Below are 57,324 nucleotides of genomic sequence, written 5' to 3'. Positions count from 1 at the left end.
ATCGCCTGGAAGAGCATTTTACTGTGACTCAGGTGCCTAACCTGCGCCCGGAAACGGTCGCACAGCACGCTGAGGCTTTTGCCAATGCGGAAGGTCTGCTGGGCTCCAGTGAAGCCGTCAATACCGCTCTACTGGAGAAAATGCCGAAACTGCGTGCGACCTCCACGATTTCCGTCGGCTATGACAACTTCGACGTCGATGCCCTTAACGCGCGTAAGGTGCTGTTGATGCACACGCCAACCGTACTGACAGAAACCGTCGCCGATACGGTGATGGCGCTGGTGTTAAGTACCGCTCGCCGCATGGTAGAAGTGGCTGAACGCGTGAAGGTCGGTGAATGGACCAAAAGTATCGGGCCGGACTGGTTCGGTACGGATGTGCACCACAAAACGCTGGGGATTGTCGGCATGGGCCGCATTGGGCTGGCGCTGGCACAACGTGCGCATTTCGGCTTTAGCATGCCGATTCTCTATAATGCGCGCCGTCATCATCAGGAAGCAGAAGAACGCTTCAACGCGCGCTACTGCGACCTCGATACGCTGTTACAAGAATCCGATTTTGTCTGCCTGATCCTGCCGTTAACCGACGAAACGCATCATCTGTTCAGCACCGAACAGTTTGCCAAAATGAAGTCTTCCGCCATTTTCATTAACGCCGGACGTGGGCCGGTGGTCGATGAAAAAGCACTGATTGCCGCCCTGCAAAACGGTGAAATTCATGCCGCTGGCCTGGATGTGTTTGAGCAGGAGCCATTACCGGCTGACTCACCGCTGCTGTCGCTGCCAAACGTGGTTGCTGTGCCGCACATTGGTTCAGCCACGCACGAAACGCGCTATAACATGGCGGCCTGTGCGGTGGATAACTTAATCGATGCGCTGCAAGGACGCGTTGAGAAGAACTGCGTAAACCCGCAGGTCGTGCGATAAACAAAAGGCCGGGTAGCGCTTACGCTCACCCGGCCCTTCATATCTTACAGCGGCTTAATTACTGAGCGGCATTCACCGCAGCAGTCCAGGCCTGGTTAAATGCTTGATGTTGAGCAGCCAACGGGCCAATCAGCGTGTTGTACTGACTTGCCTGCTGTGACGTTGGGAACTGGATACCGTTGGCGACAAAGCTCACCTGCGTATCCTGCTGCGCCACAAAATCACCAACCTGCACTAACTGCTGCGTGAAGATTTGCGCTGCAGGGATCAGCGGCTGTAACGCCTCTGCAGGTACAGTGACTACTTTATTGTAAACCTGGTCAAAGACCGGCTTCAGATCTTCGCCCTGCTTCAGCGCGCCATGCGCAGCATCTGCCTGTAGTTTCGCATTCTGCAACTGTTGCCCTAATACACCTAGCGCACCATTTGCCTGACGCAGCGGCTCACGCTGAGTCACATAATCCTGAGGAACACGAATCGCATTTACGCTATCAACCACCGGACGCAGACCGGAGTCCATCGCCTGATTAACCTGCTGCGAATAGCCATACAGAATCGCGTAATCGGACACAAACGGGCCAAACTGTTTTTTCTGATCGGCGGTCAGCGTTGGTAAACGCTCTCCGCTACGCATTGCAGTATTCTGCAGAAAATCGATAAACGCTTTACGTTGATCGCCTTCTTTATCAAAACACCCACTCAGGCCAACTACCATTAAGAGCGCCAAAACAGGCGCAAACCAGCGAGAGCAGGACTTACCTGTCGCCATTTTAATACTCCTTTCACCCAAAAATGCGCACAACGACACCCGCGTGCCTGACGTTAACAAGGATAGTCCAGGTCAGCCCCGCAAGATACCCTTTCCGCATAATCTTGTGGGGGAAAATAACCGTTCCCACCACCGTTCGTTTTGCTAAACAATGCTGCATTTACTACTCGGCGTCATATTTTAGTCATCTTTACAATCGGAATCGATCGTTCGGAGATCCCGACCTTTATCAGTTTGTTAGCCAGCAACAGATTGTCACCTGCGATCTGCTGAAACGAATCCATCTCTCAAACCCCGAATCCGACTTCATTTTTTGCGACTACTCTTAATGAGCTTCGAGAAAATTCACGATCCCGCTGTGTGATTTATAGGAGTTCTCAATGGAATACAAAGATCCTATGTTTGAACTGCTAAGCAGTCTGGAGCAGATTGTTTTTAAAGATGTATCGCAGACGGTCACTCTGACGCAAAAAACCAACCCTTTCACCGAATTTGAACAGTTACGACGAGGGACGGGTTTAAAAACAGATGATTTTGCCCGAGTAATGGGCGTGACAGTCGCGATGGTTCATGAATGGGAGTCTAAACGCGTAAAGCCTTCCACTACCGAATTGAAGTTAATGCGCCTGATCCAGGCAGATCCAAGATTAAGTAAGCAACTGATGGATTGAACTATTTTTCAATTTTGCTTAAGAACGGTCCTGTAACGGGGCCGTTCCCTTACGAAGGTTATCCACAAAAAAGAAAATAGTAGTTGCATCCACATGCGTAAAATGAGTTAATGCCCTCAACGGTTTGACGTACAGACCATTACAGCAGTTAGTAAGGCAAGTCCCTTCAAGAGTTATCGTTGATACCCTTCGTAGTGAGCATTTCCTTTACTGTTAAAAAATCTGTAAAGCACGCCATATCGCCGAAAGGCACACTTATTTTTTAAAAGGTAATACACTATGTCCGGTAAAATGACTGGTATCGTAAAATGGTTCAACGCTGACAAAGGTTTCGGCTTCATCACTCCTGACGATGGCTCTAAAGACGTGTTCGTACACTTCTCTGCTATCCAGAACGATGGCTACAAATCTCTGGACGAAGGTCAGAAAGTTTCCTTCACCATCGAAAGCGGCGCTAAAGGCCCGGCAGCTGGCAACGTAACCAGCCTGTAAGCTTAAAAAGCTCAAGATTCTGAATCCCTGCCAAACGGCGGGGATTTTTTTTATCTGTACTTCTTAAAACGCCTCGCCCACACGCGTCTTTGCATTACTTTACCCGCCGCCCCTTTGACCTTTCCCTAAGGGCAAGCTTTATAGTGAGCCAGTCTGTATTCCACAACGTTCACAAGGAATTGAAGCTATGTCGAAATCCTCATTACTGCTGGTTTTAGGTTTACTCACCACCGGTAGCGCGTTCGCCGCAACCCCTGAAGCCACTTTTTTGGCGGAACACGGGCTCAGCGGAAAATCCGTCGAGCAAATCGTCGAGGCCATTGACCAGTCTCCACAGAGCCGCCCACTGCCCTACTCGGCATCCGTCACCAGCACTGAACTGAAGCTCTCTTCAGGCGATCAGATCTATACCCTGCCGCTCGGTGACAAGTTCTATCTGTCATTTTCCCCTTATGAATGGCAAACACATCCTTGCTTCAACCACAGCCTTTCCGGTTGCCAGGGCGAAATGCCGGAGAAGACATTCAATGTCAAAGTGACGGATAACAAGGGTGATGTAGTGCTACAAAAAGAGATGAAGAGCGGTCGAAATGGCTTCGTCGGGGTTTGGCTACCGCGCAATATGGCAGGCACCATCGCAGTAAGCTACAACGGCAAAAAAGCAGAGTATCCCATTAAGACCATGGAAGACAGCCAGACCTGTCTGACTAAATTACAGCTGCGCTAACAACATAAAAAAATGCCGGATGGCGGCTTCGCCTTATCCGGCCTACGAGATAAACACCAGTAGGCCGGATAAGCATTGCGCCATCCGGCATTTTCTAAGTCAGCTCAGGACCGTTACTGTAGCAGCGAAATATCCGCCACGCGCAGGAACAGTTCGCGCAGTTTTTCGAGCATGGAGAGACGGTTGATACGCAGATCTTTATCTTCTACGTTGACCATCACTTTCTCGAAGAACGCATCAACTGGCTCACGCAGTTCCGCTAACTCAACCAGCGCTTCCTGGTAATGGCCAGCGGCGAAAACTGGCTCCAGCTTATCGCGCAGCACCACAACCTGCATCGCCAGCGCAATTTCTTCCGGCTCTTTCAGCGTTGCCGCATTCACACGGTCATTCAGCGTTTCTTCAGACTTCGCCAGGATGTTCGATACACGTTTGTTCGCGGCAGCCAGCGCGGACGCGGCCTCCAGTGTACGGAAGTGCGAAACCGCCTTCATACGTGCGTCGAAATCAGCCGGACGAGTCGGACGACGCGCCAGCACGGCCTGAATGGTATCGACGGTATAACCTTCGTCCTGATACCAGGCGCGGAAGCGACCAAGCATAAAGTCGATAACGTCATCCACCACGTTGGCGTTGGTCAGCTTGTCGCCATACAGACGAACAGCCTCTTCCGTCAGCGTTTGCAGATCCAGATTCAGGTTCTTCTCAACGATGATACGCAGCACGCCCAGAGCAGCACGACGCAGCGCAAACGGGTCTTTGTCGCCTTTCGGATGCTGACCAATACCGAAGATACCCGCCAGGGTGTCCATCTTGTCAGCAATCGCCACGGCACAAGCCACCGGGTTAGACGGCAGGTCATCACCGGCAAAACGCGGCTGATACTGCTCGTTCAGCGCCACCGCGACATCTTCCGCTTCGCCATCGTGACGCGCGTAGTGCATTCCCATCACGCCCTGGGTGTCGGTGAACTCGAAGACCATGTTGGTCATCAGATCGCACTTGGACAGCAGGCCAGCACGCGTTGCGTGGTTAACGTCAGCGCCAATTTGACCAGCAATCCAGCCCGCCAGCGCCTGGATACGGTCAGTCTTGTCGCGCAGCGTACCCAGTTGCTGTTGGAACAGCACGGTTTGCAGACGCGGCAGATGGTCTTCAAGGCGTTTTTTACGGTCGGTATTGAAGAAGAACTCAGCATCCGCAAGACGCGGACGAACAACCTTCTCGTTACCGGAGATAATCTGGGTCGGATCTTTCGATTCGATGTTGGCAACGAAGATAAAGTTCGGCAGCAATTTGCCGTCGTTCGCATAAACCGGGAAGTACTTCTGGTCACCTTTCATGGTGTGTACCAGCGCTTCAGACGGAACAGCGAGGAATTTCTCTTCGAATTTCGCGGTAAGCACTACCGGCCATTCTACCAGCGAGGTGACTTCTTCCAGCAGGCTTTCGCTCAGGTCAGCGTTACCGCCAATCTTACGCGCCGCTTCTTCAGCATCGGCTTTGATTTTCGCTTTACGCTCAGCGTAATCCGCAATGACTTTGCCTCGCTCACGCAGGATTTCCGGATACTGATCGGCAGAATCGATAGTGAATTCCGGCTCGCCCATAAAGCGGTGTCCACGGATCACACGATCGGACTGAATGCCCAGAATCGTTGCCGGAATAACTTTGTCGCCCAGCAGCAGAGTCACGGTGTGAACCGGACGCACGAAGTGAACGTCAGACGCGCCCCAGCGCATCAGTTTCGGGATCGGCAGCTTCGCCAGCGAAGTGGCAATCATGTTTGGCAGCAGCGTTTCAGCGCTTTCGCCTTTCACATGCGCGCGATACAGCAGCCATTCGCCTTTGTCGGTAGTCAGACGCTCAGCCTGATCAACCGTGATGCCGCAGCCACGTGCCCAACCTTCTGCCGCTTTGCTCGGTTTGCCTTCAGCGTCAAACGCCTGGGCAATGGCCGGACCACGTTTTTCAACTTCACGATCGGGTTGAGATTCCGCCAGATTCGCGACTTTCAGCGCCAGGCGACGCGGTGCAGCAAACCACTCAACGTTGCCGTGCGCGATGCCAGCGTTGTCCAGCTCCGCGGTAAAGTTTGCAGCAAAGGACTCAGCCAGGCTGCGCAGTGCTTTTGGTGGCAGCTCTTCAGTGCCGATTTCCACCAGAAAAGTTTTCTCAGACATGGCCGCCTCTTATTTGTCTTTGTTGCACATCGGGAAGCCAAGGGCTTCACGGGAAGCGTAGTAAGCTTCTGCCACTGCTTTGGTCAGGGTGCGAATGCGCAGGATATAGCGCTGACGCTCGGTGACGGAGATGGCTTTACGCGCATCCAGCAGGTTGAAGCTATGGGCGGCTTTCAGAATACGTTCATACGCAGGCAGCGGCAGCGGATTTTCCAGCGCCAGCAGCTGCTGCGCTTCTTTCTCGTACTGCTCGAAGCAGGTGAACAGGAAGTCCACGTCGGCGTATTCAAAGTTGTAGGTGGATTGCTCCACTTCGTTCTGATGGAACACGTCACCGTAAGTGGTTTTACCCAGCGGGCCGTCGCTCCAGACCAGGTCGTAAACGCTGTCTACGCCCTGAATGTACATGGCCAGACGTTCCAGACCGTAGGTAATTTCCCCGGTTACTGGTTTACATTCCAGACCACCAACCTGCTGGAAGTAGGTGAACTGAGTCACTTCCATGCCGTTCAGCCACACTTCCCAACCCAGACCCCAGGCACCCAGCGTCGGGTTTTCCCAGTTATCTTCCACGAAACGAATATCGTGAATGGTCGGGTCCATACCCAGCTCTTTCAGAGAACCCAGGTACAGCTCCTGAATGTTGTCCGGTGACGGCTTAATCACTACCTGGAACTGATAGTAGTGCTGTAAGCGGTTCGGGTTTTCGCCATAGCGGCCATCGGTCGGACGACGGGAAGGCTGCACATAAGCAGTCGCCATCGGTTCCGGCCCCAGCGCACGCAGGCAGGTCATTGGGTGAGATGTTCCCGCGCCGACTTCCATGTCCAATGGTTGAACAATGGTGCAGCCCTGGCGAGCCCAGTAATCCTGTAAGGTCAGGATCAAGCCCTGGAAGGTCCTGGTATCAAACTTTTGCATATTATTTCGTGCTGGATACGTGTGGATTTAAAGGAAGCGATCAGTATACCCGCTGGCTGCAAGATATACAGTACGAAACGGGAAAAAGGGGGAACTTAGCGCATGGAAAGGTGCAAAAACTGCCCGTCTGCATCAAAAGAACAGACAAAACTCTCTTTACGGAAGGTAGAACCACGCATCTCATAGCTGCCCTGGAATTGCTCCAGGCCGGAGATATCAATTTTCTGCGCGCCAGTGTTGTAGCGTTGCGCCGCCTCATTTTTGCACAATGACTCCATATCCAGCGAACGTGTGGCACTGACCTTAACCTTTTGCGCTTTCTGCGCGGGTGCAGACGGTTGTGTGTCAGCGCACGCTACCAGCAAAAGGGTAGCGATTGTGGGAAAGAAATACTTCATCATCATTTTATTACCGCCTGGTTTGCTGGTCAGTCTTATTATTAGTGTCTGGAAACAGATCCTATTTTGAGAATCTCATCAGACCATCTCAAGCTTTAGCGTAAGAACTCGGATTATTCCAGTGAGCTACGTTCGCAAAATATCGGTCAGACTTTTTTTAATGGACACAGAGGAACTGATGCAGCCCAAAATTTTCTGGATTGATAACCTGCGCGGGATAGCCTGTTTAATGGTCGTGATGATCCACACCACGACCTGGTACATCACCAATGCGCAAAGCGTCAGCCCGTTGAATTGGGATCTGGCTAACGTGCTCAATTCAGCCTCTCGCGTCAGCGTCCCGCTGTTCTTTATGATTTCGGGTTATCTGTTTTTTGGCGAGCGTAGCGCCAAACCGCGCCATTTCCTGCGCATCACGCTCTGCATTCTGTTTTACAGCAGCGTGGCGCTGGCCTATATCCTGCTGTTTACCTCGATCAACGCTGAGCTGTCGCTGAAGAACCTGCTGCAAAAGCCGGTGTTCTATCATCTGTGGTTTTTCTTCGCGATCGCCGTCATCTACCTGGTTTCTCCGCTGATACAGGTGAAAAATATCAGCGGCAAGATGCTGCTGGCGTTGATGGTGGTGATAGGCGTGATTGCCAATCCCAATACCGTCTCGCAAAAAATTGGCGGTTTTGAATGGCTACCCATTAACCTGTACATCAGCGGCGACACCTTCTATTACATCCTGTACGGCATGCTGGGCCGGGCGATTGGCATGATGGATACGCAAAAGCGCGCGCTCAGCTGGCTCTGTGCGGCGTTATTCATTACCGCAGTATTTATTATTTCTCGTGGCACATTGCATGAACTGCGCTGGCGAGGCAATTTTGCCGACACCTGGTACCTCTACTGCGGCCCTGCGGTATTTATTTGCGCCGTCTCACTCCTGACGCTGGTCAAAAATACGCTCAGCACACGTACTCTGCCGCTACTGGGCCTTATTTCTCGCCATTCATTGGGCATTTATGGTTTTCATGCGCTGATCATTCACGCGCTGCGCACCAATGGCATCGAACTCAAGAACTGGCCGCCGCTCGATATGCTGTGGATTTTCAGCGCCACGCTGGCGGGAAGCCTGCTGCTATCCATGCTGCTGCAACGCATCGATACGCGCAGGCTGGTGAGTTAATCCCCCGTATTTTGCAGGCGCAGCAATAAAGCTTGCCCCAGTAAACATACGATGAATGCCATCGGGTAAAGCCCCTTTTCAAGGGGCGATAATGGGGCGTTCCAGACGCCCACCAGCAGCAACCCTACCGTGATGAGTGTGACCATTTGACATACAGAGGTTAAGCGCTCGTCGCTCTGATCGAGATTTTCAGCACGCTGATAAACATATGTCACAAACATTCCCGTCATCAGCACGCCGAAAAAATAGCCTTTGCCACTCAATAACGGGCATGCCCGCCATAAGCCAATACTGTAAGTCAGTATGCCTGAGAGAAATAACATCCATGGCAACAGCCTTGTCGTCTTCATTGGGATCTCCTTATCCATCATGGATACAATATGAATAACCCGCTAAAGACAACACAGAAAAATGGCACTACGCCGGACTTTCAGAATAAATCCATGCGTACTAACTATTTATTGGATTGAAATATACATTTGATAAATCCCCTCTGTTTACCAGAGGGGAACGAGGATCAGGACATCAGCGGTTGCAACTGCTGGTAGATTCGGCGGAAGGTTTCCCGACGTTGTTGGTAAAGCGCGTGGCGCCCGGCGTCAGGATAATGCGCTTGTTCCAGCGTAAGCTGAGGCAGAAGGTCTGATAAAGGCCGCTGCGGATTCATGGCAATTTGCGCCAGTCGCGCTGCACCAAGTGCAGGGCCGACATCACCGCCGGTACGATAATCCAGCTGCAATCCGCTGATGTCAGATAGCATCTGACGCCAGTATTCACTGCGCGCCCCGCCGCCAATCAACGTAATGCTGGCGGGCTGCACGCCGCAGGCATGTACCACGTCCATACCGTCAGCCAGTGCAAACCCCACACCTTCCAGCACCGCCTGCGCCAGTTCTGCCGGACCATGCTGATGCGTCAGACCGAAAAATACGCCCTTGGCCTGCGGATTGTTATGCGGCGTACGTTCACCGGAAAGATAAGGTAAAAACCAGACCGGCTCCGCGAGTTCATCAGCCTGTTGCGCAGCGTCGATCAATGCAGGAACGCTCGCCAGTCCGGTTAATTTTGCCGCCCAGTCCAGACACGATGCCGCACTTAACATCACAGACATCAGATGCCATCGCTCAGGCAAAGCATGGCAAAAACTGTGAACCGCACTTTCCGGTTTGCTAAGGAAACCATCACTCACCGCAAAATAGACACCGGATGTCCCCAGCGAAAGCATCGCCTGACCGGCATTCATCATGCCTACGCCAACCGCCCCCGCCGCGTTATCACCACCTCCGGCAACAACCGCAACCTCCTGCATTCCCCAGGCTTTAGCGACGTCTGGCAACAAGGTTCCGGTAATCTCGCTGCCTTCATAGAGCGCAGGCATATGTGCGCGAGTCAATTTACAGGCAGCAAGCATGACATCGCTCCAGTCACGCTTCGCGACATCCAGCCACATTGTCCCTGCCGCATCAGACATATCGCTGGCAAAATCACCGGTCATGCGCAAACGCAGGTAATCTTTCGGCAGCAGGACTTTATCAATCAGGTTGAAAATCTCCGGCTCGTGGCGTTGCACCCACAGCAGTTTTGGCGCGGTAAAGCCAGGCATCATCAGGTTGCCGGTGATCGCACGAGACTGCGGAACCTGATTCTCCAGCATCACGCACTCTTCACCACAGCGACCATCGTTCCACAGAATAGCCGGACGCAATACCTTCTGTTGCTCATCCAGTAGCGTCGCGCCGTGCATCTGCCCGGCAATTCCCAACGCTTTCACCTCGCGAAGCGAATGCTGCTGACCCAGCGCTTTCACAGCCCGAACCGTTGCCGACCACCACTGCTCAGGGTCTTGTTCAGACCATAACGGATGCGGGCGCGAGACGGTGAGTTTCTCCGTGTGCGAAGCGACCACATCCCCCTGCTCGTTGAGCAGGATGGCCTTTACGCCTGATGTGCCAAGATCTATCCCGATATACATAAGGCATCGTTCCTTAAAGAAAGGCCCGGTAGCGCGAGCTGACCGGGCTTACGGACGTTCTCAGAAACCCGTTATTTGTCGAACAAATAATGGTTCACCAGATTTTCCAGCAATTCCTGATGACCGCTCTGGTGCACCGGCGCCAGGTTATGTTGTTCAGCGTACTGCGCAATTTCCGTCAGCGTCATCTGCCCTTTCAGAATTTGCTGGCCCAGCTCACCATTCCAACCGGCATAACGTTTTGCCACGCGCTGATCCAGACCACCGTCTTCAATCATACGGGCCGCAATTTTCAACGACAGTGCCATGGTATCCATCGCGCCAATATGACCATAGAACAGATCATATTTATCGGTACTCTGACGACGCACCTTGGCATCGAAGTTCAGGCCACCGGTGGTGAAACCGCCCGCCTTCAGGATTTCGTACATCACCAGCGCGTTCTCTTCTACGCTGTTCGGGAACTGATCCGTGTCCCAGCCCAGCTGCGCGTCACCACGGTTGGCATCGACAGAGCCAAACAGACCCAGCGCGATAGCGGTGGCGATTTCGTGATGGAACGAGTGGCCAGCCAGCGTGGCATGGTTAGCTTCGATATTCAGTTTGATCTCTTTTTCCAGACCGAACTGCTTGAGGAAGCCGTAGACGGTCGCCGCATCGTAGTCGTACTGGTGCTTGGTCGGTTCCTGCGGTTTCGGCTCGATAAGCAAAGTGCCCTGGAAACCGGTTTTGTGTTTGTGTTCCACCACCAGTTGCATGAAGCGACCAATTTGCTCACGTTCCTGACGCAGATCGGTATTCAGCAGCGTCTCATAGCCTTCACGACCACCCCACAGAACGTAGTTTTCACCGCCTAACTTGTGCGTGGCATCCATGGCCGTAACCACCTGCGTGGCGGCCCAGCTGAATACTTCCGGATCAGGGTTCGTGGCCGCACCCGCGCCGTAGCGTGGGTTGGTAAAGCAGTTTGCTGTTCCCCACAGCAGCTTCACGCCGCTCTGTTCCTGTTTTGCCGCCAGCACATCAACCATCTGCGCAAAGTTGTTTTTGTACTCTTTCAGTGAAGCCCCTTCAGGCGAGACATCCACATCATGGAAGCAGTAGTAAGGCACGTTCAGCTTGTGGAAGAACTCAAATGCCACGTCCGCCTTGCGTTTCGCCAGCGCCAGTGCTTCACCAGGCTGCTGCCACGGACGATCGAAAGCCCCCATACCGAACATATCCGCACCGTTCCAGCAGAAGGTATGCCAGTAGCAGGCAGCAAAACGCAGATGATCTTCCATACGTTTGCCCAACACGATTTCGTCAGGATTGTAATGGCGAAATGCGAGCGGGTTAGTGGATTGAGTACCTTCAAAACGAACACGATCGAGTTGGTCAAAATAAGCCGGCATAATAAGCTCCATAATCAGGTAATACGGTAAGTAAACTGCGATATGGCTATACTGGAATTTCCTGATTTATTGCTCAATTACGTTATTTCACACCGCTATTAAGAGAATACCCAAACGTGCGCTGGCTCCCAAAAAAACGCGCTGAAAAACGAAATAAAAAAGCGATCGCGATCGAAGGTTAGCCATTAAACAAAAAACCGTAATGCGCAGATGAAAAATGACAATTGTCATCCCGCTGACAGTATGTAAATTTTGCCTGGCCTCAGGCAATCAGGAAATTTGTCACGCTTCATCAAGCAGTCGTACCGGCGGTTTTGCTAGTATCGACAGGCCCACGTTAACCTTTCCAGGACAGGTTCTTATGTTTGATAAACGTCACCGCATCACTCTGTTATTCAATGCCAATAAAGCCTATGACCGTCAGGTGGTAGAAGGAGTGGGTGAATATTTACAGGCATCGCAATCCGAGTGGGATATATTCATTGAGGAAGATTTCCGCGCCCGTATCGATAATATTAAAGACTGGTTAGGCGATGGCGTTATTGCCGATTATGACGATGATGACATTGCGCAATTACTTGCCGATGTCGATGTTCCGATCATCGGCGTTGGGGGTTCCTACCATCGGGAGCAAGATTATCCCCCGGTACATTACATTGCTACCGACAACCACGCGCTGGTAGAAAGCGCTTTTCTGCATCTGAAAGAGAAAGGGGTTAACCGTTTTGCATTTTACGGCCTGCCTTCCTCAAGCGGTAAACGCTGGGCCGCAGAACGTGAATATGCCTTTTGCCAGTTGGTGGCTAAAGAAAAGTACCGCGGCGTCGTCTACCAGGGGCTGGAAACTGCGCCGGAAAACTGGCAGCACGCGCAAAATCGTCTGGCAGACTGGCTACAAACGTTGCCGCCGCAAACCGGCATTATCGCGGTCACCGACGCGCGGGCACGACACGTCCTGCAAGTCTGCGAGCACCTACATATCCCGGTACCGGAAAAGCTATGCGTGATAGGAATAGATAACGAAGAACTGACCCGTTACTTATCACGGGTAGCGCTGTCATCCGTAGCTCAGGGAGCCCGGCAGATGGGCTACCAGGCCGCAAAACTCCTGCACCGCTTGCTGGCGAATGAGGCGCTGCCGCTGCAACGCATTCTGGTTCCTCCGGTGCGCGTGGTTGAGCGGCGCTCAACCGATTACCGCTCCTTGACCGATCCTGCCGTCATTCAGGCGATGCACTTTATCCGCAATCATGCCTGCAAAGGGATTAAGGTTGAGCAAGTTCTTGATTCAGTAGGGATTTCACGTTCAAATCTGGAGAAGCGTTTTAAAGAAGAGGTCGGAGAGACTATCCACGCCGTGATTCATGCCGAAAAGCTGGAAAAAGCGCGCAGTCTGTTGATTTCTACCACGCTTTCAATCAACGAAATTTCACAGATGTGTGGCTATCCGTCTCTGCAGTATTTCTATTCGGTCTTCAAGAAAGAGTACGACACGACGCCAAAAGAGTATCGCGATGTGAACAGCGAAGTGTTGCTGTGAGGATTATTGCCGGATACGGCGAAGCCGCCATCCGGCACACAGAATTACATATGCGCGGCGATTAAACGCTGGTTATCCTGATACATTGCGAACAGATAGTTGTTGTAGCTCTGTCCTTTAGTGGAATAACCCTTCAGCTTATGGATCATCGCGGTAGCGGTGACTTCCTGATCGGCTTTACGCAACTGCGCACGTGATTTACGGAAAGAAGAGTAAGCCGGGTGCGTGTTCAGGTTGATGACGTAAGCATTCACCGACTCTTTCACCGATTCAAACTGTGAGTAGCCTTTCACCTTACCTGGGGCATTGTTACAACGACCTTTGCCACATTTCATGCCAAACAGGTTGTTATTGCTACGCGCCAGCTTCGACGTACCCCAGCCGCTTTCGGCCGCAGCCATGGTTGCCACCATACTGGTCGGGATAATGTCTACGCGCTCAAGCAGCGTATTCCACGGAATTTTACGCGTGTTGCCAGACCAGCTCACCTTGTAGCGCTTCGCGATGTCTTTCATACGCGTACGCTCAGTCGGTGACCAGCGGTTCTGGTACTGTTTTGAAATCAGCCAGTTACGGTCCGCAGTAATGGCAGCATTTTGACTGGTAATATAAGGCATAACCGTCCGGAGAAACGCTTTTTTCCTTGGTGTTCCGGAAGGGTATTTTCGCAAATCAGGAAGTGAACTACTCTTTGCACTATTGCGAGAATACTCTTGTTTACTGCTAACCTGTTTATTACTTGCCTTGGTTATCTGGGGCTTGTGACTCGTTGTCGCCGTGTGTGTCTTTGCCAGCACCTCACCCGAAAATGCAACGGTGAGTAACATAAGAATCATTGCCCCATATCGTCGAATGGGAGTCAATATCATTAGGTCTCCTGGTCGGATTTATACATTCCAACACCTTATATTTTTCACAAAAATGAGAGATGAATCTCAAATCATATCAAAAATAGCCGTCAAGAGCACCCAAAGGAATAGTCCAATTCTGAAACTATGTCACGCATTAACGGTTCAGGGTGCCATTAATTCGAAGAAAATGTGGAGGTTATCGCAAAATAAGTTCATTTTTTGAACGCGATCGCTCACCCTCACTTCTCCTCCTGGCGGAATCGACTCAAAGGATGAGTTTCCAGCCTGATTTCACTGGCAAACTGGCGAAAACAGCAGCACCAAGGACAGCATTATGAAACTTGCCGCCGTTGCGCTGGCGCTCATGCCCGGCATTGCCATCGCCTCATCATGGACTTCTCAGGGACTCCCCAACTTCGAAGCGGAAGGTACGGGTAAATTCGTCAGCCATGCAGCGTTGACGAAGGGTACTCGTCCTTTAATCCTAAATTTTGACCAACAGTGCTGGCAGCCTGCTGATGCGATAAAACTCAACCAGATGCTATCGCTAAAACCGTGTGAAGGCGCGCCGCCGCAGTGGCGTTTATTCAAAGACGGCGATTACACGCTGGAAGTCGATACTCGCTCCGGAACGCCAACGTTGATGCTCTCGGTAAAAAGCGCCGCAGACCCTGTCACGACCCAGATTCGCCAGTGCCCGAAATGGGATGGTTCGCCGTTAACACTGGATGTGAGCCAGACCTTTCCGGAAGGTGCCGTGGTGCGCGATTACTACAGCAAACAAACGGCAACGGTAAAGAATGGGTCGATTACCCTACAGCCTGCCGCAGCCAGTAACGGGCTGTTGCTGCTGGAACGGGCGGAAACCGATGCCCCGGCTGCTTTCGACTGGCATAACGCTACGGTGTATTTCGTTCTGACGGATCGCTTTGTAAATGGTGACCCAGGCAACGACCACAGCTACGGACGTCGCAACGACGGCATGCAGGAAATTGGCACTTTCCACGGTGGCGATTTGCGCGGACTCACCAGTAAACTCGACTACCTGCAACAGTTGGGCGTCAACGCCTTGTGGATCAGCGCACCGTTTGAGCAAATTCACGGTTGGGTCGGCGGTGGCACCAAAGGCGATTTCCCCCACTACGCTTATCACGGCTATTACACTCAGGACTGGACTACGCTCGATGCGAATATGGGTAATGAAGCTGACCTGCGTGCCCTGGTTGACGGTGCGCACCAGCGCGGCATTCGTATCCTGTTCGATGTCGTCATGAATCATACCGGCTACGCCACGCTGGCGGATATGCAGGAGTATCAGTTTGGGGCGCTGTACTTGTCGGGCGATGAACTGAAAAACACGCTCGGTGAACGCTGGACGGACTGGAAGCCAGCCGCCGGGCAAAGCTGGCACAGCTTTAATGATTACATCAACTTCAGCGATAAAACAGGTTGGGAAAAATGGTGGGGGAAAAACTGGATCCGTACCGATATTGGCGATTACGACAATCCTGGCTTTGACGACCTGACCATGTCACTGGCCTTCCTGCCCGATCTGAAAACCGAATCCACCACGCCTTCCGGGCTGCCAAACTTTTATCAGCACAAACCAGATACGCACGCTAAAGCTATCGCCGGTTACACGCCCCGCGATTATCTGACGCACTGGCTCAGCCAGTGGGTGCGTGATTACGGGATTGACGGCTTTCGGGTTGATACCGCCAAACACGTCGAGCTTCCCGCCTGGCAGCAATTAAAAACACAGGCCAGCGCAGCGCTGGCTGAATGGAAGAAAGCCAACCCGGATAAAGCGCTGGATGATAAATCTTTCTGGATGACCGGCGAGGCCTGGGGTCACGGCGTGATGCAAAGCGACTATTACCGACACGGCTTTGATGCGATGATCAATTTCGACTATCAGGAGCAGGCGGCAAAGGCCGTCGATTGTCTGGCAAATATGGATGTCACCTGGCAACAAATGGCTGAAAAACTGCAGGATTTCAACGTCCTGAGCTATCTCTCCTCGCACGATACGCGTCTGTTTCGCGAAGGTGGAGACAAAGCCGCCGAGCTATTGCTGCTGGCGCCTGGCGCGGTACAACTCTTTTACGGCGACGAGTCGGCCCGACCCTTTGGACCAACAGGCTCAGACCCATTGCAGGGCACGCGCTCAGAAATGAACTGGCAGGATGTGAGCGGGAAATCTGCCACCAGCGTCGCACACTGGCAGCGCATCAGTCAGTTCCGAGCCAGACATCCCGCCATCGGCACCGGTAAACAGACTACGCTTACCCTGAAGCAGGGATACGGATTTATCCGCGAGCATGACGACGATAAGGTGATGGTGGTGTGGGCCGGCCAGCCCTGATCCCAACAGGCTTCCCGCTGTGCATACGGCGGGAAGCCCAACACAAAATAAAAAACCAGCCAGGCAAACATCTGCAGCACAAAACATCAATCCGGTCCGCTTCCCCTGATTTGCACCCTGCCATGGGTAGCGCTATGGTTAGCCACTTTACTACTCAGTTCGACAGACCCCCTGCTATGACATTCTCACTTTTTGGCGACAAATTTACCCGCCATTCAGGCATCACCCGCCTGATGGAGGACCTCAACGACGGTTTATGCACCCCAGGTGCCATCATGCTCGGCGGTGGTAATCCGGCGCAAATTCCAGAGATGCAAAATTACTTCCAGTCTCTGCTGACAGATATGCTGGCAAACGGCAAAGCCACTGATGCGCTTTGCAATTATGACGGTCCGCAAGGGAAAACCGAGCTCCTGTCTGAGCTGGCGAAACTGCTACGTGAGAAGCAGGGTTGGGATATCGAGCCACAAAATATTGCACTGACAAATGGCAGTCAGAGCGCGTTTTTCTACTTATTCAATCTGTTCGCCGGACGCCGCGCTGACGGAACAACGCAAAAAGTGTTATTCCCATTAGCCCCGGAATACATTGGCTATGCCGATTCCGGGCTAGAAGAAGATCTTTTCGTCTCCGCGCGTCCGAACATCGAACTGTTACCGGAAGGCCAGTTTAAGTATCACGTTGATTTTGAACACCTGCACATCGGTGAAGAGACGGGGATGATCTGCGTGTCACGCCCGACTAACCCGACAGGCAACGTGATCACAGACGACGAGCTGATGAAGCTGGACCGGCTGGCCAACCTGCATGGGATCCCGCTGGTGATTGATAACGCCTATGGCGTACCATTCCCTGGCATCATCTTTAGCGAAGCGCGTCCGCTGTGGAACCCCAACATTGTGCTGTGCATGAGCCTTTCCAAGCTGGGCCTGCCAGGTTCCCGCTGCGGCATCATTATCGCCAATGAAAAAATCATCACTGCGATTACCAATATGAACGGCATCATCAGCCTTGCTCCAGGCGGAATGGGACCGGCGATGATGTGCGAGATGATTAAACGTAACGATCTACTGCGCCTGTCCGAAACGGTTATTAAACCGTTTTACTATCAGCGCGTTCAGGAGACGATTGCGATTATTCGCCGCTACTTATCAGAAGATCGCTGCCTTATCCATAAACCAGAGGGCGCGATTTTCCTGTGGCTTTGGTTCAAAGATTTGCCCATTACTACTGAACTGCTGTATCAGCGCCTGAAAGCGCGCGGCGTACTGATGGTTCCCGGTGACTACTTCTTCCCGGGGCTGGATAAACCCTGGCCGCATACCCATCAGTGCATGCGGATGAACTACGTGCCAGAACCAGAGAAAATCGAAGCTGGCGTGAAGATTCTGGCTGAAGAGATCGAACGCGCCTGGCTGGAAGGCTAACGCAAACCCGACCCAAGTGCGGGTCGGGCTCACTTCACAGCGGTTGTGAACGCAGACGCTGTCGCTGAATACTGACGGCATCAATACACTGCAACGCGCTGGTCGGGCAGGCTTCTACACACGCTGGCCCCGTCTCACGATGCCAGCACAAATCGCATTTTATCGCCTGCACCCGCGACGAACGGGCAACGACATTCATTGCCCCAAACGGGCAGGCCAGCATACAGCTTTTACAACCAATACAACGTGTCTGTTCAACGAAGATATGCCCATGTTCACGACGAATGGCGTGCGTTGGGCAAACATTCGCACAGGGAGCGTCTTCGCATTGATGGCAGGCGACCGCCGTTGTAAAGGCGTCATCTTTGATTACCCGAATCCGCGGTATAAACGCAGAAGAAGAGACCGACGCACAGTCCTGGTTTTGCTGGTGCGCGACGACGCAGGCAACTTCGCAGGTACGACACCCAATACATTTTGCCGCATCCGCCATAATAAACCCGTTCATTGCCTTCTCCGTCGCCGTTAAAAACCACAGAGTGCCAGAGAGGCTATCCCTGTCGCTTTGATCGGACAGGGGAAACGGTTAAATAGTGTCAGGTGCCTGAATAACTATGGATCTCTGCCTAATCGCGAACGGTAAAACCCAGCTCATTTGAAATCGCCTGCGCGGTTTCCCGTAGTGGCTTGAGTAGATTTTTTTCCCCTATCTGCTTAAGTCGCGAGGTAGAGAGTGAAATTGACACCGCGTACGGCACCCGACCATGAATATCAAACACCGGCACGGCAATACAGGAAACGCCCAGTTCGTTCTCTTCCCGATCCATCGCCATACTGCTTTCGCGTATCTGCGCCAATTCGTCGTACATCGCCGGTAAACCGGTAATGGTATTGCGGGTCAGTGGCTGAATAAGATCCTGATGGCTCTCCCAGTAGGCTTCCACATAATCCGCATGCCCAAACGCCATGTAAATTTTACCCATCGCCGAGCAATACAGCGGCATATGTTGGCCGATATAAGCGCGGGTACGCAGCATGCCCGTCGTCGGTTCCAGCTTATAAATCAGAATCGCGTGGTCATCTTCACGGCTTGAGAAGTTGATGGTTTCACCGGTGGCGATATTCAGCGCTTCGAGGTGCGGCGCAGCAACATGGATGATGTTCAGTGACGACAACGCCTTCTGACCCACGGCAATAAATTTGGTGGTCAGGCGATAACTCCCTGCCGCTGGCGCGGGGGTGACATACCCACAGGATTGCAGCCCTTGCAGGAGTCGATGCACAGTACTTTTGTTCAGCCCTGCCAGTCCAGACAAATGCGCCAACGGGCACCCATTCGGATAGTTACTCAGAATCTCAATCAACATCAAACCACGGAACAGGCTCTGACTTCCGGCTGGCCTCTCTTTGTCTTGCGTCATTTCACTCTCTTTTGTGCCCATCGCTTCCGCTCCCCTTTTCGTCGCGCTCTGATGGTAGCGCAAAGTGTGTTTCAGTTCACGATCTGAACCGAAAAAACACAACTATTTGATTTTGATGATTTTAAAAAATAGACCACCCCGTTGATCTGTCAAAATTTGATCGCTATATTTGAAATCAGATTTCGCATAGTGAAATTTAGAGACAAAAAAGCGATCAAATTTAAACAAGGAAACAGGAATGAAAGTCACTTTTGAGCAGTTGAAAGATGCGTTCAATCGGGTACTGCTGGCACGCGGTATCGCCGTTGAAACCGCCGATGCCTGTGCCGAAATGTTTGCGCGCACCACCGAGTCCGGCGTGTATTCACACGGCGTGAATCGTTTTCCTCGTTTTATTCAGCAATTAGATAACGGCGACATCATTCCTGAGGCCAAACCGCAACGCATTACTAGCCTGGGAGCGATTGAACAATGGGATGCCCAGCGTTCGATCGGAAATCTGACGGCGAAAAAGATGATGGACAGAGCCATTGAGCTGGCCTCCGATCACGGTATTGGCCTGGTCGCACTGCGTAACGCCAACCACTGGATGCGCGGCGGCAGCTATGGCTGGCAGGCGGCGGAGAAAGGTTACATCGGTATCTGCTGGACTAACTCGATTGCCGTCATGCCGCCGTGGGGTTCGAAAGAGTGCCGCATTGGTACTAACCCGTTGATCGTCGCGATCCCCTCATCGCCAATCACCATGGTTGATATGTCGATGTCGATGTTCTCCTACGGCATGCTGGAAGTGAATCGCTTGGCCGGTCGCGAACTGCCGGTAGATGGTGGCTTTGATGATGAAGGCAATCTCACTAAAGAGCCGGGCGTTATCGAAAAAAACCGCCGCATTTTACCAATGGGTTACTGGAAAGGTTCAGGTCTGTCGATTGTGCTGGATATGATCGCCACCCTGCTTTCAGACGGTTCTTCCGTGGCCGAGGTCACCCAGGACAACAGCGATGAATATGGCGTTTCACAGATTTTTATCGCCATTGAAGTGGATAAGCTTATCGACGGCGCCACCCGCGACGCCAAACTGCAGCGCATTATGGATTTCATCACCTCCGCCGAACGCGCCGATGAAAACACACCTGTCCGCCTGCCGGGCCACGAGTTTACAAAGCTGCTGGAAGAAAACCGCCGCAACGGTATCACCGTTGATGACAGCGTCTGGGCCAAAATTCAGGCCCTGTAAGGAGCAACACCATGATCTTCGGACATATTGCTCAGCCTAACCCATGTCGTTTACCCGCGGCGATTGAAAGGGCACTCGACTTTCTGCGCAGCACAGATTTCCGCAATCTGGAACCGGGTGTGGTAGAAATCGACGGTAAAAATATCTTCGCGCAGGTTATCGATTTAACCACGCGTGACGTTGCCGAAAATCGCCCGGAGGTGCATCGCCGCTACCTGGATATTCAATTTCTGGCCTGGGGCGAAGAGAAAATCGGGATCGCGATTGATACCGGGAATAACCAAATCAGCGAATCATTATTAGAACAGCGCGATATTATTTTTTATCACGCCAGCGAACATGAATCTTTCATTGAAATGATTCCGGGAAGTTATGCCATATTTTTCCCGCAGGATGTTCATCGCCCTGCATGTCATAAAACTGTCGCCACGCCGATCCGCAAAATAGTCGTGAAGGTTGCTATTTCAGTTTTATAAAAAGGAGCACAACATGAGCGTTAATAATGCCGGTTATATTATCGGTGCGTACCCCTGTGCACCCTCATTTCACCAAAAGAGTGAAGAGGAAGAGAAGGAATTCTGGCGACAGCTCGCCGATACTCCGGATATTCGCGGTCTGGAGCAGCCCTGCCTTGAACATCTTCACCCGTTAGGCGACGAATGGTTATTACGTCATACGCCGGGCGACTGGCAAATCGTAGTCACCGCCATTATGGAAACCATGCGCCGTCGCGGCGCAAACAGCGCTTTTGGGCTGGCCTCCAGCGACGAAGAACAGCGTAAAGCCTGCGTGGCGTATTACCGTCATCTGCAGCAGAAAATCAACCATATCAATACGGCACACGCCGGAAAAGTGATTGCGTTGGAACTGCATGCCGCCCCCAATGCCAGCAACCCAAATGTTGCACAGGCCACCGACGCGTTTGCCCGTTCGCTGAAAGAAATTACCTCCTGGGACTGGTCCTGCGATCTGGTGCTGGAACATTGCGACGCCATGACCGGCATTGCGCCGCGCAAAGGCTTTCTGCCGTTAGACAATGTGCTGGAGGTCATTGCCGGGTATGACATCAGCGTGTGCATTAACTGGGCGCGATCGACCATTGAAGGGCAGAATCCCGCCCTGGCGCTGGACCACACGCAGCAGGCCAAACGGGCTGGAAAACTGGGCGCGCTGATGTTCTCCGGTACCACGCTTGCGGGGGAATACGGCGAGTGGCAGGACTTACACGCGCCGTTTGCCCCATTCTGCCCACAAAGCCTGATGACCACCGACCATGCCCGCGAATTATTCGCCTGCGCAGAAGCCGAACCATTGCAATTTGCCGGTATTAAATTGCTGGAAATAAACACCAATGCAGATGTGAACCATCGCGTAGCAATATTGCGCGACGGTATCGCCGCATTAAATAAAGCAAAACTATAAAAATAAAATACTACTCTACGAGAATATTAATATGAACATGACCTCTCACCCTACACTCAAAGATATACCCCGTCAGCGCTGGCTGCGGATTATTCCACCTATTCTCATCGCCTGTATTATTTCTTATATGGACCGCGTCAATATCGCTTTCGCGATGCCGGGCGGAATGGATGAGGAATTAGGTATTTCCGCCACCATGGCAGGACTGGCTGGCGGTATTTTCTTTATCGGTTATCTGTTTTTACAGGTTCCCGGCGGAAAAATTGCCGTTCACGGTAGCGGCAAGAAATTTATCGGCTGGTCGCTGGTTGCCTGGGCGGTTATTTCCGTCCTCACGGGGTTAATCACTAATCAGTACCAACTGCTGGTTCTGCGCTTTTTACTCGGCGTTGCCGAAGGCGGCATGCTGCCGGTGGTGCTGACGATGATCAGTAACTGGTTCCCCGACGCCGAGCGTGGTCGCGCCAATGCGATTGTGATTATGTTTGTGCCGATTGCCGGGATCATTACCGCTCCGCTCTCGGGCTGGATTATCACCGTTCTCGACTGGCGCTGGCTGTTCATCATTGAAGGTTTGCTTTCCGTCGTTGTACTGGTGTTGTGGGCCTATACCGTTTACGACCGTCCACAGGAGGCGCGCTGGATCTCTGAGACCGAGAAAAATTACCTGGTCGAAACGCTGGCCGCCGAGCAAAAAGCCATTGCCGGAACGGAAGTCAAAAATGCCTCTCTGGGCGCGGTGCTTTCCGATAAAACCATGTGGCAGCTCATCGCGCTGAACTTCTTCTATCAGACCGGGATTTACGGTTACACCCTGTGGCTGCCGACCATCCTCAAAGAGTTGACGCACAGCAGCATGGGACAGGTCGGTATGCTCGCTATTCTGCCGTACGTCGGGGCCATTGCCGGGATGTTCCTGTTCTCTTCTCTCTCTGACCGCACCGGTAAACGCAAGCTGTTCGTCTGCCTGCCGTTGATTGGCTTTGCCCTGTGCATGTTCCTTTCCGTGGCGCTGAAAAATAACGTCTGGCTGGCTTATGCCGCGCTGGTCGGCTGCGGCTTCTTCCTGCAATCGGCAGCGGGCGTGTTCTGGACCATTCCGGCGCGTTTGTTCAGTGCGGAAATGGCCGGTGGCGCGCGTGGAGTCATCAACGCGCTGGGCAACCTCGGCGGCTTCTGCGGTCCTTATGCGGTCGGCGTACTCATCACCCTGTATAGCAAAGATGCGGGGGTTTACTGCCTGGCTATCTCACTGGCTCTGGCCGCGCTGATGGCGCTGCTGCTGCCAGCCAAATGCGACGCCGGTGCCGCTCCGCTAAAGACACTGAATCCACATAAACGTACAGCGTAAAACAATGCCCGGTGGCGCTTCGTTTACCGGGCCTACAGGTAGCAACCGTCCCAGGCCGGATAAGCGCAGCGCCATCCGGCAAAAATGAGATAACAAGATGAGTGAGAAAGAGACCTTCTGGCTGGGTATTGATTGTGGCGGTACGTATCTGAAAGCCGGGTTGTATGACGCCAAAGGTCATGAACATGGCATTAACCGGCAATCGTTGCAGACCGCATCGCCATTGCCCGGTTACGCCGAACGCGATATGCACCAGTTGTGGCAACAGTGTGTAGCCACGATCGCCGGGCTGTTAGCGCGCACCGGCGTCTGCGGCGATCAAATCAAAGGCGTCGGTATTTCCGCTCAGGGCAAAGGCCTGTTCCTTCTCGATAAGCAGGATAAACCGCTGGGCAATGCCATCCTCTCTTCCGACCGCCGGGCGATGGACATCGTTCAGCGCTGGCAGCAGGATGGGATCCCTGAGCAGCTCTACCCGGTCACCCGCCAGACATTGTGGACCGGGCATCCGGCATCATTGCTGCGCTGGGTGAAAGAGAATCAACCTCACCGTTACGCGCAAATTGGCTGCGTCATGATGGGCCATGACTATCTGCGCTGGTGCTTAACCGGCGTCAAAGGCTGTGAAGAGAGCAATATTTCCGAGTCGAACCTCTACAACATGGCTTCGGGTCAGTACGACTCGCGCCTGACCCAGTGGCTGGGCATCAGTGAGATCGACAATGCGCTACCGCCGATTGTCGGTTCAGCAGAAATATGCGGGGAAATCACCGCTCAGACAGCCGCCATAACCGGTCTGGCAGCGGGCACGCCCGTCGTCGGCGGACTGTTTGATGTGGTTTCCACCGCACTCTGCGCCGGTATCGAAGATGAATACACCCTCAACGCGGTGATGGGTACCTGGGCCGTCACCAGCGGGATCGCTCACGGTCTGCGCGACCACGAGGCCCATCCCTATGTTTATGGGCGCTATGTCAACAACGGGCAGTACATCGTTCACGAAGCCAGCCCGACCTCTTCCGGCAATCTGGAATGGTTTACCGCCCAGTGGGGCGAACTCTCTTTTGCTGAGATCAATCAGGCCGTCGCCAGCTTACCGAAAGCCGGTAGCGAGCTTTTCTTCCTGCCCTTTTTGTACGGCAGCAACGCCGGGCTGGAGATGACCAGCGGCTTTTATGGCATGCAGGCAATACACACTCGCGCCCACTTATTACAGGCCATCTACGAAGGCGTGGTTTTTAGCCACATGACCCACCTCAACCGCATGCGCGAACGTTTTACGAAGGCGCATACCCTGCGCGTCACCGGCGGTCCGGCGCACTCCGACATCTGGATGCAAATGCTGGCAGACGTCAGCGGTTTACGTATCGAATTGCCGCAGATTGAAGAGACCGGTTGCTTTGGCGCTGCGCTCGCCGCCCGCGTCGGCACCGGCGTTTATTCCAACTTCAGCGACGCCCAGCGCAGCCAACAGCACCCGGTGCGCACGCTATTGCCGGACGCCGCCGCGCAGGCGAACTACCAGCGTAAATACCGCCAATACCTGGATTTAATTACCGCACTACAGGGCTACCACGCCCGCATTAAGGAGCACGAATGATGAGTCGACCATTACTGCAACTGGCGCTCGACCACACCAGCCTTGAAGCCGCACAACGCGACGTCGCGCTGCTACAAGAGAACGTCGATATCGTTGAAGCGGGGACGATTCTCTGCTTAACCGAAGGGCTGAGCGCCGTGAAAGCACTGCGTGCCCAGTGCCCGAATAAAATCATCGTCGCCGACTGGAAAGTGGCCGATGCGGGCGAAACCCTCGCGCAGCAAGCCTTTGGAGCAGGTGCCAACTGGATGACCATCATCTGTGCTGCGCCGCTGGCGACGGTAGAGAAAGGTCATGGCATCGCGCAGTCCTGCGGCGGTGAAATTCAGATGGAGCTGTTCGGTAACTGGACGCTGGATGATGCCCGCGACTGGTATCGCGTTGGCGTTCGCCAGGCGATTTACCATCGTGGCCGCGATGCTCAGGCCAGCGGACAACAGTGGGGAGAAGCAGACCTGGCGCGCATGAAGGCGCTTTCTGATATTGGTCTGGAACTGTCGATTACCGGTGGGATCACGCCCGCCGATCTGTCGTTGTTTCGCGATATTAACGTCAAAGCTTTTATTGCCGGGCGCGCGCTGGCGGGAGCGCAAAACCCAGCGCAGGTTGCTGGCGAATTCCATGCGCAAATCGACGCCATCTGGGGAACACAGCATGCGTAATCATCCATTAGGTATCTATGAAAAAGCGCTGGCGAAAGACCTCTCCTGGCCGGAACGGCTGGTGCTGGCAAAAAGCTGCGGTTTTGATTTCGTCGAGATGTCGGTGGATGAAACCGATGAACGTCTGTCGCGTCTCGACTGGAGTCCGGCTCAGCGCGCATCGCTGGTGAGCGCGATGCTGGAAACCGGCGTGGCGATCCCATCAATGTGCTTGTCCGCCCACCGTCGTTTTCCCTTTGGCAGCCGCGATGAAGCCGTGCGTGAGCGGGCGCGAGAAATAATGACCAAAGCCATTCGTCTGGCGCGCGATCTGGGTATCCGCACTATTCAACTGGCAGGCTACGACGTCTATTACGAAGAACATGACGCAGGAACGCAGCAGCGCTTTGCCGAAGGACTGGCATGGGCAGTCGAGCAAGCCGCTGCCGCGCAGGTGATGCTGGCGGTAGAAATCATGGATACCGCATTTATGAACTCGATCAGCAAGTGGAAAAAGTGGGATGAAATGCTGTCATCGCCGTGGTTCACCGTTTATCCGGACGTGGGCAACCTCAGCGCCTGGGGGAATGACGTCACTGCCGAATTGACGCTCGGCATTGACCGCATCGCTGCTATCCACCTGAAAGACACGCTGCCGGTAACCGAAACTCATCCGGGCCAGTTTCGCGATGTGCCGTTTGGCGAAGGGTGCGTGGACTTTGTTGGCATCTTCAAAACGCTGCATCAGCTGAACTATCGCGGGTCGTTTCTGATTGAAATGTGGACTGAAAAAGCGAAAGAGCCGGTACTGGAAATTATCCAGGCACGGCGCTGGATAGAAGCACGCATGCAGGAAGGAGGATTTCCATGTTAGAACAACTGAAAGCCGAGGTGCTGGCGGCAAACCTGGAGCTCCCGGCTCATGGCTTAGTCACCTTTACCTGGGGCAACGTCAGCGCAGTGGATGAAACACGTAAACTGATGGTGATTAAGCCATCCGGCGTGGAATATGAGGTGATGACCGCCGACGACATGGTGGTAGTGGATATTGCCAGCGGCAACGTAGTGGAAGGCAACAAAAAACCGTCGTCCGACACACCAACCCATCTGGCACTGTATCGTCGTTATCCACAGATCGGCGGGATCGTCCATACCCATTCTCGCCACGCGACGATCTGGTCGCAGGCGGGTCTGGATCTCCCGGCATGGGGCACCACGCATGCCGATTATTTCTATGGTTCTATTCCGTGTACGCGTCTGATGACCGCTGAAGAGATCAACGGCGAATATGAATATCAAACCGGAGAGGTGATCATTCAGACCTTCGAGCAGCGCGATCTCAATCCGCTGCAGGTTCCGGCGGTATTGGTGCACTCCCACGGACCGTTCGCCTGGGGTAAAGACGCCGCAGACGCGGTGCATAACGCTGTGGTGCTCGAAGAGTGCGCCTACATGGGGTTGTTCTCTCGCCAGTTAGCCCCGCAGTTGCCGGATATGCAGTCTGAGTTGCTGGATAAACATTATCTGCGCAAACACGGGGCGAATGCGTATTACGGACAATAACAGGTCAGGCGCTATTGATATGTTCTTTGCAATAGCGCCGTTTCCACGCCGCGGGCGTCAGGCTGGTGTGCTTGTGGAATATTTTGCGAAAATACCCCACATCATTAAATCCACATTTCATCGCCACTTCGGTTAGCGACAGCGAATCGCTGATTAACAGTTTTTCTGCCGCCCTTACCCGCTGACGGTGCAACGCTTCGGTTAGCGTCAGCCGGAAAGCCCCACGGAAAACGCGCCCCAGATAGTCCGCATTGCAATGCAGCTCTTTCGCCAGTGTTGAAGCACTAATCGGCAGGTGGAACCGGGTGTGAATGATTTGCTGCGCTTTCCAGGCTAGCGCATTACCGGGGCTTTCGGCGAGGTGCTCGCTGGCAGCCGCAGAAATTTGCTGCAAAATTAGCAGCAGGATCAGTTCCAGCGCCATGCTGCGATGAATATTTTCCTGCTCGCGTAAGAACTGGCGAAACAGCGAAATAATATATTGGGGCTCGCCCACCTGGGTATGCTGAGGTATAGCAAGTAACGATCCTGCTATTGATGGTTCATTTTCTGCTGTCACCTCAAAGTGCAACCAGTAAAATTTCAAATCAGCCGGAAATTGCCCAACGCCAATATGCAAGCGCTGCGGCCACAGCAGCAAACTTTCTCCGGCATTCACGCAAAAAACTGTCTGACCTTCGCGAATTGTTAATGTCCCTTTTTCAACAAAGATAATTTCCCAGGATTGCAATCGTCGCGCAGGATGACTGCCTACGCCCCGGGAAATAAATAGCCCACCATTTTGCACTTTAATCGGAAGAAACATGGATAATTCGAGCATATATATTCAAATTCCCGCTTTCTACATTATTTAAACCGCTCTTTATCATTGATTATTTACGATAAATCCGCTTTCCGCTGGATCGAAATCACATTTTTATAATGAAGTCGGAATTGTCATCTTTTTATACTTTTCTCTTCCCTTGTTGACCCAAACATTTCGTGCAGAATAAATAACGTATTTTGAAAATTACAAACAAATAACCCGCAACGTAGCGGGATACTTTCTGAACATCCTCTCCGGGAGTTATTTATGACTTCGGCTCCGATTACAACATCTGATTTGGCACAGCGCGCCCAGGACGACAAATTATCCCTGCGTGAAAAAATTGGTTATGGGCTAGGCGATGCTGGCGGGACGGTAATTACCTGCCTGATCATGAACTTCCTGACATTTTTCTACACCGATGTCTTCGGGTTAACGCCTGCGCTAGTCGGCACATTATTTATTGCCCTGCGTGTATTTGACGCCATTTCCGACCCCATCATGGGCGTGCTGGCCGACCGTACGCAAAGCCGCTGGGGGCGCTTTCGCCCGTGGCAACTGTGGGTTGCGATTCCGATCGGTATTATTGGCGTGCTCACTTTTACCGTCCCGGACGCCAGCATGGGGGTCAAGATCGCCTGGGCATTCGGCACCTATCTCCTGCTCTCTGTCGGCTATACCGCCATCAACGTACCGTATTGTGCGCTGATCAACACCATGACGACCCGCCATAACGAGGTGATCGCCTGTCAGTCCTGGCGCTTTGTGCTGTGCGGCGTGGCGGGATTCCTGGTTTCCGTTGGTCTGCCGTGGATGGTGGATATTCTGGGTCAGGGCAATGCCGCGCAGGGTTATCAGTTTGGCGTGGGCATCCTGTGTGCCATCGCGGTGGTGATGTTCCTGTGCTGTTTCTTCTGGGTTCGCGAGCGTGTGCCGCTGGCGATGATGGGGAAATTTACCCTGCGTGAACACATTGGCGGGCTGCGCAAAAACGATCAGCTATTGTTGATGCTGGTAATGTCTTTCCTGCTGATCAACGTCTTTAATATTCGCGGCGGCGGGTACATGTATTTTATTACCTACGTGCTGGAAGGCAGCACCGCCTATACGTCGCTGTTTTTCACCATGGTCACTTTCGCGTCCATCATCGGTTCAGTGATCGTCAGCCCCCTGACCCGCCGCATCGATACCGTCCAACTCTATTACTACACCAATCTGGTGCTGACGGCCCTGGCGATACTGATGTGGTTCCTGCCAACCGGCCCGGCTTATCAGACGCTGTGGCTGGCAGTCATCCTCGGTAACGGCATTATTTTAGGCTTCACGCTGCCGTTGCACTTCTCACTGATGGCCTTCGCCGACGATTACGGCGAGTGGAAAACCGGCGTACGTTCCTCCGGCATGAATTTCGCCTTCAATCTGTTCTTCATCAAGCTGGCCTGGGCCTCAAGTGCGGGGATCATCAGCCTGCTGTTTATTTTTGTCGCCTATCAGCCAGGCGCTGGTAACCAAACCGCCAGCTCGCTGCAAGGAATTACCGCGATGGAGACGCTGCTTCCCGCACTGTTCCACCTGCTGTTGGCGCTGTCCATCCGCATCTGCAAACTCAATAATCCGATGATGTCGCGCATTGCCACCGATCTGCGTCAGCGTCATGTACAGCCTTAAGGAGCACGAAATGAACGTACTGGAAGTCGACCTGCATAAGCTCACCGTCAGCGATCCGTTCCTCGGACAATATCAGCAGTTGGTGCGTGACGTGGTGATCCCCTATCAATGGGATGCGCTCAATGACCGCATTGCAGAGGCGGAACCAAGTCATGCGATAGAGAATTTCCGTATCGCCGCGGGCCTGCAGGATGGCGAATTTTACGGCATGGTTTTTCAGGATAGCGACGTAGCAAAGTGGCTGGAGGCCGTTGCCTGGTCCCTGTGCCAGAAACCCGATGCGGAACTTGAAAAAACGGCCGATGAAGTCATTGAACTGGTGGCGGCCGCCCAGTGTGAAGACGGCTATCTCAATACGTACTTCACAGTGAAAGCACCGGATGAACGCTGGACCAACCTCGCCGAGTGTCATGAGTTGTACTGTGCAGGTCATTTGATCGAAGCAGGCGTCGCGTTCTTTCAGGCTACGGGTAAACGCCGTCTGTTAGAGGTGGTGTGTCGCCTGGCAGATCACATCGACAGCGTGTTTGGACTCAGGGAGAATCAACTGCGCGGCTACCCAGGACACCCGGAAATCGAGCTGGCGTTGATGCGCTTATACGAAGTGACCCAGCAACCACGCTATATGGCGCTGGTAAATTACTTTGTGGAACAGCGCGGCGCACAGCCCCATTTCTATGACGAAGAGTACGAAAAGCGCGGCCAAACCTCTTACTGGCATACTTACGGTCCGGCATGGATGGTGAAGGATAAACCTTATAGCCAGGCTCATCAGCCCATTTCAGAACAGCAAACGGCGATCGGGCATGCGGTGCGCTTTGTCTACCTGATGACCGGCGTCGCTCATCTGGCACGCTTAAGCCAGGACGAAGGCAAGCGTCAGGATTGCCTGCGTCTGTGGAAAAACATGGCCCAGCGCCAGTTGTACATTACCGGCGGGATCGGTTCACAAAGCAGCGGCGAGGCGTTTAGCAGCGATTACGATCTGCCCAACGACTCCGTGTATGCGGAAAGCTGCGCCTCTATCGGCCTGATGATGTTCGCCCGCAGAATGCTGGAAATGGAAGCCGACAGCCAGTATGCCGACGTGATGGAACGCGCCCTGTATAATACCGTATTGGGCGGGATGGCGCTCGATGGCAAGCACTTCTTCTATGTGAACCCGCTGGAAGTACATCCTAAATCATTAAAATTCAATCATATTTATGACCACGTGAAACCTGTTCGTCAGCGCTGGTTTGGCTGTGCCTGTTGCCCGCCGAATATCGCCCGCGTGTTAACCTCAATTGGCCACTACATCTATACACCGCGTCAGGACGCGCTGTATATCAATATGTACGTGGGCAATAGCATGGAGGTCCCTGTTGTAAACGGCTCGCTTAAACTGCGTATTAGCGGAGATTACCCATGGCATGAGCAGGTAAAAATCACCATCGAATCACCGCAGTCGGTTTATCACACCCTGGCTCTGCGCCTGCCAGACTGGTGCTCCGCGCCACAGGTTTTGTTGAATGGTCAGCCGGTTGAGCAGGATATTCGCAAAGGCTATTTGCACATCAGTCGAACCTGGCAGGAAGGCGATACGCTCAGTTTGACCCTGCCAATGCCGGTGCGTCGGGTATACGGAAATCCATTAGTGCGTCATGTTGCCGGTAAGGTCGCCATTCAGCGTGGGCCACTGGTATATTGCCTGGAGCAGGCCGACAACGGCGAGGAATTGCATAATCTGTGGTTGCCAAAAGAGAGTGAGTTCAGAGTATTCGAAGGTAAGGGATTGTTCAGCCATAAAATGTTAATTCAGGCTGAAGGTGTGAAGCAAAGTGCAGCCGATGCAGCACAACAATCGTTGTGGCACTACGATGTTTCCCCAACTTCACGTCAGGCGCATACATTGACGTTTATTCCGTGGTTTAGCTGGGCAAACCGTGGTGAAGGCGAAATGCGTATCTGGATAAACGAGCAGTAATAATAAGGCGGATGGCGGCGGTTAGCCCCCATCCGTCAATGTCTTATGAAAAGATTGCCCTCCTCCCTGAGGACAAACGGGTGAGAATCAGAAACGCCAGGTCAGACCGGACATAAAGGTAAAGCTGTCATCGCGATCAACCATCGGGCTATTTTTAATGTCATCCGGCAGTGCGCTGTAATTGGCGCTTGCCAGCAGCGTCAGGTTAGTGGTCAATGCGTATTTAGCGGACAGGCCAACATACGGTGTCCAGCTATCGCCTGGGGAATAGCTTGATAAGCCACTACGACGGGACTCATTACCCGATATGCCGTAGTAGTATTCATTGAAGTTTTCGTCATAGTAGAGCACGCCAATCGATGGCGTCAGCGTCAGTTTGCCCATCGGCATTGGACGGAACAGTGAAACTTCCCCTACCCAGCCATTACTGTTGTCCAGCACATCCGCAGCGGCGGAGACTTTCACGCTACCCCATCTTTCATGGTGATACCACGCGGCACCCGCCATTGCAGTTGCGTCACGCTTATCCAGCTTTTTCATCGCATGATCGTCATTATCGCCGGGATCAAACTCAAGCGGCATATAAGAGGCAGTAATACTAAATTCATTACTTTCACTCTTAGACAAAATATAACCTAGCGTTGTTTGCCTAAAATAAAATGATTCACTTTCGTAACTGACTAGCGGTACTGCGTGAACATTATCATTATACCCGCGATAAGGTGATTCATTATATACAGCACCAGCGCCAATTGAAAACTCTGCGGCAGTTGCACTCGCCATAAAAGAAAAGGCGAGCAGCGCCACAATATTGTGTTTAATTAACATGCCAACATTCCATTTTAAAATAAGCTACAAAACTGGTGCATAATAATGCTTACAATTTCATCGGTGCAAGGTTCATATTTATATAGTAATATATAAAAAATTATATATATTGGGCTTGGCGATGAATAAATTACAACTTAAACACCGGGAGTTGAAGATTATTTCGGTAATCGCTGCCAGTGAAAATATCAGTCATGCCGCGACTGTTCTCGGCATCGCACAGGCCAACGTCAGTAAATATCTTGCTGATTTTGAATCAAAAGTTGGATTAAAGGTGTTTGACCGCACCACCCGGCAACTGACCCTCACGCCGTTTGGTATAGCGTTACTTCCTTACATCAATGACATGTTAGACAGAAACGAGCAGTTAAATAATTTCATTGCTGATTATAAGCACGAGAAACGTGGAAAAGTAACGGTATATGCACCAACCGGAATTATCGCTTACTTATCGCAACATGTTATTGCAAAAATTATGGATATTGGCGATATCAGTCTGGTGCTAAAAACCTATAACCTGGAACGTAAAGCCTTTTATGAAGGAGTCGAATTTCCAGATGACTGTGATGTTTTAATTACTTATGCACATCCAAAAGATGAATCTTTGGTCGCCAGTTTTATTACCAAATATGTGGTTACCGCTTTCGCCAGTAATCAATACCTGGCCCAACATCCCATCAGCACTCCTGAAGAACTTGAGCATCACTCCTGTATTCTGATTGATTCCATGATGATTGATGATGCTAACATTTGGCGATTCTCCTCCCCCGGAGGTAAAGAGATGCATGACTATCGCGTAACGGGTAATTATGTTTGCGACAATACGCAATCTGCGCTGTCGTTGGCGCGAAACCATCTGGGCATTGTTTTTGCACCGAAGGCGAGCGTACAAAAAGAAAGTCAGCCTAACGGGCTGGTTCCGTGTTTCTCCGGACAGCATGAATGGTGGCTGGATCTGGTGGCGATTTTCCGCAAACGTGAATATCAGCCATGGCGGGTACAGTTTATTCTTGATGAGATGTTGGCGGAGATTCGCCGGCAGCTTGCTCAGTCTCTGGATCAGCAGACTGAGCAAGCAAAATAGCCTGAGTTTAATGATCGAGATACAAGTAATGCACCCAACTGGTCATGCGCAACAAGACTTTGCGCATGACGGACACATGTTCGAAGTGGTCAGAATAAACCGCGACCTGCGCGTAGATCCCGTCAGGTAACGCGCTAACCTCCGCATTATCATTCAGCTCAATCGTGGCGATCACCCCTTCCGAACCGGGCGTAGAATTTAAGGATTGCAGCGCCCCATTCGACTGGTATGTCCCGCCCGGCACTGCCGGACTAATTGCAGCCAGTTTACCGCTGAATACCTTACCCGGCAGCGCGTTAAATACCACTTCCGCTTCATCGCCAGGTTCCAGACGCAGCAGCGAGTTCTGACGGAATTGGGCGATAATTTGCCTTTTTTGATCCGGGATGAATACCATCACCGGACGCATCGGCAGCGCGGCGGCATAGGTTCCCGGGCGCATCAGCACCTGCGTCACATAGCCATCGCTGGGCGCGCGAACCACCGTCTGGTCCAGGTTGAACTCCGCTTCGGCTAACTGCGCTTTCAGGCTGGCAATTTGCGAATTCTCGCCCAGTATCAGGCTGTCTAACTGACTCTGGATTTGCTGCTGCTCCGCGACGGAAGATTTCACCGACGCTTCCTGCGCCAGATAGTTTTGCCGCGCCGCATCGATATCGCGTTCAGAAAAAGGATTCACCTTCGCCTGACTACCCTGTGCATAGCGCTGGTAATCTTTTGCCAGTTTGTCACGCGTGGCCTTTGCCCGCTGCGTGTTGGCTATCATTTCGTCTAACTGCGCAACCAGAGCCTGCTCTTTATGCTGTGCGGTGACAATATCAGCTTTCAGGCGATCGACCCGTGCCTGATAACGCCCTGGATTAAGCTTAAACAGAACCTCACCTTTTTTGATTAGCGTATTCTTCTTATCCGTCACTTCTGTCACTACACCCGTTACCTGCGGCACCACGGGAATAGAAATTACCGCCTTTTGTGCTTTAAAGGTATACGGATGGTTATAATTCATCAGTAATATAAGCCCGCAAACAATGAATATACCGCCTAATGCTGCGGTAGGAACTGTCCATTTATTTACAGGAATTTTAAAAATTTTAAATATTGACCATGCACACGCCACATAGGTCAGAACAATTAGTAAATCCATCGATATTACTCCGCCGGAGAGGTCTTGGCCTCACCCAGTTTCTTTTCCAGATCCGCAACCCTTGCCTGAAGCTGGATCAGGGAAGAATCCGCGCTCTGCATACCCCATCCGCGCTCCGGACGATAAAGCGTTGCCCAGATCCATAAAAAGGGCCAAATAACATGTAAGGTAAACAAACTAACCCAACCCGCAACATGTATTGCGTCGGCATGGGGGTGGTTACGTTTCTTTGCAATTAGATAGGGAATATCATGCAGAATAATAATCCCGTAAAAAATGACCAGGAATACAAAAATAAGCACTCCTAATGCAAAATAATTAAGGAACATATTTGCCTCAGGGATTTAAATTAAGGAATTCAGATGCAATTTGATTTAAACAATAGAGTTGATAATAGTATTGGAATGACCAGACTGGATGCAATTTTCTTATTTATATAACGATATATGGGTTTCTATATATACACGTCGTCTTTCGAGCTGCAGGACATAACTTGATGCCCGGTACGCTAAACGCGACCGGGCAGTAAGAGACGTGAAATTAAAACAGCCCCAGTGGTTTATCAGAGTAGCTCACCAACAGGCACTTGGTTTGCTGATAATGTTCAAGCATCATCTTATGCGTCTCGCGCCCGATGCCCGACTGCTTATAGCCACCAAACGCCGCATGTGCCGGATACGCATGGTAACAGTTGGTCCAAACTCGCCCTGCCTGAATCCCACGTCCCATTTTGTACGCCAGATTTCCATTACGACTCCAGACACCAGCACCAAGCCCATATTGGGTGTCATTAGCGATTTCCAGCGCCTCTTCCATGGTTTTAAACGTTGTGACAGCCAGAACCGGCCCGAAGATCTCCTCCTGGAAAACCCGCATGTTGTTCTTACCAAACAGAATGGTTGGTTCGAGGTAGTACCCCTCTTTTAACTCGCCATCCAGCTGCTTGCGCCGCCCGCCGGTGAGAACATCTGCTCCTTCTTTCTTACCAATGTCGATGTAATTCAGAATAGTTTCCAGTTGACCATGCGACACCTGCGCGCCCATTTGCGTCACGCTGTCTAACGGGTTGCCGCTACGGATACTTTCCACCCGACGAATGGCTCTTTCCATAAAACGTTCATAAATGGATTCCTGAACCAGCGCACGACTCGGACAGGTACACACTTCGCCCTGGTTGAAGGCAAACAATGCAAAACCTTCCAGCGCTTTGTCAAAGAACGCATCTTCTTCATCCATCACGTCCGCGAAGAAGATATTGGGTGATTTCCCGCCCAGTTCCAGCGTGACAGGAATAATGTTCTGCGTAGCGTACTGCATGATCTGCTGCCCAACTTCCGTTGAGCCGGTAAACGCCACTTTCGCAATACGTTTTGACGTCGCCAGATACTCACCGATCTCCCCACCCGCGCCGTTTACCACGTTCACCACGCCAGGCGGGAGCAGATCGCCGATGACTTCCATCAGCAACAGTACGGACAGCGGCGTCAGGCGCGCAGGTTTAAGCACCACGCAGTTACCCGCCGCCAGCGCGGGTGCCATCTTCCAGCTGGCCATCAGCAGCGGGAAGTTCCACGGGATAATTTGCCCTACCACGCCAAGAGGTTCATGGAAGTGATAAGCCACGGTTTCGCTATCAACCTCGCTGATTCCCCCTTCCTGCGCACGAATACAGGAGGCAAAATAGCGGAAATGGTCAATTGCCAGCGGCACATCGGCCGCACTGGTTTCGCGGATGGGTTTACCGTTATCCCAGGTTTCAGCCGTTGCCAGCAGCTCCAGATTTTGCTCCATACGATCGGCAATTTTGAACAAAATCGCCGCCCTGTCCTGCACGGAAGTCTGCGCCCATTTATCTTTTACTTTATGCGCGGCATCCAGTGCCAGATCGATGTCCTTTTTGCCGGAAGAGGCCACTTCGCACAGTAATTGCCCGGTTACCGGCGTCAGGTTTTGGTAATACTCGCCGTCCACGGGGGCGACCCAGTCACCACCGATAAAGTTATCGTATCGGGCTTTTAACTTCAGGGGGTAACCATACTCGCCGGGGTAAATACGCGTTGAAGGGGGGTTATTGGTCATGACCGTCTCCTTGCTGTAGGGGTACTACAAGGGTAGACGGGACTGGCGAATTATTCGCCAGCCTTTTACTGCTTTACGACAGGTATCACGAATTACATGGCAGCACGATAAATCGCCATGATTTCTTCATGTGTCGCCTGAATCGGGTTAGTGAAACCACAGGCATCTTTCAGGGCATTAGTCGCCAGAACGGCAAAATCTTCTTCCTTCACGTTCAGCTCACGCAGACCGGCCGGTATATTCACTTTCTGCGCCAGTTCGCGGATCGCCGCGATGCAGGCTTCTGCCCCTTGCTCTTCGCTCAGACCAGCAACGTTCACACCCATTGCCGAGGCGCAATCGCGCAGGCGGGCGGCAGCAACTTTACTATTAAATACCTGTACATGCGGCAGCAGTACGGCATTACATACTCCGTGTGGCAGATCGTAGAAGCCACCCAGCTGGTGCGCCATTGCATGCACGTAGCCAAGAGAGGCATTGTTAAAGGCCATACCTGCGAGGAACTGCGCATAGGCCATGGCTTCGCGCGCCTGAGCATTACTGCCCTCTTCAACGGCGACCGGCAGGTTTTGCGCAATCATGGTGACCGCTTTCAGCGCACATGCATCGGTAATCGGCGTGGCAGCAATCGACACGTAGGCTTCGATAGCGTGGGTTAACGCATCCATACCGGTAGCCGCCGTCAGAGACTTCGGCATGCCGACCATCAGCGAGGAGTCGTTAACCGACAGCAGCGGCGTAACGTGCTTATCGACAATCGCCATTTTAATGTGGCGTACTTCATCGGTGATGATGCAGAAGCGGGTCATTTCAGATGCCGTACCCGCCGTGGTGTTGATGGCGATCATCGGCAGCTGCGGTTTTGCAGAACGGTCTACACCTTCGTAATCGCGAATATCCCCACCATTAGCCGCCACCAGCGCAATACCTTTTGCACAATCGTGTGGAGAACCGCCACCGAGAGAAATAACGCTATCACAGTCGTTTTCAGTCAACATTTGCAGGCCAGCGGCAACGTTGCTGGTTGTGGGATTAGGATGCGTACCATCGTAAATTACGCTGAAAATATCACGTTCCTGTAATGCCTTTTGAATCTCGCCAGCCATACCTAATTTCGTCAGCATGGCATCCGTGACAATCAGCGTACGGCGAAAACCATATTCCGCCATTGTATTCATTGCGTCTTTTAATGAATCAGCGCCGATTACATTCACGGAAGGAATAAAAAATGTTGAAGCAGCCATTGTACGATCCTTAATTACTCTAAAAGAGTCAGGAAGCATACGAGTGAAATATCCAACAGAATATGATCATGGTTGTTATTTTAATAACAACCACAATTAAAAAGCACATTAGGTTCATAATCTAATGTGCTTATTTCAATCAATATCTATTTTGTATTAATTCATTTAATTCCTGAATTAATTGTTTCATTACTTTTCGGGGAACAGCAATGCATCGCGTAATAAATGATCATTTCCCCGACGGCGAGTAAAACCAATGCGGTCAAAATATTCCAGAATCTGAATAGCCAATTTGCGCCCGATGTTAAGCCTGTCGCGAAAATCAGCGGCACATGTCGATCCCCTTTCCTGATCCAGTTCGCGGATCATATTGGCAAAGGCCACTATCCGATCGTTACGGTAATAACGATCTTTCACGATCGCGGTGATGATGCCTTGCTGCGCCGCTTGTCGTAACACCACACGCATCATTTGCTCATCCGTGCCCGTCTGTTTTGCCAGGTCGCGCACCCACCACGGCTCATCGCCAAAAAGCGGTTCTGCTTTTTGCCAGATAGCCTGCTGCTCATCGCTGAAACCGGCCTTGTGATCGGGCAAATGCAGCCAGCCATGATGACTATGGATGACGCCGCTCTCGCGCATCTTTTCAATCAGCAGCAGGACCAGCGCTTCATCTTCCATCGGCAAAGCCATCCGGCGCAGGCGTTCGCGCCCAGGTCCAGGCTCATCGCGGTGCTGGTCGTGGTAAGTCGCCAGCGTATCGAGGATTTTGCGCTGCCAGCGCGCTGCAACAGTGGCATCCAACAGACTGTATCCTGCCTGAATAAAACCATGCTGCTCGATCAACGGACGCATGCCGTTACCGTTGAGCTGACGCGCCCAGGCGAAGTCGGGAATATTTACCGCTCCACGCGTCAGATGCAACGCCAGAGCGTCACCATCACTCTGTGCGTTTTCCAACGCCGACAGCCACTGCAAATATTCCGGCTTACGCTTCCCGCGACGCGGCGGATTGAGCGTGACCGCGCGCGCACCTGCCAGCGTCGTGCGAGCCGAAATATCGCGCAGCACCAGACGATCGTTATCGGCGAGCCAGAGCGGCGTATCAAACACCAGTTCCGCCAGCGTCCCTTCAAGCAGCGAGATTCTCCCGGTAACGTGGCTGGCAGCGTGGTGAATATGCAACGGTTGCCACTGCATCAGCGGCGCGGCATGTTCTAAAGAGACAATCACGCGGGTAAACGCCTCTGGCGGCGCATCAGCAAGCAGCCAGTCGCCGCGGTTAAGTTCTTCTTTTTGCGCATCACCGGCAATATTTAGCGCAATACGTTGTCCCGCCTGCGCGCGATCGGTGGCCTGATTTTGTGCATGCAGGCTACGTACGCGCATCGGTTTGTTGACGCCCGTGAGCCACAGTGTGTCACCGACATTCACTTCACCGCTGAGCGCCGTCCCGGTCACCACCAGCCCTGCGCCTTTAACCGTAAAGGCACGGTCAATCGCCAGGCGGAAGCTGTGATCGCGGGCATGCTCGCGCGACGTTAATTGCAGCAAATGTTCGCGCAGTTCCTCGATGCCACGGCCTTCACTGGCGGCAGTGACGAAAAGCACCGACTCCGCGAAACCATAATTCCCCAGCGTGGCCTGAATTTCCGCACGCACCTCTTCAATTCTTGCTTCGTCCACGCGGTCGGCTTTCGTAAGCGCCACGGTGATCTGCGGATTACCCGTCAGTTGCAGAATTTGCAAATGCTCACGCGTTTGCGCCATCACGCCGTCATCACACGCCACCACCAGCAGCGCGTGATCAATCCCACCGACACCCGCCAGCATGTTAGACAGAAACTTTTCGTGTCCGGGCACATCGATAAATCCCAGTATCCGCCCGTCCGGCTGCGGCCAGTAGGCATAGCCGAGATCGATGGTCATGCCGCGCTTTTTTTCTTCCGGCAGACGGTCGGCATTCACGCCGGTAATCGCCTGTAATAACGTTGTTTTTCCGTGGTCAACGTGTCCGGCGGTTGCAATAATCATTTCAGCATCATCTCCATAAACCGGGTCTCGTCTTCAAGGCAGCGCAGATCCAGCCACATGCGGCCATCATAAATCCGGCCAATGATCGGCACGGGCAGTGCACGCCAACGGGCGGCCAGTGCTTCGAGGCGGCTACCGCGTCCGTCATGGGGGGTAAAGGTTAATGCCGCGCTGGGCAGCCTATCAACCGGTAGCGAGCCGCTGCCAATTTGCGACAGGCAAGGCATGACGTTCAGGGCGAATTCGTCACCGTAATGCTCGGCAAGCCGTGCCTGTAAGTGTTGGGCCTGCGCGTGGACAGCCTCCTGCGAGCGAGTGAGCTGGCGTAACGTCGGCAACTTCTGCGCCAGCGCTTCCGGGTGCAGGTAGAGTCGCAGCGTCGCTTCCAGCGCAGCCAGTGTCATTTTATCAGCCCGTAATGCGCGTTTCAGCGGATGGCTCTGTAAGCGAGCGATCATCTCTTTTTTACCGACGATAATCCCGGCCTGCGGCCCGCCCAGTAATTTATCGCCAGAGAAGCTCACCAGACTGACGCCAGCGGCAATCAGCTGTTGCGGCATCGGCTCCTGCGGTAATCCATACTGGCTGAGATCGACCAGTGAGCCGCTGCCGAGATCCGCCACCACCGGCACATCCAGTTCCTTGCCAATAGCGGCCAGCTCAGCCTCATCCACCGACTTCGTAAAGCCTTCAATGCTGTAATTACTGGTATGGACTTTCATCAGCAGAGCGGTATTTTCATTCACCGCCTGACGGTAATCTTTCGCATGGGTCCGGTTGGTGGTACCGACTTCGCGCAGAACACATCCGGCCTGGCACATCACGTCCGGAATACGAAACGCGCCGCCAATTTCCACCAGCTCACCGCGCGAAACGACCACCTCTTTGCCGTTGGCCGTGGCGGCCAGCATCAGTAAAACCGCTGCCGCATTGTTATTGACGATACAGGCGTCCTCCGCTCCCGTCAGACGGCAGAGTAAATCCGCCAGCGCCCGATCCCGATGTCCACGTCCGGCATCATCCAGGCTGTATTCCAGCGTCACTGGCGTGCGCATGGCTTGCACCACCGCCTCGATCGCTTCTTCGGCCTGCGACGCTCGCCCAAGGTTGGTATGCAGCACCGTTCCGGTCAGGTTAATCACCGGACGCAGCGCGCTTTGCGATTCTCGTTCCAGCCGGGCGCTGGCTTCTTGCGCCCAGTCCTCACACCATGCCGGGAGCGCGTGCGTGTCGCGAATCGTATCTCTGGCTTCGTCAAGCATATGACGCAGCAGGTCAACCACCCGGGTATGACCGTGAGAATCACGTAAGGCTGGGAAGGCGCTATCGCGCAATAAACGATCGATAGCGGGAAGCTGGCTGTAGAGTGAACGCATGTCGGTTGTCATGAAAGGGCCTGGCTGTTGGTGGCCCTCTCCACCACGGAGAGGGCTATCGATATAGGAAGGATTGTACCGTGACTTTGCTCAGGCAGGTATTATCTGCATCAAGCCTTTGGCGGTTCTGTGCGGGCAAAACTTTCGCGTTGAAAAAGCGTTTCCACCAGTTTGACCAGACGTGGGCGGTCCACACACCAGCCGGGCGCGACCCGACGGAAATTGAGATAACCGACGGCACAGGCAATCGCGATGGTAGCCAGGTTAACCGTATCCGTTTTCAGCGTACCGTCCGCCAGATAGCCTTCCAGCATATCCAGACTGCGGGTGATCTTCTCCCGCTGGCGTAACAATTCAGTTTCTGACTGCTGCGCGGCGGGGCGAGCCTGCTCGCGCACCGAGACTAATCCCGCATCCATAATACCGTCGGCCAGCGCTTCCAGTTGACGAACTTTGAGTGCCGCTAACGGTTCACCCGGTAGCATGGCTGGCGCAATATCCAGCAGCTCGATGTATTCTGCGATAATCGGAGAGTCGAACCAGTACTCGCCCTCATCGGTGACCAACGCAGGTACTTTTCCTAGCGGGTTATAACGCGCCACGCCACTATCCGCGCTATAGGGAAGTTCATTCACAAATTCGAAGGTGATGCCCTTTTCCAGTAACAGAATAGAAATTTTACGCACAAAAGGGCTGGTATAGCTGCCAATAAGTTTCATGCCGGGTCCTTTTTGCCAACAAAAATATCAGTATGGCTCAGGTCACCGTAAATGGCAGGTGATGACGGTCTCAATGATCCAAATAAAGATAATGCATCCAGCTGGTCATGCGCAGCAGCACTTTACGCATCACTGACACGTGAGCGAAATGGTCGGAATAGACCGCCACCTGAGCATAGATACCGTCCGGCAGCGCATCCACATCGGCATTAGGATCCAACTCAATCGTAGCCAGCACGCCATCGGTACCCGGCACCACCGTTAAGGACTGTAATGCCCCCTGCGCCTGATAAGAACCGCCCGGCACAACCGGAAGAATAGAGGTCAACTTGCCGGAGAAAACCTGACCAGGCAGCGCGTTGAAGACCACTTCCGCTTCATCACCCGGTTTAAGACGCAGCAACGAGTTCTGGCGGAACTGCGCCACAATTTGCCGTTTCTGTTCTGGAATAAATACCATCACCGGGCGCAGAGGTAGTGCGGCGGCGTAGGTCCCGGGCCGAATAAGCACCTGCGTAACATAGCCGTTGCTGGGGGCACGGACGATAGTCTGCTCAAGATTGTATTTGGCTTCAGCGAGCTGAGCGCGCAGAGACGCAACCTGAGATTGCTCCCCGTTGACCATACTGTCTAACTGACTCTGAATCTGCGTCTGTTCGGCAACGGAACCTTTTACCAGCGCGTCCTGTGCCAGATAGTTCTGCCGGGCGTTGTCGATATCGCTTTCAGAGAAGGGATTAACCTTCGCCTGGCTGCCCTTCAAATAGCGTTGATAATCTTTATACAGACGATCGCGTTCAGCGGAAACGCGGGTAGTGTTGGCGACGGCTTCAGAAAGTTGGGCTTTCAGATTGTCGATGTTGTGTGTGGCGGTAACAAGATCAGCCTGCAGTCTGTCAACACGTGCCTGATAGCGGCCTGGATCGAGTTTAAATAACACTTCGCCTTTTTTAATCAACTGATTATTTTTATCCGTTACCTCACTAACAATTCCTGTGACTTGCGGAGTGATCGGAATTGAAATAACCGCTTTTTGCGCCGTAAAGGTATACGGGTGGTTATAGTTCATTAATAAGATCAGTCCCGCAACAATGAATACCCCACCTAATGCAGCAGTAGCGAGCGTCCATTGGTTTACCGGAATACGGAATATTTTAAAGATGGCCCAGGCAAAGGCCACATAGGTCAGGACTATCAACAAATCCATGATTAAATCTCCGGAAAGGTGGAGTAATCTGTTTTCTTCTCCCCATCCAGTCTTTTTTCCAACTGGGTGATGCGCGCTGCCAGTGCGGCAATCTCGGGGTCTGGGTCCTTTCCGTTCGACATGATGTGTGATTGCATGCCCCACCCACGTTCAGGCTGGTAGAGCGTCGCCCAAATCCACAGGAACGGCCATATTGCATGGAGTGTAAACAGGCTAATCCAACCCGCCGTATGAATGGCATCAGCATGAGGATGGTTGCGTTTTTTAGCCATGTTATAGGGAATATCGTGAATGGCGATGATTCCGTAAAACAGAACCAGAAAGACGAAGATCAGCACGCCCAGTGCGAAATAATTTAGAAACATACCTGCCTCGAATTCACGCTAATTAGAGTTTTTTTATGCCGGCAGCCGCATGCACCCAGGCTGATGTTTTGAACATAACTGCAGTTTGGGGTTTTCGCCATACCACAAAATAAATATTTTTTCTGGTGAGAAGTTGCTTTCTTTTGCAATAAAAATATCGGGGGGTAGAACCTGCTGTAGATCACATCCGAGCAAATGCAGATGAAAATACTTTGCGATCTGCATCACAAAGATTCAACAAACAGCAAAGGATAAAATGTGAATCAGTTCACATTTACCCCCCATTTTTGGCGAATTCTGATCCAGTGATGTTTTTTTGTACCGATATTTTGTGATTAAGATCACATTAACTAACGCCATACACCCTATATTTACGTGACGAATATCACATAAAAGGTCGTCGACTGGACAGTTGAACGATTCAGTGCCAGATTTCGCAGTATCTACAGGGTCCGGCTACCTCCTGCCGCTACATTAACAAACCTCGGGCTTTCAGCCTGCGCGATAGCAAACATAAGAAGGGGTGTTTTTATGTCATCCGATATTAAGATCAAGGTGCAAAGCTTTGGTCGATTCCTCAGCAACATGGTGATGCCAAATATCGGCGCGTTTATCGCGTGGGGTATTATCACCGCATTATTCATTCCGACAGGGTGGTTGCCGAACGAAACGCTGGCGAAGCTTGTCGGTCCTATGATCACCTATCTGCTGCCGCTGCTGATCGGTTATACCGGTGGTAAGCTGGTTGGCGGCGAACGTGGCGGCGTGGTTGGTGCTATCACCACCATGGGCGTTATCGTCGGTGCAGATATGCCAATGTTCCTCGGCGCGATGATCGCAGGTCCGCTGGGCGGCTGGGCTATCAAACATTTCGACAACTGGGTAGACGGTAAGATCAAGTCCGGTTTTGAGATGCTGGTGAATAACTTCTCCGCAGGCATCATCGGGATGATCCTCGCCATTCTGGCATTCCTTGGCATTGGCCCATTGGTTGAAGCACTGTCCAAAATCCTGGCGGCAGGCGTTAACTTCATGGTTGTCCATGACATGCTGCCGCTGGCGTCTATCTTCGTTGAACCGGCGAAAATCCTGTTCCTCAACAACGCCATCAACCACGGTATTTTCTCACCGCTGGGAATTCAGCAGTCCCATGAGATGGGCAAATCCATCTTCTTCCTGATTGAAGCTAACCCGGGTCCGGGTATGGGCGTTCTGCTGGCATACATGTTCTTCGGTCGCGGCAGCGCTAAGCAGTCTGCGGGCGGCGCGGCAATCATCCACTTCCTGGGTGGTATCCACGAAATTTACTTCCCGTACGTGCTGATGAACCCACGTCTGATCCTGGCCGTTATCCTCGGCGGTATGACTGGCGTATTTACCCTGACTATCCTGAACGGCGGTCTGGTTTCTCCGGCCTCTCCGGGTTCTATCCTGGCCGTGCTGGCCATGACGCCGAAGGGCGCTTACTTCGCTAACATCGCTGCTATCTGTGCTGCTATGGCAGTCTCCTTTGTGGTTTCAGCCATTCTGCTGAAAACCAGCAAAGTGAAAGAAGATGATGACATTGATGCCGCAACCCGTCGTATGCACGACATGAAAGCGGAATCCAAAGGCGCATCTCCGCTGGCGGCTGGCGACGTGACCAACGACCTGAGCCATGTGCGTAAAATCATTGTTGCCTGCGATGCCGGTATGGGTTCCAGCGCCATGGGTGCGGGCGTACTGCGTAAGAAAGTACAGGATGCAGGTCTGTCTCAGATTTCCGTCACTAACAGCGCGATTAACAATCTGCCGCCGGATGTGGATCTGGTCATTACCCACCGTGACCTGACCGAACGCGCGATGCGCCAGGTGCCTCAGGCACAGCACATTTCGCTGACCAACTTCCTCGACAGTGGCCTGTACTCCAACCTGACCGAACGTCTGGTCGCTGCACAGCGCCACAACGTGAACGAAGAGAAAGTCCGCGATCACCTGAAAGACAGCTTTGAAGAGGGTGATACTCACCTGTTCAAACTGGGTGCGGAGAATATCTTCCTCGGTCGTAAAGCCACTAACAAAGAGGAAGCAATTCGCTTTGCTGGTGAGCAACTGGTGAAAGGCGGTTACGTTGAGCCAGAATACGTCGAGGCGATGCTGGACCGCGAAAAACTGACTCCGACTTACCTCGGCGAGTCCATTGCAGTACCGCACGGAACGGTTGAAGCCAAAGACCGTGTGCTGAAAACCGGTGTGGTGTTCTGCCAGTACCCGGAAGGCGTTCGCTTCGGTGAAGAAGAAGACGATATTGCCCGCCTGGTGATTGGTATCGCAGCACGTAACAACGAGCACATCCAGGTGATTACCAGCCTGACCAACGCGCTGGATGACGAATCCGTGATCGAACGTCTGGCCCATACCACCAGCGTGGATGAAGTTCTGGAGCTGCTGGCGGGTAAAAAAGCTTAACGGTTAAGTATCTCCAAAATAGTTCGAGCTGCAGGAAGGCGGCAACGCAGTGAATCCCCAGGAGCGTACATAAGTACGTGACTGGGGTGAGCGAGGAGAGCCAACGCATCTGCAGTTCGAAATATGAAGGCGATATCCTCTCCCTTGTGGAGAGGGTTAGGTTGAGGGAAAAGCCTCACCCCAGCCCTCTTGGGTAAAAACATTGATGAAGGTTAATACTATGAAAGCATTACATTTTGGCGCAGGTAATATCGGTCGTGGCTTTATCGGCAAACTGCTGGCGGACGCGGGGATACAGCTGACGTTCGCGGATGTAAATCAGGTCGTACTCGATGCCCTGAATGCCCGTCATAGCTATCAGGTTCATGTCGTAGGTGAAAACGAACAGGTTGATACCGTCTCCGGCGTCAACGCCGTGAGCAGCATCGGCGATGATGTCGTCGACCTGATTGCCCATGTAGATTTAGTCACTACCGCCGTCGGTCCAGTCGTGCTTGAGCGTATCGCTCCGGCCATCGCCAAAGGGCTGGTTAAACGCAAGGCACAGGGTATAGCTACTCCGCTGAATATCATCGCCTGTGAAAACATGGTGCGCGGAACGACCCAGTTGAAAGGCCATGTAATGAACGCGCTGGCAGATGAAGACAAAGCCTGGGTTGAAGAACATGTTGGCTTCGTCGATTCCGCCGTGGACCGCATTGTTCCGCCTTCGGCTTCAGCAACCAATGACCCGCTGGAAGTTACCGTAGAAACCTTCAGTGAGTGGATTGTCGACAAAACACAGTTCAAAGGTGAACTACCAAATATTCCAGGAATGGAATTAACTGATAACCTAATGGCATTTGTCGAACGTAAACTCTTCACGCTGAACACCGGGCATGCTATAACCGCGTACCTCGGAAAATTGACCGGTCATCAGACCATCCGTGACGCGATTCTCGACGAGAAAATCCGCGCAGTGGTAAAAGGTGCGATGGAAGAGAGCGGCGCGGTACTGATCAAACGCTATGGTTTTGATGCAGCAAAACATGCGGCATACATTCAGAAAATCCTCGGTCGCTTTGAAAACCCGTATCTGAAAGATGACGTTGAGCGCGTGGGTCGTCAGCCGCTGCGTAAGCTGAGCGCGGGAGATCGTCTGATTAAACCGCTGCTGGGTACGCTGGAGTATGGTTTGCCGCATGCGAATCTGGTTATCGGTATTGCGGCAGCGATGCACTATCGCAGCGAAGAAGATCCGCAGGCACAGGAACTGGCCGCGCTGATTGACGAAAAAGGTCCACAGGCCGCGCTGGCGCAAGTTTCCGGGCTGGATGCCAACAGCGATGTCGTGCTTGAGGCTGTTAACGCGTATAACGCAAAGAAATGATGCAGGACCTGGCGCAGGATATCCTGCGCCTAAATAATAGATTGTCAGATATGCAGGCAATAATGGAACAAACGCAGGCCTTTGAAAATCGTGTGCTTGAGCGTCTGAATGCTGGCAAAACCGTACGCAGCTTCCTCATCACCGCCGTAGAACTGCTCACCGAGGCGGTGAATATTCTTGTGCTTCAGGTATTTCGCAAAGACGACTATGCGGTGAAATATGCTGTAGAACCACTGCTTGACGGCGACGGTCCGCTGGGCGATCTTTCCGTTCGCCTGAAGCTCATCTACGGTCTGGGCGTGCTCAGCCGACCGGAGTATGAAGACGCCGAGCTTCTGATGGCGCTGCGGGAAGAGTTAAACCATGACGGCAATGAATATGCGTTCACCGACGACGAAATTCTTGGTCCGTTTGGCGAACTCCACTGCGTGACGGCACTCCCGCCGCCACCGCAGTTTGATACCTCAGACTCAGGTCTGCACGCGATGCAGATCCAGCGCTACCAGCAGATGGTGCGCTCCACGATGGTACTTTCCCTGACCGAGCTGATTTCTAAAATCAGCTTAAAAAAAGCCTTTCAAAAATAAGACGATGCTTGCTTATTTCTCTTCCTGCTGCGGTCGATAAAGCTGCCGATAGTACGCCAGACGTTGCAGATACAACTGCGCATTCTCCTGCGGTATTTCAGAAGGGACAACGTTGCGTGGCGGTGTTTTATTCAGATACTCGCGAAAAGCCTGGCTTGAAGCCATAAAATCGACCGTCTTATCAATTAGAGCCGAAACGTTCTCACCTATTTTCGCCATAATCTTCCCTCCTCCATGTATTAACCGCGCTCAGCCTGCGCGGTTGATCATTTAAGTTTAGGATCGGTTTGGCAAATACATTAAGGAAAACGTGCTTCACTATGAACCCGCCAACAAAATGCGCCATGGTCGATCTTATCGCTTAAAATTCCTTATTAATCAAAATAGTAATATTTTCATTAGCTGAATAATACTTGCAACATTTGATTATTTATCTTCGATTAGTTGTGAATAATCCCGCTCTGCGCGCATACTATAGGATATTCATCCTATTTTTATCAGAAGCTATCCTATGAAAGAAGTCGAAAAAAACGAAATTAAACGCCTGAGCGATCGTCTGGACGCTATCCGCCACCAGCAGGCTGACCTGTCTCTGGTTGAAGCCGCCGACAAATATGCTGAGTTGGAGCAAGAGAAAGAAACTCTGGAAAACGAGATTGCGCGTCTGCGTGAAGTCCATGGTCAGAAGCTGAGCAAAGAAGCGCAAAAGCTGACGAAACTCCCTTTCCGTCGTACCATCACCAAAAAAGAACAGGCCGACATGGGCAAGCTGAAGAAGAGCGTGCGCGGCCTGATTGTCGTTCACCCGATGACCGAGCTTGGCCGTGAAATGGGCCTGAAAGAGATGACGGGCTTCGCGAAGAGCGAGTTCTGATCTCCCACCGGGCAACATCCGCTTGCCCGGTCCTTCACTTCCCCCTCGAAATTGGCCCTACCAATTTTAGCCAGATCATACCAGCACCTCACATTTCATTAAAATGTGCGTACAATACCGTTGCCAATAAATAACATTTGATTAACCATTCATTGTCATTACCCCTACACAACAATATTGGCAGGGCCACTTTTACACATAATGTGACGAAGATTTGAGCAAAGACTCATTCCATTATGTCGGCGGCCCCCAGGAGACCTGCAATGAATCTCTGGCAACAGAACTACGACCCGGCCGGTAACATCTGGCTTTCCAGTCTGATCGCATCGCTCCCCATCCTGTTCTTTTTCTTCGCCCTGATTAAGCTCAAGCTGAAAGGCTACGTTGCGGCGTCATGGACGGTGGTGATCGCTTTGTCGGTCGCCTTGCTGTTTTACAAAATGCCGGTCGATCACGCTCTGGCATCCGTAGTGTACGGTTTCTTCTACGGTCTGTGGCCAATTGCCTGGATCATTATCGCTGCGGTATTCGTCTATAAAATCTCGGTGAAGACTGGGCAGTTCGATATTATCCGCTCCTCGATACTCTCGATTACCCCAGACCAGCGTCTGCAAATGCTGATTGTCGGTTTCTCCTTTGGGGCATTCCTCGAAGGGGCGGCAGGCTTCGGTGCTCCGGTAGCGATTACCGCCGCGCTGCTGGTTGGCCTTGGCTTTAACCCACTGTATGCGGCAGGCTTGTGCTTGATCGTAAACACCGCTCCAGTCGCTTTTGGGGCAATGGGCATTCCGATTCTGGTTGCCGGTCAGGTTACCGGGCTGGACAGCTTCGAGATTGGCCAGATGGTGGGCCGTCAACTGCCGTTCCTGACCATTATCGTGCTGTTCTGGATTATGGCGATTATGGATGGCTGGCGTGGCGTGAAAGAAACCTGGCCTGCGGTGATGGTCGCTGGCGGCTCGTTTGCTATCGCGCAGTATCTCAGCTCTAACTTTATCGGACCGGAACTGCCGGACATCATCTCTTCTCTGGTTTCCCTGGTCTGTCTGACGCTGTTCCTGAAGCGCTGGCAACCGGTACGCATCTTCCGCTTTGGTGATATGGGCGCTTCGCAGGTCGATATGGATCTGTCGCGCACCCGCTACACCGCCGGGCAAATCATCCGCGCCTGGTCGCCGTTCCTGTTCCTGACAGCTACCGTCACGCTGTGGAGTATACCGCCGTTTAAAGCGCTGTTTGCGCCAGGCGGCGCGATGGACCACTGGGTAGTCAATATTCCGGTTCCGTTCCTCGACAAGCTAGTTGCCCGTATGCCGCCGGTCGTACACGAAGCCACAGCCTACGCGGCGGTGTACAAATTTGACTGGTTCTCCGCGACCGGTACCGCAATACTGTTTGCCGCCCTGCTGTCCATCGTCTGGCTGAAGATGAAGCCGTCTGCTGCGCTTCAGACCTTTGGTAGCACGCTGAAAGATCTGGCGCTGCCTATCTACTCCATCGGGATGGTGCTGGCATTCGCCTTTATCTCTAACTACTCCGGGCTTTCATCCACCCTGGCATTGGCCCTGGCGCACACCGGCAGCGCATTTACCTTCTTCTCGCCGTTCCTTGGCTGGCTGGGGGTATTCCTGACTGGATCCGACACCTCATCAAACGCACTGTTTGCCGCCCTACAGGCCACGGCCGCTCAGCAAATCGGTGTTTCGGATGTATTGATGGTGGCTGCAAATACCACCGGCGGCGTGACCGGAAAGATGATCTCTCCGCAATCTATCGCTATCGCCTGTGCGGCAGTGGGATTAGTGGGAAAAGAGTCTGACCTGTTCCGCTTTACCGTGAAGCACAGTCTGATTTTCACCTGCATGGTGGGTGTGATTACCACACTGCAGGCCTATGTCTTAACCTGGATGATTCCATGATAGTGATGCCCAGACGCCTGTCAGACGAAGTCGCATCTCGTGTGCGGGCGCTGATTGAAGAACAACAGCTGGAAGCGGGCATGAAGTTGCCCGCTGAGCGCCAGTTGGCCGTACAGCTCGGCGTATCGCGCAACTCGCTGCGCGAGGCGTTAGCAAAGCTGGTGAGTGAAGGCGTACTGATTAGCCGTCGTGGCGGTGGGACGTTTATCCGCTGGCAGCATGAGGCATGGTCTGAACAAAACATCGTTCAGCCGCTGAAAACCCTGCTGGCGGACGATCCTGATTACAGTTTCGATATTCTGGAAGCCCGCCACGCCATCGAAGCCAGCACCGCCTGGCACGCAGCTATGCGTGCCACTGCTGCCGACAAAGAGAAGATCAGGCTCTGTTTCGAGGCCACACAAAGCGAAGATCCAGATCTCGCCTCGCAGGCAGACGTTCGCTTTCATCTCGCCATTGCAGAGGCCTCACACAACGTGGTGCTGTTACAGACCATGCGCGGTTTCTTCGACGTATTGCAGTCTTCGGTGAAACAGAGCCGCCAGCGTATGTACCTCGTGCCGCCCGTATTTTCACAACTGACGGCACAGCATCAGGCTGTACTGGATGCGATTGTTGCCGGAGATGCCGACGGCGCGCGTAAAGCGATGATGGCGCACCTCAATTTTGTCCACACCACGATTAAACGATTTGATGAAGATCAGGCCCGCCAGGCGCGAATCACCCGCCTGCCCGGTGACCCTGGTGAGAATAGCAGGGAGAACAACACATGATTATTTCAGCAGCCAGCGACTATCGCGCCGCAGCCCAGCGCATCCTACCCCCCTTCTTGTTCCACTATATTGACGGTGGGGCGTATGCAGAGCACACTTTGCGCCGTAACGTGGCAGACCTGTCGGAGGTGGCCCTTCGCCAGCGCGTGCTGAAGAATATGTCCGACCTGAGCCTGGAGACAAAGCTGTTCAACGAAACGCTCTCCATGCCGGTGGCCCTTGCACCTGTCGGTCTGTGCGGCATGTATGCGCGTCGGGGCGAAGTTCAGGCCGCCGCCGCCGCTGATGCCAAAGGCATTCCGTTTACGCTTTCCACAGTATCCGTATGCCCGATTGAAGAAGTCGCCCCGACTATCAAGCGTCCGATGTGGTTTCAGCTGTATGTTCTGCGCGATCGCGGCTTTATGCGTAACGCCCTGGAACGCGCTAAAGCGGCGGGTTGTTCCACGCTGGTCTTTACCGTCGATATGCCAACACCTGGCGCACGCTACCGTGACGCCCATTCCGGGATGAGCGGCCCAAATGCCGCACTGCGCCGCTACTGGCAGGCAGTCACCCATCCACAATGGGCATGGGACGTTGGCCTGAACGGTCGCCCGCATGATTTAGGCAATATCTCGACCTATCTTGGCAAACCCACCGGCCTTGAGGATTACATCGGTTGGCTGGCGAATAACTTCGATCCGTCAATTTCCTGGAAAGACCTCGAGTGGATCCGCGAATTTTGGGATGGTCCGATGGCGATCAAAGGGATCCTCGATCCTGAAGATGCTCGCGACGCCGTACGCTTCGGCGCTGATGGCATCGTTGTCTCTAACCACGGTGGTCGCCAGTTAGACGGCGTGCTGTCTTCAGCCCGCGCGCTGCCCGCTATTGCCGATGCGGTAAAAGGCGATATCGCGATTCTGGCAGACAGCGGGATCCGCAACGGTCTGGACGTCGTACGCATGATTGCGCTGGGTGCGGATAGCGTGCTGCTGGGCCGTGCTTATCTGTACGCGCTGGCAACCCACGGTCAGGCCGGTGTGGCGAATCTGCTGAATCTGATCGAGAAAGAGATGAAGGTGGCAATGACCCTGACCGGTGCAAAATCGATTAGCGAAATCAGTCATGATTCGCTGGTACAAGAACTGGGAAAAAGCCTGCCTGCTGCGCTGGCACCTCTGGTTCAGGGTAGCGCGGCGTAACAATATCCCCATAAAACCCACTTTCTGCATGGTCGGTCTGTTCTCAGTCCGGCCATTTTTCATCCAAAAAATAACGACCAGTTAACATTTATAACCAATATATTTGACAACTTTTTATCCACCTGTCAGATGTATATACAAGCTAATACAAGGGCGAAATATACAGATAACAACCATCATAACGGGCGAGGGTAACATGGCTTATTCCGGAAAAGTGAATATCCAGCAGGCGATAGATGACAGTCCTTTTTCGCGCTTCCACTGGGTCATTATTGTCCTGGGTTTTCTGGTCCTGGCCATCGACGGCTTCGATACGGCGGCGATGGGCTATATTGCGCCCACGCTCTCAGCCGACTGGGGCATCAAGAAACAGGATCTCGGACCGGTGTTAAGCGCCGCGCTATTGGGCCTGTCATTTGGTGCACTGCTGGCCGGACCGATTTCCGATCGTATGGGCCGTAAACGCGTGCTGGTCTTTTCCTGTCTGTTTTTTGGCCTCGCCAGTCTGGGAACTGCCTATGCCCAGACGCTGAATATGCTCACATTTTGGCGCTTTCTCACCGGGCTAGGTCTTGGTGCTGCAATGCCCAATGCCATCACCCTGGTGTCAGAATTTGCACCAAAACGCTGTCGTTCAATGGCGATTAACACCATGTACTGCGGCTTTCCGTTAGGGGCTGCAGGCGGCGGGGTGATCTCCTCCTGGCTTATCCCTAACTACGGCTGGCACAGCGTCCTGCTTGCCGGTGCGATTGCCCCGCTGGCCCTCACCGTATTGTTGGTGCTGTTCCTGCCGGAGTCGGTGAAGTATCTGGTTCACCGCGGTAAAGGGGTTGCACAGGTTAAACGCATTGCTCAACGCTTTATGTCGGGAAGTCTGGAACAGGTTACCCAGTTTTATCTGGATGAAGACCGCGTCACAGTCAAAAAAGGCAGCGTGGCACAGCTATTCAGTATGCCCTGGCTGCCGGGCACGCTGATGCTCTGGATGACCTACTTTATGGGATTGGTTATCTATTACGTGCTGTTGAGCTGGATGCCAACGCTGATGCTGGGAATGGGCTATCCGCTGGCTGAATCCGCCTGGCTGACCTCACTGTTTACCTTCGGCGGTACCGCAGGGATCCTGCTGGCCGGTTGGTTAATGGACCGTTGGGAAGCGCATAAAGTGGTGTCACTCGGCTTTATTCTGACGATGCTGTTTGCCCTCGCTCTCGGGTTTGAACATAACCATATTATCCTGTTCGGCGCACTGATCTTCCTGATGGGGATTACCATGAACGGCGCGCAGTCCGGGCTGCAGACGCTGGCCGCCACGTTTTATCCGACCCACTGTCGCGCGACGGGCATTGCCTGGATGCAGGGCGTGGGCCGCTTCGGTGGCGTAGCCGGAACGATGATGAGCGCCCAGTTGCTTTCCCTGCAATGGCAGGCAGACAGTATATTAATGTTCCTCAGCCTTCCGGCGCTGGTTGCGGCTGCCGCAACGATTTACAAACTGCAACGCTATAAACCGCACGCGCTGACCGTCGCATAGTACCCGCGCTTTCTGCTATTCTGCCCCCCGTTATCAAGGGGGCAGTATGCTTAACATCGTTTTATTTGAACCAGAAATCCCGCCAAATACCGGCAATATTATCCGTCTTTGCGCCAACACCGGCTTTCGTCTGCATATTATTGAGCCAATGGGCTTTACCTGGGACGACAAGCGCCTGCGTCGCGCGGGGCTGGATTACCATGAGTTTACCGCCGTGCTGCGCCACCCTGATTACGCCAGCTTCGTCGCCGCAGAAAATCCGCAACGTCTGTTTGCCCTGACCACCAAAGGTACGCCAGCGCATAGCGCAGTAAGCTATCAGGATGGGGATTATCTGATGTTTGGCCCGGAAACTCGCGGTCTGCCACCCAGCATCCTCGACGCGCTGCCAGCCGAACAAAAAATTCGAATTCCGATGATGCCGGACAGTCGCAGCATGAACCTGTCAAATGCGGTGTCGGTGGTGGTGTATGAGGCCTGGCGCCAGTTAGGTTATCCCGGCGCGGTATTGCGTAGTTGATTTGTGTCGGATGGCGGCTGACGCCTTATCCGACCTACGAGATTTGTAGGCCCGGTAAGCACTGCGCCGCCGGGCATAGCTCGAAATCAGATGCCATCACCGTATTCGAAAGTATGATGAATCCCGTTGAAATGCTGATCCATATCCATAGACGGTTTATCGCTGTCAGGCTTACCGACGATGCGTGCAGGTACGCCTGCCGCAGTGGTATGCGGGGGTACCGGTTGTAAAACCACGGAACCTGCGCCAATCTTCGCGCCGCGCCCGACTTCAATGTTGCCGAGAATTTTTGCTCCCGCGCCAATCATTACACCTTCACGAATTTTCGGATGACGATCGCCGCCGGCTTTACCGGTCCCGCCTAGCGTGACGGATTGCAGAATAGAGACATCATTTTCAATCACTGCCGTTTCACCGACCACAATGCCGGTTGCGTGATCGAGCATAATCCCACGGCCAATTTTTGCCGCCGGATGAATGTCTACCTGGAAGGTAACGGACACCTGATTTTGCAGGAAGATCGCCAGCGCCTGACGCCCCTGATGCCACAGCCAGTGACCGATACGGTAGGCCTGAAGCGCATGAAAACCCTTCAGGTACAGAAGTGGGGTGGAATATTTATCGACAGCCGGGTCACGCGTACGTACCGCCTGAATATCACAGGCCGCTGAGGCAATCATTTCAGGATCGGCGGCATAGGCCTCTTCCACGACTTCGCGAATCGCAATGGCGGGCATGATTGGAGAAGCGAGTTTATTCGCCAGCATATAGCTTAGCGCACTGCCGAGATTTTCATGTTTGAGCAGCGTTGCGTGGTAAAAACTGGCCAACATTGGCTCACATTCCGCCAGTGCCCGGGCTTCCGCTTTAATGTTTTTCCAGACGATATCCAGTTCTTCACACGGCATTGCGTACTCCAGAAGGTAGCAAAACGACCGACCCGTTCTTCGCGGGTCGGGTCGTTAGATTGAAACGGTTCCTTACGGCTAGTGGCTGCTTCGCTCGTCCTTGCGCGCACGACCTAATAACGTCAATGCTGCCTCGCGCGCGTTTTTTCCGCAATACAATACTTGATAAATTTCCTCGGTTATTGGCATCTCGACACCAAAACGGTGCGCCAATTCACGAACTTCTTTCGTATTGCGGTAGCCTTCAACCACCTGACCAATCTTGTCCTGCGCGCCCTGCACGTCCATACCCTGGCCGAGCATCATGCCAAAACGACGGTTACGCGACTGGTTGTCGGTACAGGTCAGCACCAGATCGCCTAAACCCGCCATCCCCATAAAGGTGGCAGGATCGGCACCCAGCGCCGCGCCAAGGCGAGACATTTCGGTCAGTCCACGGGTGATCAATGCGGTACGCGCATTCGCGCCAAAACCGATGCCGTCAGACATCCCCGCACCAATCGCAATGACGTTTTTCACCGCGCCGCCAAGCTGCACGCCAATGAAATCCGGGTTGCTGTAAACGCGAAAGCTTTTGCCGCAGTGCAGCAACTGCTGGAGATCGTCAGCAAAGGCGTCGTCCGTCGAGGCCAGAGAGATCGCCGTCGGCATACCTGCTGCCAGCTCTTTGGCGAACGTCGGGCCGGAAATAACCGCCAGTGGAATTGAGTCCCCCAGCGCTTCACGCGCGACGTCCTGCAGCAGACGCCCCGTTTCCGCCTCCAGACCTTTTGTCGCCCAGACCAGTCGTGCGTCAGGACGCATCAGCGGTTTGATGTTACGCAGCACTTCGCCAAAGACGTGGCTCGGCACCACCACCAGGATATTACGACTGGCGGCCAGCGCAGTGGCTAAATCACTTTCCAGGCGCAGCGTTTCGGGAAAAGGCACATCAGGGAGGAACGCGACGTTGCAGCGATCGTGCTCAAGGGTCGCGATATGTTTCGGATCATGGCCCCACAGGACAACCTGATGGCCATTTCTTGCCAGGGTGATGGCAAGAGCGGTGCCGTACGAGCCGGCACCAATCACAGTCATTGAAGCATTACTTTGGTTCATCAGGCATCCTGATGTTCTTCAGTACCTTCGCCAGCCTGCTGCTGTAAATAGTTCATGAACAGCGCATCAAAGTTGACCGGCGCAAGGTTCAGTTGCGGGAACGTACCGCGTGATACCAGGCTGGTGATGCATTCACGGGCATACGGGAACAGAATGTTCGGGCAGTATGCGCCCAGGCAATGCGCCATCTGAGTCCCTTCGATACCACTGATGGAGAAAATACCGCCCTGCTGAACTTCGCACAGGAACGCAGTTTCTTCACCCAAGGAAGCCGTTACGGTGACACGCAGCACTACTTCATACACGTCATCTGCCAGTTGGGTAGATGCGGTATCAAGATCCAGTTTAACCTCTGGCTGCCAATCTTTCTGGAAAACATGCGGTGCATTTGGCGCTTCGAAAGACACATCCTTGGTATAGATACGTTGGATCTGGAAAGCCATTTCAGTGTTATTTTGTTCTGACATGTTTAGAAAACCCTTAGTGTTGTCCTTTAAATACTTTCAGTACGCCTTATCGCAGCAGGGGATCCAGTCCACC

54 protein-coding genes (2 of these 54 running past the window's edge) are annotated in these 57,324 nt (G+C 52.9%); 28 read left to right on the top strand and 26 right to left on the bottom strand.

Annotated features, from left to right (window positions below):
• A protein-coding gene (gene ghrB / locus SK33_RS00830) for a glyoxylate/hydroxypyruvate reductase GhrB (RefSeq protein WP_048218814.1) crosses the window boundary here: on the top strand, positions 1-926 show its 3' portion. The gene continues 49 nt to the left of window position 1, outside the view; the window shows 926 of its 975 coding nt (coding positions 50-975); its start codon lies beyond the left edge, outside the window; the stop codon is at positions 924-926.
• Between the two features lie 58 nt (positions 927-984).
• On the opposite strand, the gene SK33_RS00825 is transcribed toward ghrB, so the two are convergent.
• Positions 985-1,695, bottom strand: coding sequence for a DUF3053 domain-containing protein (locus SK33_RS00825; RefSeq protein WP_003024276.1), 711 nt, complete (start codon positions 1,693-1,695; stop codon positions 985-987).
• 380 nt (positions 1,696-2,075) lie between these two features.
• Here SK33_RS00825 and SK33_RS00820 point away from each other — a divergent pair, with 380 nt between their 5' ends.
• The 3 genes from SK33_RS00820 (at position 2,076) to cueP (ending at position 3,585) form a co-directional block, all read left to right on the top strand.
• On the top strand, positions 2,076-2,366 hold the full coding sequence (locus SK33_RS00820; protein ID WP_003024273.1) for an HTH-type transcriptional regulator: 291 nt from the start codon (positions 2,076-2,078) through the stop codon (positions 2,364-2,366).
• Positions 2,367-2,645: 279 nt separating this feature from the next.
• The gene (gene cspE, locus SK33_RS00815; protein ID WP_000014594.1) at positions 2,646-2,858 is read left to right on the top strand and encodes a transcription antiterminator/RNA stability regulator CspE; all 213 of its coding nucleotides are present in this window, start codon (positions 2,646-2,648) and stop codon (positions 2,856-2,858) included.
• Positions 2,859-3,045: 187 nt separating this feature from the next.
• Complete coding sequence (gene cueP, locus SK33_RS00810; protein ID WP_048218815.1) at positions 3,046-3,585, top strand: copper-binding periplasmic metallochaperone CueP; 540 nt, start codon at positions 3,046-3,048, stop codon at positions 3,583-3,585.
• Between the two features lie 113 nt (positions 3,586-3,698).
• Here the strand turns inward: cueP and glyS are convergent, their stop codons facing one another.
• The 3 genes from glyS to SK33_RS00795 form a co-directional block, all read right to left on the bottom strand.
• Positions 3,699-5,768, bottom strand: a complete 2,070-nt coding sequence (gene glyS, locus SK33_RS00805) for a glycine--tRNA ligase subunit beta (protein WP_003837705.1) — start codon at positions 5,766-5,768, stop codon at positions 3,699-3,701.
• A 9-nt stretch (positions 5,769-5,777) separates the two neighbouring features.
• The gene (glyQ, locus tag SK33_RS00800; RefSeq protein WP_001168551.1) at positions 5,778-6,689 is read right to left on the bottom strand and encodes a glycine--tRNA ligase subunit alpha; all 912 of its coding nucleotides are present in this window, start codon (positions 6,687-6,689) and stop codon (positions 5,778-5,780) included.
• A 95-nt stretch (positions 6,690-6,784) separates the two neighbouring features.
• The gene (locus tag SK33_RS00795; protein ID WP_003024259.1) at positions 6,785-7,093 is read right to left on the bottom strand and encodes a YsaB family lipoprotein; all 309 of its coding nucleotides are present in this window, start codon (positions 7,091-7,093) and stop codon (positions 6,785-6,787) included.
• Positions 7,094-7,265: 172 nt separating this feature from the next.
• Here SK33_RS00795 and SK33_RS00790 point away from each other — a divergent pair, with 172 nt between their 5' ends.
• On the top strand, positions 7,266-8,261 hold the full coding sequence (locus SK33_RS00790; RefSeq protein WP_048218932.1) for an acyltransferase: 996 nt from the start codon (positions 7,266-7,268) through the stop codon (positions 8,259-8,261).
• Here the strand turns inward: SK33_RS00790 and yiaB are convergent.
• From yiaB to xylA, 3 genes are all read right to left on the bottom strand, one after another.
• The gene (yiaB, locus tag SK33_RS00785; RefSeq protein WP_048218816.1) at positions 8,258-8,611 is read right to left on the bottom strand and encodes an inner membrane protein YiaB; all 354 of its coding nucleotides are present in this window, start codon (positions 8,609-8,611) and stop codon (positions 8,258-8,260) included. The two genes, SK33_RS00790 and yiaB, sit on opposite strands and share 4 nt — an antisense overlap.
• A gap of 167 nt (positions 8,612-8,778) precedes the next feature.
• Entirely contained in the window at positions 8,779-10,233 is a 1,455-nt protein-coding gene (gene xylB, locus SK33_RS00780) for a xylulokinase (RefSeq protein WP_048218817.1), read from the bottom strand.
• Positions 10,234-10,304: 71 nt separating this feature from the next.
• The gene (xylA, locus tag SK33_RS00775) at positions 10,305-11,627 is read right to left on the bottom strand and encodes a xylose isomerase (RefSeq protein ID WP_003024252.1); all 1,323 of its coding nucleotides are present in this window, start codon (positions 11,625-11,627) and stop codon (positions 10,305-10,307) included.
• 361 nt (positions 11,628-11,988) lie between these two features.
• Between xylA and xylR the strand changes: the two genes are divergently transcribed.
• Entirely contained in the window at positions 11,989-13,167 is a 1,179-nt protein-coding gene (xylR, locus tag SK33_RS00770) for a D-xylose utilization transcriptional activator XylR (RefSeq protein WP_003024250.1), read from the top strand.
• A gap of 44 nt (positions 13,168-13,211) precedes the next feature.
• Here the strand turns inward: xylR and SK33_RS00765 are convergent, their stop codons facing one another.
• Positions 13,212-14,036, bottom strand: a complete 825-nt coding sequence (locus tag SK33_RS00765; RefSeq protein ID WP_003024247.1) for a protein bax — start codon at positions 14,034-14,036, stop codon at positions 13,212-13,214.
• A gap of 316 nt (positions 14,037-14,352) precedes the next feature.
• Here SK33_RS00765 and malS point away from each other — a divergent pair, with 316 nt between their 5' ends.
• Positions 14,353-16,383 (top strand): alpha-amylase, encoded by a 2,031-nt coding sequence (gene malS / locus SK33_RS00760; protein WP_048218818.1) that lies wholly within the window; start codon positions 14,353-14,355, stop codon positions 16,381-16,383.
• 176 nt (positions 16,384-16,559) lie between these two features.
• Positions 16,560-17,810, top strand: a complete 1,251-nt coding sequence (gene avtA / locus SK33_RS00755; protein ID WP_048218819.1) for a valine--pyruvate transaminase — start codon at positions 16,560-16,562, stop codon at positions 17,808-17,810.
• Positions 17,811-17,844: 34 nt separating this feature from the next.
• Here avtA and SK33_RS00750 read toward each other — a convergent pair whose 3' ends face one another.
• Together SK33_RS00750 and yiaJ are read right to left on the bottom strand one after the other, a co-directional pair.
• Entirely contained in the window at positions 17,845-18,318 is a 474-nt protein-coding gene (locus tag SK33_RS00750; RefSeq protein ID WP_048218820.1) for a 4Fe-4S dicluster domain-containing protein, read from the bottom strand.
• Positions 18,319-18,436: 118 nt separating this feature from the next.
• Positions 18,437-19,252 (bottom strand): IclR family transcriptional regulator YiaJ, encoded by an 816-nt coding sequence (gene yiaJ, locus SK33_RS00745; protein ID WP_048218821.1) that lies wholly within the window; start codon positions 19,250-19,252, stop codon positions 18,437-18,439.
• Positions 19,253-19,469: 217 nt separating this feature from the next.
• Here yiaJ and yiaK point away from each other — a divergent pair, with 217 nt between their 5' ends.
• From yiaK to araD, 8 genes are all read left to right on the top strand, one after another.
• Positions 19,470-20,468, top strand: a complete 999-nt coding sequence (gene yiaK / locus SK33_RS00740) for a 3-dehydro-L-gulonate 2-dehydrogenase (protein WP_003024235.1) — start codon at positions 19,470-19,472, stop codon at positions 20,466-20,468.
• A gap of 11 nt (positions 20,469-20,479) precedes the next feature.
• Positions 20,480-20,944 carry a YhcH/YjgK/YiaL family protein gene (locus tag SK33_RS00735; RefSeq protein WP_003024232.1) on the top strand — a complete coding sequence of 155 codons (465 nt, stop codon included), beginning with the start codon at positions 20,480-20,482 and terminating at the stop codon, positions 20,942-20,944.
• Positions 20,945-20,957: 13 nt separating this feature from the next.
• The gene (locus SK33_RS00730) at positions 20,958-21,890 is read left to right on the top strand and encodes a DUF4862 family protein (RefSeq protein ID WP_048218822.1); all 933 of its coding nucleotides are present in this window, start codon (positions 20,958-20,960) and stop codon (positions 21,888-21,890) included.
• A 31-nt stretch (positions 21,891-21,921) separates the two neighbouring features.
• Positions 21,922-23,241, top strand: coding sequence for an MFS transporter (locus SK33_RS00725; RefSeq protein WP_048218823.1), 1,320 nt, complete (start codon positions 21,922-21,924; stop codon positions 23,239-23,241).
• Between the two features lie 97 nt (positions 23,242-23,338).
• Positions 23,339-24,841 carry an FGGY-family carbohydrate kinase gene (locus SK33_RS00720; RefSeq protein WP_048218824.1) on the top strand — a complete coding sequence of 501 codons (1,503 nt, stop codon included), beginning with the start codon at positions 23,339-23,341 and terminating at the stop codon, positions 24,839-24,841.
• Positions 24,841-25,503 carry a 3-keto-L-gulonate-6-phosphate decarboxylase UlaD gene (gene ulaD / locus SK33_RS00715; RefSeq protein ID WP_003837682.1) on the top strand — a complete coding sequence of 221 codons (663 nt, stop codon included), beginning with the start codon at positions 24,841-24,843 and terminating at the stop codon, positions 25,501-25,503. The genes SK33_RS00720 and ulaD overlap by 1 nt, the downstream gene beginning before the upstream one ends.
• A complete protein-coding gene (locus SK33_RS00710) occupies positions 25,496-26,356 on the top strand; it encodes an L-ribulose-5-phosphate 3-epimerase (protein ID WP_046671010.1) in 861 nt (286 codons plus the stop codon). Before ulaD ends, SK33_RS00710 begins: the two co-directional genes overlap by 8 nt.
• On the top strand, positions 26,350-27,045 hold the full coding sequence (araD, locus tag SK33_RS00705; RefSeq protein ID WP_046671011.1) for an L-ribulose-5-phosphate 4-epimerase: 696 nt from the start codon (positions 26,350-26,352) through the stop codon (positions 27,043-27,045). Before SK33_RS00710 ends, araD begins: the two co-directional genes overlap by 7 nt.
• Before the next feature lie 4 nt (positions 27,046-27,049).
• Here the strand turns inward: araD and SK33_RS00700 are convergent, their stop codons facing one another.
• Positions 27,050-27,865, bottom strand: a complete 816-nt coding sequence (locus SK33_RS00700; protein ID WP_032950502.1) for a helix-turn-helix domain-containing protein — start codon at positions 27,863-27,865, stop codon at positions 27,050-27,052.
• 252 nt (positions 27,866-28,117) lie between these two features.
• On the opposite strand from SK33_RS00700, the gene SK33_RS00695 reads away from it, so the two are divergent.
• Positions 28,118-29,518: an MFS transporter gene (locus tag SK33_RS00695; protein ID WP_032950504.1), complete on the top strand. Its 1,401-nt coding sequence runs from the start codon at positions 28,118-28,120 to the stop codon at positions 29,516-29,518.
• 10 nt (positions 29,519-29,528) lie between these two features.
• The gene (locus tag SK33_RS00690) at positions 29,529-31,484 is read left to right on the top strand and encodes a glycoside hydrolase family 127 protein (protein ID WP_032950506.1); all 1,956 of its coding nucleotides are present in this window, start codon (positions 29,529-29,531) and stop codon (positions 31,482-31,484) included.
• Positions 31,485-31,571: 87 nt separating this feature from the next.
• On the opposite strand, the gene SK33_RS00685 is transcribed toward SK33_RS00690, so the two are convergent.
• Positions 31,572-32,312, bottom strand: coding sequence for a MipA/OmpV family protein (locus tag SK33_RS00685; protein ID WP_003024206.1), 741 nt, complete (start codon positions 32,310-32,312; stop codon positions 31,572-31,574).
• 121 nt (positions 32,313-32,433) lie between these two features.
• Between SK33_RS00685 and SK33_RS00680 the strand changes: the two genes are divergently transcribed.
• Positions 32,434-33,396: a LysR family transcriptional regulator gene (locus tag SK33_RS00680; protein ID WP_003844559.1), complete on the top strand. Its 963-nt coding sequence runs from the start codon at positions 32,434-32,436 to the stop codon at positions 33,394-33,396.
• 7 nt (positions 33,397-33,403) lie between these two features.
• On the opposite strand, the gene SK33_RS00675 is transcribed toward SK33_RS00680, so the two are convergent.
• From SK33_RS00675 to SK33_RS00635, 9 genes are all read right to left on the bottom strand, one after another.
• Entirely contained in the window at positions 33,404-34,540 is a 1,137-nt protein-coding gene (locus tag SK33_RS00675; RefSeq protein ID WP_003024202.1) for an HlyD family secretion protein, read from the bottom strand.
• A gap of 5 nt (positions 34,541-34,545) precedes the next feature.
• Positions 34,546-34,869, bottom strand: coding sequence for a DUF3302 domain-containing protein (locus SK33_RS00670; protein WP_003024200.1), 324 nt, complete (start codon positions 34,867-34,869; stop codon positions 34,546-34,548).
• A 211-nt stretch (positions 34,870-35,080) separates the two neighbouring features.
• Complete coding sequence (gene aldB, locus SK33_RS00665; RefSeq protein WP_003837670.1) at positions 35,081-36,619, bottom strand: aldehyde dehydrogenase AldB; 1,539 nt, start codon at positions 36,617-36,619, stop codon at positions 35,081-35,083.
• A gap of 92 nt (positions 36,620-36,711) precedes the next feature.
• Positions 36,712-37,863 (bottom strand): L-threonine dehydrogenase, encoded by a 1,152-nt coding sequence (gene yiaY / locus SK33_RS00660; protein ID WP_003844555.1) that lies wholly within the window; start codon positions 37,861-37,863, stop codon positions 36,712-36,714.
• A gap of 189 nt (positions 37,864-38,052) precedes the next feature.
• Positions 38,053-39,897 carry a selenocysteine-specific translation elongation factor gene (gene selB, locus SK33_RS00655; RefSeq protein WP_048218825.1) on the bottom strand — a complete coding sequence of 615 codons (1,845 nt, stop codon included), beginning with the start codon at positions 39,895-39,897 and terminating at the stop codon, positions 38,053-38,055.
• On the bottom strand, positions 39,894-41,285 hold the full coding sequence (gene selA / locus SK33_RS00650; RefSeq protein WP_048218826.1) for an L-seryl-tRNA(Sec) selenium transferase: 1,392 nt from the start codon (positions 41,283-41,285) through the stop codon (positions 39,894-39,896). Before selA ends, selB begins: the two co-directional genes overlap by 4 nt.
• Before the next feature lie 98 nt (positions 41,286-41,383).
• A complete protein-coding gene (locus SK33_RS00645; RefSeq protein ID WP_003024191.1) occupies positions 41,384-41,992 on the bottom strand; it encodes a glutathione S-transferase in 609 nt (202 codons plus the stop codon).
• Between the two features lie 70 nt (positions 41,993-42,062).
• On the bottom strand, positions 42,063-43,199 hold the full coding sequence (locus SK33_RS00640; RefSeq protein ID WP_003024188.1) for an HlyD family secretion protein: 1,137 nt from the start codon (positions 43,197-43,199) through the stop codon (positions 42,063-42,065).
• Between the two features lie 2 nt (positions 43,200-43,201).
• Positions 43,202-43,564 carry a DUF3302 domain-containing protein gene (locus SK33_RS00635; protein ID WP_003024186.1) on the bottom strand — a complete coding sequence of 121 codons (363 nt, stop codon included), beginning with the start codon at positions 43,562-43,564 and terminating at the stop codon, positions 43,202-43,204.
• Between the two features lie 531 nt (positions 43,565-44,095).
• On the opposite strand from SK33_RS00635, the gene mtlA reads away from it, so the two are divergent.
• The 3 genes from mtlA (at position 44,096) to mtlR (ending at position 47,968) form a co-directional block, all read left to right on the top strand.
• A complete protein-coding gene (gene mtlA, locus SK33_RS00630; RefSeq protein ID WP_003024181.1) occupies positions 44,096-46,012 on the top strand; it encodes a PTS mannitol transporter subunit IICBA in 1,917 nt (638 codons plus the stop codon).
• 220 nt (positions 46,013-46,232) lie between these two features.
• Positions 46,233-47,381 (top strand): mannitol-1-phosphate 5-dehydrogenase, encoded by a 1,149-nt coding sequence (gene mtlD, locus SK33_RS00625; RefSeq protein ID WP_003024180.1) that lies wholly within the window; start codon positions 46,233-46,235, stop codon positions 47,379-47,381.
• A complete protein-coding gene (mtlR, locus tag SK33_RS00620; protein WP_003024179.1) occupies positions 47,381-47,968 on the top strand; it encodes a mannitol operon repressor MtlR in 588 nt (195 codons plus the stop codon). The genes mtlD and mtlR overlap by 1 nt, the downstream gene beginning before the upstream one ends.
• Before the next feature lie 12 nt (positions 47,969-47,980).
• On the opposite strand, the gene SK33_RS00615 is transcribed toward mtlR, so the two are convergent.
• Positions 47,981-48,187 carry a hypothetical protein gene (locus SK33_RS00615; RefSeq protein WP_003024176.1) on the bottom strand — a complete coding sequence of 69 codons (207 nt, stop codon included), beginning with the start codon at positions 48,185-48,187 and terminating at the stop codon, positions 47,981-47,983.
• Between the two features lie 292 nt (positions 48,188-48,479).
• On the opposite strand from SK33_RS00615, the gene SK33_RS00610 reads away from it, so the two are divergent.
• The 6 genes from SK33_RS00610 to trmL all read left to right on the top strand — a co-directional run bounded on the left by SK33_RS00610 (position 48,480) and on the right by trmL (position 54,778).
• Positions 48,480-48,842 carry a YibL family ribosome-associated protein gene (locus SK33_RS00610; RefSeq protein WP_003024174.1) on the top strand — a complete coding sequence of 121 codons (363 nt, stop codon included), beginning with the start codon at positions 48,480-48,482 and terminating at the stop codon, positions 48,840-48,842.
• A gap of 263 nt (positions 48,843-49,105) precedes the next feature.
• Complete coding sequence (gene lldP, locus SK33_RS00605) at positions 49,106-50,761, top strand: L-lactate permease (protein ID WP_048218827.1); 1,656 nt, start codon at positions 49,106-49,108, stop codon at positions 50,759-50,761.
• Entirely contained in the window at positions 50,758-51,534 is a 777-nt protein-coding gene (gene lldR / locus SK33_RS00600) for a transcriptional regulator LldR (protein ID WP_048218828.1), read from the top strand. The genes lldP and lldR overlap by 4 nt, the downstream gene beginning before the upstream one ends.
• The gene (lldD, locus tag SK33_RS00595) at positions 51,531-52,721 is read left to right on the top strand and encodes an FMN-dependent L-lactate dehydrogenase LldD (RefSeq protein WP_048218829.1); all 1,191 of its coding nucleotides are present in this window, start codon (positions 51,531-51,533) and stop codon (positions 52,719-52,721) included. Before lldR ends, lldD begins: the two co-directional genes overlap by 4 nt.
• Before the next feature lie 196 nt (positions 52,722-52,917).
• The gene (locus SK33_RS00590; protein ID WP_003024165.1) at positions 52,918-54,258 is read left to right on the top strand and encodes an MFS transporter; all 1,341 of its coding nucleotides are present in this window, start codon (positions 52,918-52,920) and stop codon (positions 54,256-54,258) included.
• Positions 54,259-54,304: 46 nt separating this feature from the next.
• Positions 54,305-54,778, top strand: a complete 474-nt coding sequence (gene trmL / locus SK33_RS00585; protein WP_003024163.1) for a tRNA (uridine(34)/cytosine(34)/5-carboxymethylaminomethyluridine(34)-2'-O)-methyltransferase TrmL — start codon at positions 54,305-54,307, stop codon at positions 54,776-54,778.
• A gap of 86 nt (positions 54,779-54,864) precedes the next feature.
• Here trmL and cysE read toward each other — a convergent pair whose 3' ends face one another.
• The 4 genes from cysE to grxC all read right to left on the bottom strand — a co-directional run.
• Complete coding sequence (gene cysE / locus SK33_RS00580; RefSeq protein ID WP_003024160.1) at positions 54,865-55,686, bottom strand: serine O-acetyltransferase; 822 nt, start codon at positions 55,684-55,686, stop codon at positions 54,865-54,867.
• Positions 55,687-55,764: 78 nt separating this feature from the next.
• A complete protein-coding gene (gene gpsA, locus SK33_RS00575) occupies positions 55,765-56,784 on the bottom strand; it encodes an NAD(P)H-dependent glycerol-3-phosphate dehydrogenase (protein WP_003024157.1) in 1,020 nt (339 codons plus the stop codon).
• Positions 56,784-57,251 (bottom strand): protein-export chaperone SecB, encoded by a 468-nt coding sequence (secB, locus tag SK33_RS00570; RefSeq protein WP_003024155.1) that lies wholly within the window; start codon positions 57,249-57,251, stop codon positions 56,784-56,786. Before secB ends, gpsA begins: the two co-directional genes overlap by 1 nt.
• 46 nt (positions 57,252-57,297) lie before the next feature.
• Positions 57,298-57,324, bottom strand: partial view of a glutaredoxin 3 gene (gene grxC / locus SK33_RS00565; protein ID WP_003024152.1) — the 3' end only. The gene runs 225 nt beyond the window's last position; 27 of the gene's 252 nt are visible here — the last part of the coding sequence; its start codon lies beyond the right edge, outside the window; it ends in the stop codon at positions 57,298-57,300.

It is taken from the genome of Citrobacter sp. MGH103, from assembly GCF_001034475.2.
GTDB classification, from domain to species: Bacteria; Pseudomonadota; Gammaproteobacteria; order Enterobacterales; family Enterobacteriaceae; genus Citrobacter; species Citrobacter freundii.
The sequence above is the reverse complement of the archived record's forward strand: the minus strand, read 5'-3'. Positions and strand labels throughout refer to the sequence as shown.

What these genes read in the sequence shown, in the direction of transcription:
- avtA (WP_048218819.1), top strand. Translation starts at nt 16,560, where the DNA reads ATGACATTCTCACTTTTTGGCGACAAATTTACCCGCCATTCAGGCATC.
- SK33_RS00790 (WP_048218932.1), top strand. Translation starts at nt 7,266, where the DNA reads ATGCAGCCCAAAATTTTCTGGATTGATAACCTGCGCGGGATAGCCTGT.
- aldB (WP_003837670.1), bottom strand. Translation starts at nt 36,619, where the DNA reads ATGACCAATAACCCCCCTTCAACGCGTATTTACCCCGGCGAGTATGGT.
- yiaY (WP_003844555.1), bottom strand. Translation starts at nt 37,863, where the DNA reads ATGGCTGCTTCAACATTTTTTATTCCTTCCGTGAATGTAATCGGCGCT.
- cueP (WP_048218815.1), top strand. Translation starts at nt 3,046, where the DNA reads ATGTCGAAATCCTCATTACTGCTGGTTTTAGGTTTACTCACCACCGGT.
- gpsA (WP_003024157.1), bottom strand. Translation starts at nt 56,784, where the DNA reads ATGAACCAAAGTAATGCTTCAATGACTGTGATTGGTGCCGGCTCGTAC.
- SK33_RS00750 (WP_048218820.1), bottom strand. Translation starts at nt 18,318, where the DNA reads ATGAACGGGTTTATTATGGCGGATGCGGCAAAATGTATTGGGTGTCGT.
- SK33_RS00675 (WP_003024202.1), bottom strand. Translation starts at nt 34,540, where the DNA reads ATGGATTTACTAATTGTTCTGACCTATGTGGCGTGTGCATGGTCAATA.
- ulaD (WP_003837682.1), top strand. Translation starts at nt 24,841, where the DNA reads ATGAGTCGACCATTACTGCAACTGGCGCTCGACCACACCAGCCTTGAA.
- SK33_RS00640 (WP_003024188.1), bottom strand. Translation starts at nt 43,199, where the DNA reads ATGGATTTGTTGATAGTCCTGACCTATGTGGCCTTTGCCTGGGCCATC.
- lldD (WP_048218829.1), top strand. Translation starts at nt 51,531, where the DNA reads ATGATTATTTCAGCAGCCAGCGACTATCGCGCCGCAGCCCAGCGCATC.
- cysE (WP_003024160.1), bottom strand. Translation starts at nt 55,686, where the DNA reads ATGCCGTGTGAAGAACTGGATATCGTCTGGAAAAACATTAAAGCGGAA.
- SK33_RS00635 (WP_003024186.1), bottom strand. Translation starts at nt 43,564, where the DNA reads ATGTTTCTAAATTATTTCGCACTGGGCGTGCTGATCTTCGTCTTTCTG.
- SK33_RS00710 (WP_046671010.1), top strand. Translation starts at nt 25,496, where the DNA reads ATGCGTAATCATCCATTAGGTATCTATGAAAAAGCGCTGGCGAAAGAC.
- malS (WP_048218818.1), top strand. Translation starts at nt 14,353, where the DNA reads ATGAAACTTGCCGCCGTTGCGCTGGCGCTCATGCCCGGCATTGCCATC.
- yiaB (WP_048218816.1), bottom strand. Translation starts at nt 8,611, where the DNA reads ATGAAGACGACAAGGCTGTTGCCATGGATGTTATTTCTCTCAGGCATA.
- lldP (WP_048218827.1), top strand. Translation starts at nt 49,106, where the DNA reads ATGAATCTCTGGCAACAGAACTACGACCCGGCCGGTAACATCTGGCTT.
- SK33_RS00795 (WP_003024259.1), bottom strand. Translation starts at nt 7,093, where the DNA reads ATGATGATGAAGTATTTCTTTCCCACAATCGCTACCCTTTTGCTGGTA.
- SK33_RS00720 (WP_048218824.1), top strand. Translation starts at nt 23,339, where the DNA reads ATGAGTGAGAAAGAGACCTTCTGGCTGGGTATTGATTGTGGCGGTACG.
- yiaJ (WP_048218821.1), bottom strand. Translation starts at nt 19,252, where the DNA reads ATGGGCACAAAAGAGAGTGAAATGACGCAAGACAAAGAGAGGCCAGCC.
- selA (WP_048218826.1), bottom strand. Translation starts at nt 41,285, where the DNA reads ATGACAACCGACATGCGTTCACTCTACAGCCAGCTTCCCGCTATCGAT.
- lldR (WP_048218828.1), top strand. Translation starts at nt 50,758, where the DNA reads ATGATAGTGATGCCCAGACGCCTGTCAGACGAAGTCGCATCTCGTGTG.
- SK33_RS00610 (WP_003024174.1), top strand. Translation starts at nt 48,480, where the DNA reads ATGAAAGAAGTCGAAAAAAACGAAATTAAACGCCTGAGCGATCGTCTG.
- cspE (WP_000014594.1), top strand. Translation starts at nt 2,646, where the DNA reads ATGTCCGGTAAAATGACTGGTATCGTAAAATGGTTCAACGCTGACAAA.
- SK33_RS00670 (WP_003024200.1), bottom strand. Translation starts at nt 34,869, where the DNA reads ATGTTCCTTAATTATTTTGCATTAGGAGTGCTTATTTTTGTATTCCTG.
- SK33_RS00690 (WP_032950506.1), top strand. Translation starts at nt 29,529, where the DNA reads ATGAACGTACTGGAAGTCGACCTGCATAAGCTCACCGTCAGCGATCCG.
- araD (WP_046671011.1), top strand. Translation starts at nt 26,350, where the DNA reads ATGTTAGAACAACTGAAAGCCGAGGTGCTGGCGGCAAACCTGGAGCTC.
- SK33_RS00700 (WP_032950502.1), bottom strand. Translation starts at nt 27,865, where the DNA reads ATGCTCGAATTATCCATGTTTCTTCCGATTAAAGTGCAAAATGGTGGG.
- xylA (WP_003024252.1), bottom strand. Translation starts at nt 11,627, where the DNA reads ATGCCGGCTTATTTTGACCAACTCGATCGTGTTCGTTTTGAAGGTACT.
- selB (WP_048218825.1), bottom strand. Translation starts at nt 39,897, where the DNA reads ATGATTATTGCAACCGCCGGACACGTTGACCACGGAAAAACAACGTTA.
- SK33_RS00680 (WP_003844559.1), top strand. Translation starts at nt 32,434, where the DNA reads ATGAATAAATTACAACTTAAACACCGGGAGTTGAAGATTATTTCGGTA.
- SK33_RS00820 (WP_003024273.1), top strand. Translation starts at nt 2,076, where the DNA reads ATGGAATACAAAGATCCTATGTTTGAACTGCTAAGCAGTCTGGAGCAG.
- xylB (WP_048218817.1), bottom strand. Translation starts at nt 10,233, where the DNA reads ATGTATATCGGGATAGATCTTGGCACATCAGGCGTAAAGGCCATCCTG.
- xylR (WP_003024250.1), top strand. Translation starts at nt 11,989, where the DNA reads ATGTTTGATAAACGTCACCGCATCACTCTGTTATTCAATGCCAATAAA.
- SK33_RS00765 (WP_003024247.1), bottom strand. Translation starts at nt 14,036, where the DNA reads ATGATATTGACTCCCATTCGACGATATGGGGCAATGATTCTTATGTTA.
- secB (WP_003024155.1), bottom strand. Translation starts at nt 57,251, where the DNA reads ATGTCAGAACAAAATAACACTGAAATGGCTTTCCAGATCCAACGTATC.
- SK33_RS00685 (WP_003024206.1), bottom strand. Translation starts at nt 32,312, where the DNA reads ATGTTAATTAAACACAATATTGTGGCGCTGCTCGCCTTTTCTTTTATG.
- mtlA (WP_003024181.1), top strand. Translation starts at nt 44,096, where the DNA reads ATGTCATCCGATATTAAGATCAAGGTGCAAAGCTTTGGTCGATTCCTC.
- glyS (WP_003837705.1), bottom strand. Translation starts at nt 5,768, where the DNA reads ATGTCTGAGAAAACTTTTCTGGTGGAAATCGGCACTGAAGAGCTGCCA.
- SK33_RS00590 (WP_003024165.1), top strand. Translation starts at nt 52,918, where the DNA reads ATGGCTTATTCCGGAAAAGTGAATATCCAGCAGGCGATAGATGACAGT.
- SK33_RS00735 (WP_003024232.1), top strand. Translation starts at nt 20,480, where the DNA reads ATGATCTTCGGACATATTGCTCAGCCTAACCCATGTCGTTTACCCGCG.
- mtlR (WP_003024179.1), top strand. Translation starts at nt 47,381, where the DNA reads ATGCAGGACCTGGCGCAGGATATCCTGCGCCTAAATAATAGATTGTCA.
- SK33_RS00725 (WP_048218823.1), top strand. Translation starts at nt 21,922, where the DNA reads ATGAACATGACCTCTCACCCTACACTCAAAGATATACCCCGTCAGCGC.
- mtlD (WP_003024180.1), top strand. Translation starts at nt 46,233, where the DNA reads ATGAAAGCATTACATTTTGGCGCAGGTAATATCGGTCGTGGCTTTATC.
- SK33_RS00645 (WP_003024191.1), bottom strand. Translation starts at nt 41,992, where the DNA reads ATGAAACTTATTGGCAGCTATACCAGCCCTTTTGTGCGTAAAATTTCT.
- SK33_RS00615 (WP_003024176.1), bottom strand. Translation starts at nt 48,187, where the DNA reads ATGGCGAAAATAGGTGAGAACGTTTCGGCTCTAATTGATAAGACGGTC.
- glyQ (WP_001168551.1), bottom strand. Translation starts at nt 6,689, where the DNA reads ATGCAAAAGTTTGATACCAGGACCTTCCAGGGCTTGATCCTGACCTTA.
- SK33_RS00695 (WP_032950504.1), top strand. Translation starts at nt 28,118, where the DNA reads ATGACTTCGGCTCCGATTACAACATCTGATTTGGCACAGCGCGCCCAG.
- SK33_RS00825 (WP_003024276.1), bottom strand. Translation starts at nt 1,695, where the DNA reads ATGGCGACAGGTAAGTCCTGCTCTCGCTGGTTTGCGCCTGTTTTGGCG.
- trmL (WP_003024163.1), top strand. Translation starts at nt 54,305, where the DNA reads ATGCTTAACATCGTTTTATTTGAACCAGAAATCCCGCCAAATACCGGC.
- SK33_RS00730 (WP_048218822.1), top strand. Translation starts at nt 20,958, where the DNA reads ATGAGCGTTAATAATGCCGGTTATATTATCGGTGCGTACCCCTGTGCA.
- yiaK (WP_003024235.1), top strand. Translation starts at nt 19,470, where the DNA reads ATGAAAGTCACTTTTGAGCAGTTGAAAGATGCGTTCAATCGGGTACTG.